The sequence below is a fragment of the Pseudoalteromonas sp. SWYJZ19 genome, from assembly GCF_015864375.1.
Classification (GTDB): Bacteria; Pseudomonadota; Gammaproteobacteria; order Enterobacterales; family Alteromonadaceae; genus Pseudoalteromonas; species Pseudoalteromonas arctica.
In genome coordinates, this window is record NZ_JADYXI010000011.1 from 1 (window position 1) to 57671 (window position 57671).

The window sequence follows — 57671 nt, forward strand, 5'->3', positions numbered from 1 at the left end:
ACGAGTGAAACGTTATATTCTTCCAGAAAAAAGAAAACGGCCCAAAAGTAGGACCGTTCGAATTTCAAAAACTCGGTACACCATTAAGTCAAAGCATGCTTAACTGAATGGTGTTAGCTTAAAAAGTGGCTTTGTGTTTAAAGAGCTTAATAACCTGATAGCAGGTTGAGTAATAAATTACTCTGCGTCAGCTTCTTTATATTTAGCAGCAGTTTCTGTAATTAACGGCTGTAATTCACCGCGTTGAAACATTTCGATAATAATGTCACAACCACCAACTAATTCGCCATCTACCCATAATTGCGGGAATGTTGGCCAATTTGCGTATGCTGGAAGCTCAGCACGAATGTCTGGATTAAGTAAAATATCAACGTATGCAAATGGTTCACCACATGACATTAACGCTTGCGATGCTTGTGAAGAAAAACCACAATTTGGTAATTTTGGTGACCCTTTCATGAAAAGGATTATTGGGTTTTCTGAAATTTGCTGTTTAATTTTATCAATGGTTTCCATCTACAACCTCAAAGTAACGATAGCTAAATATATTTAGGTCTTGAAAATAACTCATCGTGACCACAAATATATAACTTAAAATGGGCAAATAAAGCCGCAATTGAAATAGTCTTTCGCAATAGCATTGCTGTTTGCTTAAACTTGAGTAAAATACTCAACAATTATAGTAACACTATATTACCGCTTGGTATAGGTAACTGCTCTGTTTCAACAGGCATTACGTATTACCAAATGGACTATCAACCAAAGAAGATGGAGATAAAAAAATGGCATTTGAACTACCGTCACTACCATATGCAATCGACGCACTTGAGCCACATATTTCAAAAGAAACACTAGAGTTTCACCATGGCAAACACCACAACACTTACGTGGTTAAGCTTAATGGTTTAATCCCTGGTACTGAGTTTGAAAACAAATCTCTAGAAGAGATCGTATGTTCATCAGAAGGCGGCGTATTTAACAACGCAGCACAAATCTGGAACCATACTTTTTACTGGAACAGCTTATCTCCAAACGGCGGCGGCGAGCCTACTGGCGCAGTTGCTGATGCAATCAACGCTAAATGGGGTTCTTTTGATGCGTTTAAAGATGCATTAAATGACAAAGCAGTAAATAACTTTGGTTCAAGCTGGACGTGGTTAGTTAAGCTTGCTGATGGTTCACTAGACATCGTTAATACATCTAACGCTGCTACACCATTAACTGATGATGGCGTTACTCCAATCCTTACAGTGGATTTATGGGAACACGCTTACTACATTGATTACCGTAACGTTCGTCCAGATTACCTTAAAGGTTTTTGGTCGCTTGTTAACTGGGAATTCGCGAACGCTAACTTCGCTTAATTAGCCTTTAAACGCTAATGTAAAAAAGACGCTTAGGCGTCTTTTTTTGTTTCTTGTTTATCACACCCAAGCGCCTCATCATTTAATAAAACACTTTTAGTAACATGATCTTTTTTCACTTAAATTTTTAATTTTATTGCACAAAAATACAGATTCGTGACTAGACTTTAAAAGGTAAGCACCTTTTTACAGCGTGTTTCGGAGGTTATTATGACGATTTTTGAGCATTACCAAGCACGATACGAAGCGGCACAGGAAGAAGAATACAGTATCGCTGAATTTCTTGAGATTTGTAAAACCGATAAGTCTGCCTACGCCAGCGCACCAGAACGCCTACTCATGGCAATTGGCGAACCAAACATGGTAGATACCGCAACGGATGCACGACTAAGCCGGTTATTTTCTAATAGAGTAGTTGCACGCTACCCTGCCTTTGCTGATTTTTATGGTATGGAAGACGCCATTGAGCAAATAGTCTCTTATTTAAAACACGCAGCCCAAGGGCTTGAAGAATGCAAACAAGTGCTTTATTTACTTGGGCCTGTTGGTGGGGGTAAATCATCCATTGCTGAAAAACTAAAATATTTAATGCAACAAGTGCCTATTTATTCAATTAAAGGCTCTCCGGTAAACGACCATCCTCTTGCATTATTTGACCCAATAGAGGACGCCGACGTACTTAAGCAAGAATACGGTATTAAACCGCGCTACTTAAAAACCATTATGTCCCCTTGGGCTGGCAAACGCTTAAAAGAATTCAATGGTGATATTAGCCAGTTTAGAGTGGTTAAGCGCTACCCCTCAATTTTAAACCAAATAGGCATTGCCAAAACCGAACCAGGAGATGAAAACAACCAAGATATTTCGGCGCTAGTGGGTAAGGTCGATATTCGCCAGCTTGAGCACTTTGCCCAAAACGATCCTGATGCATACGCCTACTCTGGCTCTTTATGTTTAGCTAACCAAGGGCTGATGGAATTTGTAGAAATGTTTAAAGCACCTATTAAAGTGCTGCATCCTTTACTTACTGCAACCCAAGAGGGTAATTACAACGGCACAGAAGGCATTAGTGCTCTGCCCTTTAATGGCATGATCCTCGCTCACTCTAATGAATCTGAGTGGCAAACTTTTAAAAACAATAAAAACAACGAAGCATTTTTAGACCGTGTTTATATTGTAAAAGTACCTTACTGCTTACGTGTGACTGAAGAAATTAAAATTTACGACAAATTACTTGAGCACAGCGAGCTATACAACGCGCCATGCGCACCAGGTACACTTAAAACATTGGCGCAATTTACGACGCTATCACGTTTAAAAGAGCCAGAAAATTCAAGTATCTATTCAAAAATGCGGGTATACGATGGCGAAACTCTAAAAGACACCGACCCTAAAGCAAAATCGTATCAAGAGTACCGTGATTACGCAGGTGTTGATGAAGGCATGACGGGGCTCTCTACTCGCTTTGCGTTTAAAATTTTATCCCGCGTGTTTAACTTTGATACCACTGAGGTTGCCGCAAACCCAGTGCATTTGTTCTATGTGCTTGAACAACAGATAGAGCGCGAACAATTTTCAAGCGAAATAGAAGAGCGTTATTTAAGCTTTTTAAAAGGCTATTTAATTCCGCAATATGTTGAGTTTATAGGCAAAGAACTGCAAACCGCCTATTTAGAATCGTATTCAGAATACGGACAAAACATTTTTGACCGTTATGTTATTTATGCAGACTTTTGGATACAAGACCAAGAATATCGCGACCCTGATACGGGACAACTATTTGACCGTGAGGCACTTAATGCCGAACTTGAAAAAATAGAAAAGCCGGCGGGTATTTCTAACCCTAAAGATTTCCGAAATGAAATAGTAAACTTTGTATTGCGTGCCCGTGCGCACAACAACGGTAAAAACCCACTATGGACAAGCTACGAAAAACTACGCACGGTAATTGAGAAAAAAATGTTCTCTAATACCGAAGATTTACTCCCTGTTATTTCGTTTAATACTAAAACGTCTGCAGAGGATCAGCAAAAGCACGAAGACTTTGTGAACCGTATGGTCGAAAAAGGCTATACACAAAAACAAGTTCGCTTGCTTTCTGAGTGGTATTTACGGGTTAGAAAATCGCAATAACCTTCATAGTCGTAGTATATAGGAGGTCAATATGGCGCATTTTATAGATAGGCGTTTAAACGGAAAAAATAAAAGTACGCTTAATCGCCAGCGCTTTATTAGGCGCTATAAAAAACAAATTAAAGAAGCGGTTTCAGATGCGATTAACAAACGCAGCGTTACCGATTCAAGCTCTGGTGAGAGTATTTCTATTCCACAACGCGATATCAGCGAACCTACATTTCATCAAGGGCAAGGTGGGGATAGAGAACAAATTCACCCAGGCAACGATCAGTTTTCTACAGGTGATAAAATTGAGCGCCCTAAAGGTGGACAAAGCGGCGGTGCCGGTGAAGGTGACGCCAGCGATTCGGGCGAAGGACAAGATGAGTTTGTATTTTCAATATCAAAAGATGAATACCTTGATTTACTGTTTGAAGATTTAGAGCTCCCTAACTTACAAGAAAACCAGCTTGATAAGCTAGTGCAAATGAAAACCCATCGCGCAGGGTTTTGTAGCGATGGTATACCTAGCAATATTGACATTGTCCGCTCTCTTCAAGGCTCCCTTGCACGGCGTGTTGCCATGAGTGCAGGTAAAAAACGCCGTTTAAAAGAGCTCGAAGAACAACTTGCTCTGCTGCTTGCTGGTCCACATAACGATAAAGCAGCAATTGCTTTATTACAAAAAGAAATTGCAGCATTAAAAGTGCAAATTAAGTCGGTTCCATTTATTGATAACTACGATTTACGTTTTCGTAATTACGAAAAACGCCCTCACCCCACCAGCAAAGCCGTGATGTTTTGTATTATGGATGTGTCAGGCTCAATGGATCAGCCAACAAAAGACATGGCAAAACGGTTTTATATTTTGCTCTATCAATTTTTAACACGCAGCTATAAAGACATAGAAGTTGTTTATATTCGCCACCACACACAAGCAAAAGAAGTAGACGAGCAAGAGTTTTTTTATTCTCAAGAAACTGGCGGCACTATTGTTTCAAGCGCACTTAAATTAATGAACGAAATAATAAAAGAGCGTTATCACGCAAACGAGTGGAATGTATACGCCGCACAAGCCTCTGATGGCGATAACTGGGCGGACGACACCCCGCAGTGTGGTGAAATTTTGCGTAATAAGCTCTTAAGCGCAGTACGCTATTTTGCTTATATTGAAATAACCACTCGTGCTCATCAAAGCCTATGGCGCGAATATGAATCTATAACACACAGCCATAATAATTTCGCCATACAGCATATTCAAAGCGTTGAAGATATTTACCCAATTTTTAGGGAGCTATTTAAAAAAGGTCGTCAACAGCAAAACTCTGCATAGCCTAAAGCGAGGTAGCATTATGAATGATAAACGAATGAGTGATGGCCCAGATTGGACCTTTGATTTATTAGATGAGTACCAAAGTGAAATTGCCCGTGTTGCAGCTCACTACAGGTTAGACACCTACCCTAATCAAATTGAAGTGATAACCGCAGAGCAAATGATGGATGCTTACTCAAGCGTTGGCATGCCTATTGGTTACAGCCATTGGTCTTACGGTAAAAAGTTCATTCAAACAGAGCAAAATTATAAGCGCGGACAAATGGGTCTTGCTTACGAAATAGTGATAAATTCAGACCCTTGTATTGCGTACTTAATGGAAGAAAATACCTTACCTATGCAAGCGCTTGTAATGGCGCACGCATGTTACGGACATAACTCATTTTTTAAAGGTAATTACTTATTTAAAACCTGGACCGATGCTGGCTCAATTATTGATTACTTGGTATTTGCTAAAAACTACATAAGCCGCTGTGAAGAAAAGCACGGTATTACACAAGTAGAAGCCCTGCTCGACTCATGTCATGCATTAATGAATTACGGAGTGGATCGCTACAAACGTCCACAACAAATATCGTTATTTGAAGAACAAAAACGCCAACAAGAGCGTGAAGACTACCTTCAATCGCAAGTAAATGAATTATGGCGGACTATTCCTGAGCAACAGCAAGAAACCAAAAAAAAAGTACGCCATTTCCCTTCTGAACCCCAAGAAAATATTTTGTATTTTATTGAAAAAAATGCCCCATTACTCGATTCTTGGCAACGTGAAGTTATACGTATTGTTCGTAAAATTTCGCAATACTTTTACCCACAAAAACAAACTCAAGTAATGAACGAAGGCTGGGCAACATTTTGGCATTACACCATCCTTAATCACTTATATGATGAGGGAAAGCTCACCGACTCTTTCATGTTAGAGTTTTTACAAAGCCATACCAACGTAGTTTATCAGCCACCTTATAACAGTAAATATTATTCAGGCATTAACCCATATGCTTTAGGCTTTAATATGATGGTGGATATTCGCAGAATATGTGAACACCCAACTGAAGAAGATAAACGCTGGTTTCCTGAATATGCAGGCAGTAATTGGCTAGATACACTGCATTTTGCAATGGAAAACTTTAAAGATGAGAGTTTTATTAGCCAGTTTTTATCGCCTAAGTTAATTCGTGATTTTAAATTATTTACTATTATTGATCATACTAATAATCCCCATTTAGAAATTGGCGCAATACATAACGACAACGGCTATAAAGCTGTAAGAGAAGCGCTCTCAGCGCAGTACAACTTGAGTAATCATGAGCCTAACATTCAAGTATATGACGTTGATATTAGAGGTGACCGTTCACTAACCCTACGCTACGTACCTCATAACAACATTCCTTTAGCAAACTCGCACGAGGAAGTACTTAAGCATCTTTACAGGTTATGGGGCTTTAAAGTAAAACTAGAGAAAGAGTCAAATTCTGGTGAGGTTTCAATGATTGGTCAATGCCCAATAGATGACTCTCGACACACAACACAATAATGAAGAGCAATAAAATTTTCATACTGATTGGGTTTGCTCAGCAGGTTATAAAAACACGGTATTATTTAACCCTAAATTCTGGATATAAAAAATGACGCTTAAGCGTCATTTTTTATACCTTCGTAGGCTATTACTTTATTTCGCCCTGTATTTTTAGACTGGTACAGTGCTTTATCTGCAGCCTCTATCCAGCGCTCATGATTTTTAAAATCATTACTGCTACCAGCCAGCCCTATACTTACCGTCATTGTTATTTCAAAGTGTTTATACTTAACAGGGTTAGTTTCAATCAATACCCTTAAACGCTCAGCAAATACAAAAGCGCCTTCTTTATCTGTATCAAGTAATGTTACTGCAAACTCTTCACCGCCATAGCGCCCTGCAACATCAGTTTCGCGCAGCGTCGTACGTAGTAAGTTAGATAAATGACGAAGCGATTCATCACCACAGCTATGGCCATATTCATCATTTATTTTTTTAAAGTGGTCAATATCAAACATTAATAATGTACTACAGCCACCACTTCGCTTAACTCTCAAAAACTCTTGGCGTAGCGTACCTTCCCAGTGTCCACGATTTGCAAGCTGCGTTAAGCTATCTGTTTGACTTACTTGTTCTAATTTTTTGTTTAACTCTTCAAGCTCTTTTTTATTTACCGCGACATCTGTTACATCATACAAAATAATACAAATATGGCTAACTTCGCCCATCGTATTTGTAAGAGGGATAAATGTTGCATTTTGATACATGTAATCAGCTTTACCAGTAATAGGTCGATAATTTTTAAACCTAAAAATGTATGGCTGCTGCTCCCAAATCGTAAAAGAGCGGTTTTTTAAAACAAAAACCGATTCTGATTTACTTCTAAACCATTTTTCGTCTATTGCTGGAAATAAATCAAATAGGTCTTTATCTTTTACTGCGCTTGGTAGAAGCCCTGAATGGTTTTCCATAAAACCATTCCATACACACACCTTATAATCTCTATCAAGTACTACAAGGCCTACATCAACGGTATTAAACATATCCATAAGCCAATGGATCTCATTCATTTCTAAATCTGCAGCCATAACTTAATCTTCTAATAGGTAAGCAACTTTATACTTCAAAGTTTTAAGTGAATCTTCAGTAAATAACAGCATGAGGTCGCAATTTATATCATGGTTTTCAATACCGTAACTAATCTCTATAGCAAGGGTGCGTTGCCAACGTGACTTGTTTGATTTAACCAGCTCAGACACATCTCTGTGTTGGCCAAGTACTATTGGGTGCCCTTGGCTAAATGACATATCGAGCTGTTTTGAAAGACCCGTTAAAATAGCGCCTATCAAAATATTACTAATATCCATAAGCAGCTCAAGTTCAATTTTATCGTTTAACTCGCCGTCATAATTCATCAAAGAAGCTATTTCTTTAAAGCTTGAATCATTTAAAAGTAATAGCGCCTCGCCCGAAATGCCACCGCCAATAAAGCCCTGACACACACCCGATGTAGCTGCGTTATTATCTATAGACTGCAGCGCCATATCGAGTTCATTAACTTCCAAAATATTCACATTAGGAATTGGTAGCTCTACAAACACATTAAGAAGACGTGCAAGTAAATCCCCAGCCTGTCCCATAGCAACGTTAGTGAGTTCTTGGTATATATCCCGAACATCAGGGTCGACTTGCTCTCCAAGCGAATGAGAGAGACGCTCACGCATGGCTTTATCTTTAATCCCATGGTGTTCAATTATGCTGGCTAGTTTTTCGGGGGAACATGGTTTTTGAATAAAATCGATAGCACCAAGTTCAAGCACTCTTTGATGTGCACTTGGCTGTATATCACCAGAGACAACAACAGTGAGTATGTTTAGCCCCTGTTCTTTCATAGCGATTAATACTTCATACCCATCCATTTCAGGCATGTTTAAATCGAGAAAAAGTATTTCTGGTTCAATTAACTTTATTTGCTTTATGCAATCAACGCCGTCGAGTGCAAATTCAACTTTAATGTCCCAATCTTCAGGTAATGAACGAGCTAGCTGACGCCTAGCTAATTTTGAGTCATCACATATTAGTACCGATGTTGACATATTATCTCTCTGTTTCTAAACCAGTAATGAGCATTAAAATCATTTTATGATGGTTTTCATTTTTATTATTGAAGACATATTTTGTAACTTCATGTTAATCAAAGTTTAGCACAGTTACAATTTTTATATTGCAGAACTAATCCCAACTTCATTAGGGCGGTATAATCTCTTGGTTACTATAGCGCAGTATAATACACTGACGCCCATTGCGTTAATTTAAAAGGAAATACCTTATGTTACGTTCACTTACCTTTGCTTTGAGCGCATTTTGCTCTGTGGCTATTGCAGCCGATTACCCAGAAAACACGCTAGACATAGGAAAAGTATCTGCACAAGGCAAACCAGTCACTTTATTAGGCAAAGGGATCTCTGTTGGAGATAGCGCGCCAAATTTCAAAGTAGTTGATGACAACTTCATCCCTGTGACACTTGAGGATTACAAAGGCCAAGCTGTATTGATAAGTGTAGTGCCAAGTCTTGATACAGGTATTTGTAGCCTGCAAACTAAGCATTTTAATGAAAAAGTAGCCTCGCAATTTCCAAGTGTTGTAATGCTAACAATTAGTGCTGATTTACCATTTGCTCAAAAGCGTTTTTGCAAAGCTGAAAATATTGATAAAATCACTACGTTATCAGATTCTGTTTGGCGCGATTTTGGCCAAAAATACGGATTGATTATTAAAGATATGGGCTTATTAACGCGAACGGTATTTATTTTAGATGAAAGCCATAACGTCATTTATAAACAATTAGTTAGTAGCCTTTCAACTGAACCAGAATACAACAGCGTAATTGAGAAACTTAAAACGTTGTAAAGCCGATTAAATAGCACTGATTAAGTAATGCTAAACAGCCTTAAAACAAAAAACCGCCAGTTGGCGGTTTTTTTAATGTGCTTTTGTAATTAACCTAAAAGCTCACCAAGTTGTGAACTAACAGCTTCAACAGCTTGTGTACCATCTAATTTATGGTATTGAGTGTTACCAGCCGCAGCTTCTGCTTGGTAATAATCAACCAATGGCATAGTTTGCTCGTGGTAAATACCTAAACGTTTACGTACTGTTTCTTCAGTATCATCAGCGCGAACAATTAAGTCTTCCCCAGTTTCGTTGTCTTTACCTTCCACTTTTGGTGGATTATATACAATATGGTAAACACGACCAGAGCCTGGATGAACGCGACGTCCGCCCATACGTTCAACAATCACTTCGTCAGCCACGTCAAATTCAATAACGTGATCAACCACTACGCCATTTTCTTTCATCGCATCAGCTTGAGGAATTGTGCGTGGGAAGCCATCAAGTAAAAAACCTTTCTCACAATCAGCTTTAGTAATACGCTCTTTTACTAAACCAATAATAATATCGTCAGAAATTAGTTGACCAGCATCCATTACTTTTTTTGCTTCTAAGCCTAATGGCGTGCCCTCTTTAATTGCTGCACGTAACATGTCGCCAGTAGAAATTTGTGGAATACCGTATTTGTCCATTAAAAACTGAGCTTGAGTACCTTTACCTGCACCCGGCGCGCCCAAAAGAATAATGCGCATATTATTGTCCCCTAGTATGGATATTTATTTTAAAGCCTGAATTCTTCCACAAGCGCCGCCGATACTCAAGCAACTTATACTAATTGATGAGTTGTTGATGTATTTACAGCGCATTAAAAAAGGGAACATACGTTCCCTTTTATTTAAAGTATATAATTTATACTTTTATTAACTAAATAGTTAACTGACTACTTGCTTAGTTCAAGCATTAGTTTGTTTAGGCGAGTAACAAATCCAGTTGGATCTTTAAGTGTACCGCGCTCTGCAAGTAATGCTTGGTCTAATAAAACATGTGACCACTGTGAAAATTTATCTTCATCTTGTTCGTCATTCAAATGCTTAACAAGTTGATGCTCTGGGTTTAGCTCAAACACAGGTTTTGCTTCAGGGGCTGCTTGACCAACAGATTCCATTAGCTTTTGCATTTGTGAGCTCATGTCGTTGTCGTCGCTTACAACACATGCTGGAGAATCTGTTAAGCGGTGCGTAAAGCGTACTTCTTTAACGTCATCACCTAGTGCTGTTTTAATACGCTCAACAAGGCCAGCCATCTCTTTTTCAGACTCTTCTTGTGCTTTTTTAGTCTCTTCGTCGTCCAGCTTACCTAAATCTAAATCACCACGTGTGATTGACTGTAGTTGCTTATCAGCAAATTCAGTTAAGTGGCTCATCATCCACTCGTCAACACGGTCACTTAGTAACAATACTTCAATCCCTTTTTTGCGGAAAATCTCTAAATGAGGAGAATTTTTCGCAGAAGTAAATGTATCAGCTACTACATAGTAAATTTTGTCTTGGCCTTCGTTCATACGCTCAACATATTGCTCAAGCGACACATCTTGCGTTTCTGAATCAGTATGAGTAGAAGAAAAGCGTAATAACTTACATACGGCTTCTTTATTTGCCGCATCTTCAGCTGGGCCTTCTTTCATTACTTGGCCAAACTCATTCCAAAATACTTGGTAATCGTCAGCTTTGTTTTTAGCCATACGCTCAAGCATTTTAATAATGCGCGATGTACACCCTTTACGAATAGCTTGCGTTACTTTGTTGTCTTGTAGAATTTCGCGAGATACGTTTAGAGGTAAATCGTTTGAATCTAGTAAACCTTTTACAAAGCGAAGGTAGCTTGGCATGAACTGCTCAGCATCATCCATTACAAATACACGTTGTACGTAAAGCTTTAAGCCACTTTGACGTTCACGGTTCCATAAATCAAAAGGTGCTTTTTTAGGGATGTATAAAAGGCTCGTGTATTCAGTTTTACCTTCAACCTTATTATGTGCCCAGCTAAGTGGATCTTCCCAGTCGTGGCTTACGTGCTTGTAAAACTCTTTGTATTCTTCATCAGAAAGCTCTGACTTATCACGCGTCCACAATGCAGTTGCGCGGTTAATACTTTCCCACTCACCTGGTACTGCTGGAATTTTTTCGCCGTCTTCGCCTTCAGACTCTGGTACTTCTGCTTTAAACATTTGTACCGGTGTTGAAATATGGTCTGAGTATTTAGTAACAATGCCGCGCAGGCGGTAATCGTCAGCAAATTCTTTTTCTTCATCACGAAGATGTAAAATAATGTCGGTACCACGGCCTTCTTTTTCAATTTCTTGAAGCGTGTATTCGCCTTCACCTTGAGATTCCCACTCGTAAGCAGTTGTTTCACCCGCTTTACGTGTACGAACAGTTACTAAATCGGCAACAATAAATGCTGAGTAAAAACCAACACCAAATTGACCAATTAACTGTGAATCTTTACTTTGATCACCCGTTAAGTTTTTGAAAAACTCAGCAGTACCCGACTTTGCAATAGTACCCAATGAGCTAATTACTTCATCACGTGTCATACCAATACCATTATCAGAAATGGTAATTGTATTTGCTTCTTTATCTGCGCTAATACGAACACGTAAATCGGCATCACCTTGGTAAAGGTCGCCTTGAGATAGCGCTAAAAAGCGTAACTTGTCTGCTGCATCTGATGCGTTTGACACAAGTTCGCGTAAAAATATTTCTTTATTAGAATAAAGAGAATGAATCATTAAGTTTAATAATTGTTTTACTTCTGTTTGAAAGCCTAATGTTTCTTTTTGTGCTGCAGTCATTTATATATCTCCAATTTGCAAAGTGTCTGCGTTATGCACTTAATATGGGGTGAGGTGTTAGAACTTCAAGGGAAAAATCAAAAAAAGGTGAAACGAAAAAATAGAATATCTCGTTTATCTAAAATGGGTGCGGACAATTAATATGAATCTTTTCACCTGTTGTTGGATGTTCAAAATATAAATCGCTGGCATGTAATTGTAAGCGTCCTGCCATGTACTCACTTTGCGCACTTTTATATAAATCACAGCCTAAAATTGGGTGCCCTATAAACTGGCTGTGTATTCGTAATTGATGGGTACGTCCGGTAACGGGCGTAAATTGCACTAAGGTTCTGCACGGTTGTTTAAGCCGCTCAAGCACACTGTATTCACTCACCGCTACTTTGCCCGTCGTTTGGCAAATTTTAACTCGCGGAAAAAGCAGTTTATCTTTTGCTATTGGTGCAGTAATTTCCCCCTCATCAACAGCTAAGCTACCCTCTAACATGGCTACATAACGCTTTTGGATAGTACGCGCCTGAAACTGTTTATTAAGATGCTTTGATGCTTTGGCGTTTAATCCAACAATCATAATGCCCGATGTACCCAAATCTAACCGATGCGGTAACTTAGCCTCAGTAAATGCGGCTGTTAACCCTTTTTGACCATGTACTAAACGGTAATGTACTGAGTCCCAGTTAAGCGGATTCTTACCAGACAAACTTAATAACCCACTGGGTTTATTGATCAGTAAAATATCATCATCTTGATATAATATTTCAATAAACCCGTCGCACTTAGGCGCTACAAAGTCATCAACAATCATTTGTGACTCTACTGGTGTATCCAATATTGAGTTAGCCATTAAATTAATCAATATCTTTTGAATGAAGCGCTTTTAAAGCCAATACTTGCTCACGCAAATCGTCTGCTACTACTTTGTCAGCGGCAATCTGGGTACCTACTGCAACCGACACCAAAGACCATTTTAATCGTGGTAGTTGCCACTTAGCTTTTCGGCTAAACATACTTCCCCACAGGCCCCCTAAATGCACAGGAATAACAGGCACAGGTGAGCGTTCAATAATGCGCTCGATTCCACGGCGAAAAATATCGATAGAGCCGTCACTGGTTAGTTTTCCTTCAGGGAAAATACCAACAAGTTCGCCTTTATTAAGCGCAGCAGCCACTTCGTCAAAGGCTTTTTTAAACGCTTCCGGGTTGGTTTTTTCACTGTTAATGGGAATAGCTTTGGCCATTTTAAATAACCAATGTAGGGCTGGCGAATAATAAATAGGGGCAAATACCATAAATCGGATAGGCCTTGGTGATGCTGCTAAAATAAACATCCAATCGACAAAGCTCACGTGATTACACACTATAACGGCAGCGCCTTCATCTGGAATATTACTTTCACCTTTTGTACGCACTCTGTACATACAAATAGCTAAAATATATATAATAAATCGTAAAAAGAACTCTGGTACTTTGGTATAAATATAAACAGATATAAGTAAGTTTAGCCCAGCAAGTAACAGTAGCAACTCTGAAATACTCCACTGAAAAACAGACAGCGTTACAATACTTAAAACAGCACTGCCCACCATAAACAGTGCATTTAATACATTATTAGCCGCTATAACTCGTGAGCGACTCGACTCTTCAGTACGCTGTTGAATAAGCGCATACAGAGGTACAGTATAAAAACCAGAGCCAATACCAATGCCTGCCATCCATACAAAATGCCACAACATGTCGCCTGTTTTTAATAACTGATCAAGCGTCAACAATTCAAGGTTTTGAGGTAAATAAGAGCTAATAGCGCTCTCTTGGCTCAGTAAGTATAAAAACAAGGTAATTAAAATAGCGCCAAAAGGCACAATTCCTAATTCTATTCGAGAGCGAGAAAGCTTTTCACACAGTAATGAACCAATAGCAATACTTAGTGAAAACACAACAAGCGCGCTAGTTACAACCAGTTCATCGCCGCCCATTGTGTGTTTTACATAATTTGGTAGGGACGTTAAAATAATTGCGCCAATTAACCAAAACCAACTGATCCCGAGGACTGATTTACCAACCGATTCTGTTTGCGAATTAAGTGCTGAAAATACGTTTTTCGTGGATGAAAATATATTATAGGTAAATTTTAAGTTAGGCTCGTTTGCCTCACTAATGGGTATAAAGCGACTGCTCACATAACCCATAACAGCCAGTACTAATACGGCAATACTTATAAGCGTAGGCCCTACTGATTGAGTAATATAATAGGTGCCAAAAATTGTACCAATTAATATTGCTACAAACGTGCCTGATTCAACCAAGCCATTCGCTTTTGTTAATTCGTTAGGGGCTACGTGCTGCGGTAAAATAGAGTACTTTAATGGACCAAAAAACGTACTTTGTACGCCCATTAAAAATACGGTGGCTAACATCAGCCAAAGATACTGCGTTAAAATAGAGACAGCCCCTACAACCATAATAGGGATTTCACATAGCTTTACGATTCTGATTAGTTTGGATTTTTCTGTTTTTTCAGCTAGCTGCCCCGCCATCCCTGAAAATAAAAAGAAAGGTAGGATAAATAACCCAGCAGCAATATTTGAATAAAGTGCGCCATCAGCAAGCGTTGCAGCCTGGAATATCAATAAAATAAGCACTGATTGCTTATACACGTTATCGTTAATCGCTGAGAAAAACTGCGTAATAAAAAGCGGTAAAAAACGCTTACTACCCAGTAATGTACCTTGGTAGGGTTGATTATCTTTCATTGTATTCCTTACTAATTAGAGACATAGCCCAAAAATATATTATACCAATTTGTTTAATTAAATGATCTATTTTGAGGGCGGAAAAACGTGTTGATAGCTAGGCAAAAAATTCGCTATTTAGTTGTTCTAAATGAGAATTTTTTAACGCAGGTAGCGACACGTTTAGCCCCGCAAAATGATTAAGTATTATTGCGGATTGGTATTAGATTGCTTCTAAGCTTACCTTAAAAACAAAAAAGCCTACATAATTTAATCATGTAGGCTTTTATAATATCTTTTCAAATAGTGACTTAGAGCTAGGGCCTGCTGACCTTTCGTGGTTGAATTTACAGCAGTATGTTTGGTTTTTAGGCAAGGCAGAGCTTGTGTAGTGTGGTTATTCCCCATAAATAGGCGATAACGCAGCATAAATACCAAACATGCGCTGCCCTTTGGGTTCTTTCTAGGGACGATTAACTCTTTGTTGCTCGATTTTTACTTAGCCCACTAGGTTACAAACCTCGCGCCGCGATTAAACCGCCCCTAGATTGAACAAATTTCAACCCGCAAAGTTCAACACGCCCTAGTCTTGTGTAACTAAACGCCTGCCGCTAAAAGCATGCATAAGCGTTCTACCATCTACTAAATCAAGCTCGCCCCCCACAGGAATACCGTGAGCAATACGCGAAGCACCTACTTTATATTTATGACAAAGCTGAGCAATATAATGAGCAGTAGTGTCGCCTTCAACGGTAGGGTTAGTCGCTAAAATAACCTCATTAATACCGCCTTGAGCAAGTTTTTGCTCTAAAACATCTAAGCCAATTTCTTTAGGGCCGATACCGTCAATTGGCGATAAATGACCCATTAAAACAAAGTATAGCCCTAAGTACTGACCCGTTTGCTCAATTGCAAGCACGTCAGTAGGCGATTCAACAACACATAATATGCCGCTGTCTTGGCGTTTTGTACTTAAACAAATATCGCACTGAGCTTGTTCGCAAAAAGTACGACAAGACCGACAATGCCCTATGGCTGTCATTGCTTTAGTCAATGCATTACCAAGCTGAGTGCCTCCCTTTCGGTCGCGCTCAAGCAAGTGAAAAGCAATACGTTGCGCTGACTTTGGACCAATGCCCGGTTGACAGCGCAGTGCTTCTATAAGCTGATTTAAACTATCTGAAAGTTGCATTATTTACTTAAAACGGCATTTTCATACCTGGTGGTAATTGCATACCGCCAGTTACTTTACCCATGCGCTCTTGTGTTTCTTCAGCAACACGGCGTACAGCATCGTTACATGCTGCTGCAAGTAAGTCTTCAATCATGTCTTTGTCGTCTTCCATAAGGCTTTCATCAAGCTGAACACGACGTACATTATGGTTACCAAGCATGGTTACTTTAACTAAACCGGCACCGGCTTCGCCAACAACTTCTAATGTTGCGATTTCGTCTTGGGCTTTTTGCATGCGATCTTGCATTTGCTGCGCTTGCTTCATCATGTTGCCCATTCCACCTTTAAACATAACTTTCTCTCTTTCTTTTAATACATTAATTAACATGAACATAAGGGCGATTGTAAGTAATTACAATGCCTGAATACTGTTTTCGTCAATTTCGGCGCTAAATACTTGCTGAAATTGTACTATGTTTTCATCAGATGTGATCACATCGATTGCTTGTTGATGACGACCTGCATCAATTTTTTGCTGAATAAGATAAGGAGAGTCAATAACTCCCTTAGCAAAATTAATACTTAACGACACGTTATGCTCATAAATACTCGACAATGCGGCATCTAATCTTTGGCGAAGCATCGGCGTATCTAAATGCTTTTGTGATTCATCAACGTCTATATGTAAACTGTTGCCTTGCTTGGTAAATATTGAATGCAATGCAAATTGGCGCATACGACCACCCAGTCCCATACGTTTAATTAAATAAGCCCATTCATCTTGTTGATGTGCAAATCTAATTTCACTAATTGGGCTTTGAAAATCATCAGGGGCAGGAATACTTACTTCCTCTGGCGCTATTTCAGGCGCTTTTTGAGGGTTTATTTGCTCAAGTAATTCTGGCGCAAGATTTTCGGTAATTGTTTGGTGCTTTTCTTTAAAATCAATCTTACGAGCTGGTTTTGTATTAGCGTGACTATTTGCCTGAGTTTGGCTCCCTGTTACTGGGAGCTCATGCTTTTTTTCACTCTCACCTGCGCTATTAGTTGCCCAAGGAGGAGCATCGCCAGACGCAGTGCTTGGCGGACTACTAAGCTCGCTTGCATTTATACTACTTTGATGAACGCTTTGGGCTTTAGGCATTCTTGGATGCTGTTCTGGCTTTTTAGCAGGCGCTTGGCTTGACTGTGCTGCAACATTACTTGCAGATGTATTTGTATTCTTACTTGATAACCTACCCGCACCCGATATGTTTCTGTCACGTAAAATACGAGCAATGGCTGATTGAGCTTGCGCTTCTTGCTCGGCAATTGGCATGCTTACATTTTGATTAGCTGCAAGCTCTGGTGAAGGCTCTGAATTTGTATTAGTTGCAGGGTTAAAGCCCTGATCTACAGCGCTACTCATTATATCGTCAAACTGCGAGGCTAGCGTTTGTTCCGCATCGCTGTGTTGCATATAAGCTTCATCTTCACTTTGGCGCTGGGCTTGAGCATCCGAAACAACATTGGTTTGTGGTTGCTCATTAGCTGAAGCCTGTTGTTCAATAGCATTTTCACTTTGTTGAACCGGTTGCTCTACTGCAACTTGGGTTGGCTCATTATTACTTTGTACGACATCATTATTCAATGTCTGAGCGGCAACATTTGGTAAAGGCTCTATCTCAAGGGATTTAGGCTGCTCTGTATTGCTAACTGGCTTAGTATTATTTACAGGGACACTACTTTGGCTAGCTACAGTGTTTTGCGATGTTTTATTTTTATTTAATATATCTCGCAGTGCATTTGCGCGGCCTTGTTTATTTGGGGCCGGCTCTTCGTTTACTGTGTGTACAGTTTGTTGAGCGTCTGTAGGCTTAAATGCTAATAATCTTAGCATTATCATTTCAAAACCTAAACGAGGCTCTGGTGCCCATTGTAAATCTTTTTTACCATTTAACAGTAACTGATAATAAATTTGAATTTGTTGTGGGCTCGTATGTTGTGCAACATGAGCAATATAATCTACATTTTTTTCATCTAGCCCTGCCGCTTCTGGCACTAACTGGGTTAGTTGGGTCAAATGCGTAAGTGCAATTAAATCATCAAGCAATGCAACATAATTAGGATTACGACTTGCCACCTGTGCAATCTCATCCATTAGCGCAGCGCCATCTTGTGCAAGTAATGCTGCAAGCAAGCTTTGGCTATAATGAGTATCCATTAAACCAAGCATTGTTTGTACTGCTTGATTATTAATATCACCATTTGTTTGTGCAATAGCTTGGTCAGTTAAGCTAAGCGCATCACGCATACTGCCATCAGCGGCTTTTGAAATAATGCTAAGTGCATCAGTGTCAAAGCTAAGCTGCTCTTGAGTAAGTACGTGTTCAAGCTGTGTTTTAATTTCACTTTGCGACAAGGCATTTAGGTTGAATTGTAAACAGCGAGATAAAATAGTAACTGGTAGTTTTTGAGGATCGGTCGTCGCCAATAAAAATTTCACATGCTCTGGTGGCTCTTCAAGCGTTTTCAAAAGCGCATTAAAGCTGTGCTTAGAAAGCATGTGAACTTCATCGATTAGGTATACTTTATAACGTCCACGTGTTGGTGCATATTGAACGTTATCGAGTATTTCGCGGGTGTCTTCTACTTTTGTACGAGAAGCCGCATCTATTTCGAGTAAGTCAATGTAGCGCCCTGCTTCTATATCTAAACAGCTGCTACATTGGCCACACGGATTTGCAGATATACCTTCGTCGCAATTTAAGCTTTTAGCAAAAATACGCGCAATAGTGGTTTTACCTACACCGCGGGTTCCAGTGAATAAATAAGCGTGATGCAGTCTATTTTGTGTAAGCGCATTTACAAGCGCTTGCTTAACATGAGACTGCCCAACCAATTCATGAAAGGTTTGAGGACGCCATTTTCTCGCTAGAACCTGATAACTCATCGATTACTCGCCTTCGAATTCAACCAATTTTAGAATTTTAATACCCATTTTTTTGATGCGCTGCTCGCCACCAAGTTCTGGTAGTGATACAACAAATGCAGCATCTGTGGCTTCGCCACCTAGTTTATGAACTAATTTAGCTGTGGCTTCAATTGTGCCGCCAGTTGCTAATAAGTCATCAACTAATAATACTTTATCGCCAGGTACAATTGCATCAACATGCAGCTCTAACGTGTCTTCACCGTACTCAAGTAAGTAATCTTGACGAATAACTTCGCGTGGTAACTTACCTGGTTTACGAACTGGAATAAACGGAATGCCTAATGCGTAAGACAGCGGCGCACCAAAAATAAAGCCACGTGATTCTGTGCCAATTATTTTAGTAAAACCCTGATCTTTATATTCTGCGATAAACGCGTCAATAGTTGCTTTAAAGGCTTCTGGATTTGCCATTAAAGTGGTTACATCGCGAAACATGATGCCCGGCTTTGGATAATCAGCAATTGTAGTTATGCTGTTTTTGATAATTGCTGGTGTTACTTGAGTCATAATTTTAACTGCTCAATTGTTTATATTACAAAGCAGGTGATTATAACCTTAACTAACCTTTAATTGCGAGTTTGGCGTTACTATAAAAGAAGTATTAACTATGGGGGGTAATTAAAATAAAGTGGTTCAAGGCTGAAGTAAGCAACAGCCTTAATAAACGCTATGCATTTTAAGTTAAGCTAGTGATCCAGCCTAATATTGCATTTAAACAACCAATCCCTGCAAATACAGCTAAGAAAGCAAGAAAATAAGTAGCGTTGAACGGATCTTTAAAGTCTTTATCATCTGACATTGGTACAACCTTTTATTAAGCACGACAAATAAGGCTGCCATAATAGACGATGTAAAATCATCAATAAAGACCTTAATCTTGATTTTTTGTCACAATTACACCGCGTTCAACCATTGCATTGAGGGTAACCAATGCGCCTTGAGCAATTTGATCTGCATTAAACTGTGGTGCATGAGCGAATACCTGTTGGCAAACGTCGTCAAATGTCGCTCCATCACTTGCCTCAATAATTGATAGTAACAAAGCAGTCATCGCATTCGTAGCCAGAAATTGAACGTCATCATCTTCATCTCTATATACAACAAAATAATTAGGCTGAGGTGATGGCTCTTTTGGTTTAAAGTGATTGCTAATATTTTGAACCGGAAATTGATAACTTAAATTTCTTGCCGTTTTCGATAAATACAAAGCAGAACTAGTAAGCGCTGTTGTTTGTAATTTTTGCTCTTGCTCATCTTCGTGTGCAATCGATACATCTAGCTCTACCCATTCATAATGTGCAAGTTCTAGCATAAACACGGGATCGTATCTTTTCATTTTATAATCACTTGATAAGTAATTAATAAACTCCCCTGCTATATCTAAAAAGTACGGCGAATGACAATCATATTCGCTAAAAAATTGGCGTACAAGGACCAGCCATTGCTTGTCTGTATATAAGGTTTTTAATACCGGAAAACCTGATGATATAAAACCTTCAATGTTATTAAAAAATAGGTCGCGATAAATGGCCATACGTCGGTCTTCGATACCGCTGGGCTTTTTATTTTTTTTAGGCTCGCGAATATGCGCCATAAATTCGTTTTGTATTTCAATAAAGCTCATAACCAGGCACTCTTTTAATATTTATAAAGGCTTATATTAAGCTCGTTGTTTTGAAACCATTGAAGTAATGTGTTTAGCTTGTAGCTCATGAATTATATCTAACTCTTTGGTTAAAATATTCATTGTAGGGATATTAAAATCGCGCTCAAGCAAGGTTGGAAATACGCCATGCACTTTATATGCTTTATCCAGTAGCTCCCACACAGGATCAATGACATCAGCACCATGTGTGTCCACTATTAAGTCATCAGCCTCATTATAATGGCCTGCAACGTGCCCATAGGCAATACGATTAGAGGGTAACCCAGTTAAAAACGCTTGTGCGTTATAGCCATGATTAATCGAATTCACATAAATGTTATTCACATCCAGTAAAAGCTTGCAGTCTGCTTGCTCTAAAATGGTATTTGTAAATTCCAGCTCTGATAATTGCTGTCCAGGAGCGCCATAATAGGAAACATTTTCTATCGCAATTTGCTGCTCAAGTATGTCTTGTACTTGTTTAATGCGAGGGACAACATGTGCTATAGCATCTTGTGTAAACGGAATAGGCATTAAGTCATACATATGGCCTGTACCAGAGCAGTAACTTAAGTGCTCACTAAAGATTTTTATATTGTGCTCTTCAAAAAAAACTTTTAAAGACTTAACAAATTCAACATCCAGTGGTTCGGGTGAACCGATAGACAGTGATAATCCATGACACACAAAATTGTTTGCATCTGTTAATGTTCTAAATTGCTTTTTAAAGCGCCCACCTAGTTTTAACCAGTTCTCTGGTGCAACTTCCAAAAAATCTACTTGATTAGGTACGTGTTCAAGCAGTTCATCAAGCATTTCTCGTCGTAGGCCAAGGCCCACCATCCCGAAATCTGTACTCTGGATTTGTGTCATAACTACCTCTAACTTATCAAAAAAGGGCCTTAAGGCCCTTTTAGCATAACTTATTTAGAATAAGATATTAACGACCGCCACATTTACCTTCGCCGCACTTACCTTCTTTTTTAGTTTTTTTAGAATCGCCGCCGCATTTACCTTCACCACATTTGCCTTCTGTTTTAGCTTTTGCATCTTTTGCATCGCCGCCACATTTACCTTCACCACACTTGCCTTCTGTTTTAGCTTTTGCATCTTTTGCGTCGCCGCCACATTTACCTTCGCCACACTTGCCTTCTGTTTTAGCTTTTGCATCTTTTGCATCGCCGCCACATTTACCTTCGCCGCACTTACCTTCTGTTTTAGCTTTTGCATCTTTTGCATCGCCGCCACATTTACCTTCGCCGCACTTACCTTCTGTTTTAGCTTTTGCATCTTTAGCATCGCCGCCACATTTACCTTCACCACACTTACCTTCTTTAGCGTCTAGTTGGTAACCTGTCACTAATTGTTGAAACTCAAATGGGTTGGCTTGTACATCTGCAGATACAAAGCTTGCAGAGCCAACAACTACTGCACCTAAAGTTAACGCGATTGTATTTTTTTTAACTGTATTCATTTTGTGACTCTCTTTAATCAAGTATTGTAAATCTCAGCAATAAAAATGTATTTTAAATTGCTTGTATGCTTAAGTAGACCTGTACAAGAATAAAAACTTTCATTTATTTTCATAATATTTACTTTTGCGGTTTCTACATTAAATATGGTTGGTAATTACAGATTTATCAATGTGTGATTTACAGGTAAACTATGCGTCCAGTTTTTTATCAAAATTAATCACTTTATGAAACTTGTTTTAGCACCTATGGAAGGTGTCGTTGATTTTAAAATGCGCCAATTACTCACAGACATTGGTGGGTTCGATTTGTGCGTTACCGAGTTTGTAAGAGTGGTTGAAACATGCTTACCTGATAAAGTTTTTCATCGATTTTGCCCTGAACTACATAATAATGGATTTACGCGAGCAGGTACTCCTGTGCGTGTTCAATTACTCGGCCAAGAAGCAAATCCGTTAGCCGAAAATGCAGTAAGAGCAATTGCTTTAGGATCTCATGGGGTCGACCTTAACTTTGGTTGCCCAGCAAAAACCGTTAATCGTAGTCGAGGGGGTGCTGTACTGCTTAAAGATCCTGACCACATGTATACGATTATTAAAGCAGTCCGAGATGCTGTAGATGATAAACATGAAGTAAGTGCAAAAATTCGCTTAGGCTTTGATGATGACAGTAACAGCCAAGAAATTGTTGATGCTGTGGTAAGTGCAGGCGCAAATAGTGTAGCTATACACGCCAGAACCAAACGTGATGGTTATAACCCGCCAGCTTATTGGGAAAAAATTCCACCAATAATAAAAGATAAAAATATTGCCGTTGTTGCCAATGGTGAAATTTGGCAAGTTGAGGACGCAATGCTTTGCCAAAAACGAAGTGGATGTACTGATTTGATGCTTGGTCGTGGCGCCCTTTCGCACCCTGATTTAGCAAAAAAAATTAAAGCTCATGTAAATAATGAACAATATGATGGCCTTCAATGGGAGCATATTATTTATCACTTAATCCACTCTGCTATTCATCAAGACCCTGCAAAAGATGAAAAGTATTTTGCTTCTCGTACAAAGCAATGGCTAGGTTACCTTAAACGCCAATACCCGCAAGCGATCGATTTATTTGATGAAATCAGGCGTTTAAAAAGTAAAGAAGATGTGGCAAGCGTATTAAATAAATACGCCAAAGCACCGCAACTTGATTCAAATCATAACGGCTAACCTAAAGCCTCTAGATAATATCAGTATAACGTGAAGCCAATTTAATAAGGTTGTACTGATAATGCATCATCAAAAAAGACTAAACGATGAAATAGCACAAATTAAATTAAATATATTAACTATGCTTTCTAAATCAGCCTACCCTACACATCAGCATTTAATACAAATTTTAGATAATACAGCAAACAATGAATGGTTAGACTGTGCAGCAGAGAAGCTAGGTCCTGAGTATGCGTTTTTGATCAGTCGCATGACTAAATTAGAAGCGGCGGTCAGCCAAATAGAAATTGGGCAATATGGCTACTGCTGCGACTGTGAAGAAAAAATACCAGCCAAATCACTTGAACTAGACCCCGCAACTCAACGGTGTACAAAGTGCGCACAATAAGCGCACTTTCAAATCATTATATAATTTGTTGTATAAAGCTAAATGATTGCCCTGGGTAGAGTATTATATCTTCAACTAAATATTGAGCCTCTTCTTGGGTGATTTCTAAGCGTTTCATAAGATTTACCTTTGCCTGTGGCAAAGTCCACGCATGGTAATGAATGCCAATATCTGATTCCATCATTGCAAGCATCAATGTTTTATCTTTATCAGACATGTTCATATTACTCGCCATTGCAGGTAAGTCGTGATAATCAGCCTGCCAATCAAGCCCTTCAATTAATTTTTCATTCGATAGATACTGCACTAAAAACGATTTTTTATGAGAAATAGACAATTTACTATCGATTGCAACACGATCTAATACTTTTATATTTTCATTTAAAAGAGTAACCCACTCTAGCGGTGAATGTACTTCGCCACTAAAGTAATTGAGTTTGCTCTGATACCACTGTGACCCATTTGGCAGGCCTCTCAGACCAACACTACCTCTAGGCTTGTAACTAGCTAAATAATCGCTAAAAGCTCTTATATGACTCTTAAGCGCTGGTTGAACGTCATTACTACCTATCGCACTCAATACATAGCTTTGTAGTAGTGTGAGCTCAATTTTATTCAGCTTTAAATTGCTTTGTTTAGCACTGTCTAGCGTATCTTGGGTTAACTTAAGCCAAGTAATAATATTATCCGGCGTACTTTTTGACCCCTCAAAAGCAAGCATGTTTTTTAATACGTTTACTTGAGCCGGCCAATTAAAATAGCGCTCAGGAAAGCGCTCTGCAATAACCAAGTAGTTTACTTGTGCAATTTGATTGAGATTAAGCTCCATACCCATTAGGTTCTGATAAATAGAATGACGTTTAACTAAATACGCATCAGAAAAGACCAATTGCTCTTTAGTAATCCTATCGATTTTTTTAGCGTCTGGTTGTACAAGTGCCATGTTTAAAGTTTTTAAAGCAACTTGTGCGTCTTCAAATGACTCATAAGGTTGAGGCTGCTTTGAACATGCAGCTAAAAATAAGCACAGTAGTAATGAAAAAGAGAGCTTTTTATACATAGTAGTTCCAATAAAAAAAGCCCCAGAGGGGCTTTTTATAAGTTGCTTTAGCTAATTAAAATTAAATTTTAACACCGTTGCGAGCGGCTTTATCTTTAATATATGTAGACCAACCCTTTGCAAACTTACGTGTGCGAGGGTCATCCATAGCTTTAGTAATTGCAGCATATGCTTGCTTATACTTACCTTGATAGTAATACGCTTCAGCTAAATCTGAATAAATAGTACCTTTTTTGTCAGAGCCAAGCTCTAATGCTTTGTTCAAACGAACAACAGCAGCACTGAATTTTTCAGATTGTAAAAGTAATGAACCAGCTTTACGGTAAAGTTCAGCGTCGTCATCAAATTTAGCAGCTTCTTCGTAGTACTTAGCAGCTTTTTCTAGATCCTTAGAGCGATGATAGTTACTAGCAATCGCGCTAACATTCTGCTTTGTACGTTTTACTTTTTCACTCTTAACGGCCTTTTCTAGCGTTACAGCTGCTCTAAAAGGGATCTCGTTTAGAGAGTAAAAGTTAGATAAGACTTTATACTCAACTTCATTTTCAAAGTAACCGTTCTTGTAAGCAACTTCCATCGTTGCTAAACCTTTTTGATAGTCTTCGGTTTGTAGGTAATATTTACCTAAGCTAACCCAAGCTTTTTTATCATCAGGCCATACACGAACAATCTCTTCGCCAATCTTAACCATGTTTGCATAGTCTTTAAGTTCAAAGTATGCACCCAGTTTTAATTGGTAAGGACCTTTATTAGGTTCTTTTTGAAGTTTAATTGCCTTATCTGCTGGTTCAAAAACATCACGAAATTGCTCTAACTGATAGTTAGCTTGAGCGATACGTGTATAAACCGTAGGATCTTCTTGGCCAGTGAAGTCCATCCAAGCTACATAAGCTTTTTTGGCTTCTTGATACTTTTCAGTACCGGCGTATAAATCGCCTAACAGTTTTAGAGTCTGTTCTTGATCAGCAAAGTTTAAAACATCAGGGGCAACTGCTTGCTTAGAGTACTTAATCGCTTCGTCATACTTTTCTTTTTGAGCGTACATGCTACCTAAGTAACGATTTACGGTCGCTTTATCAAAGTCATTCGAAGGTTCAATCTCTCTAAGCAAAACAATTGCTTCATCAACTTTTTCTTCGTTGTACAAGTCAAATGCTTTAATTACCTTTTTACCAGTACGCTCGCCCATGATTTTAGTTTTTGCTTTTTTACGCTCTTCAATCTTTGCGTAATCTGGCGCTGCTAAAACAGATGCACTTAAAGTAGCACCCGACACAGACATAAGAATCGCAAGAGCAGTTACTTTAGAAAAATTTCTCATTACTCGCCTCCTTAGTTGCCTTGGTTAAGTTTAAAGTCTAATTGAACTTGTAAACCTGGTTGTTTCTGTGGTTTTCCGTCAATGATCTTAGGACGGTACTTCCACTTACGCAGTGCGCGTTTAGCTTCACGGTCAAAGATACGTTTTGGATCTGCGTCAATTACTTCAACGTCAATCACTCCACCTAACTCATCAATTGTGAATGAAAGTTGTACCCAACCTTCTTTGCCATCACGTGCTGCTTGCGTTGGATATTTTGGTTCTATACGAACGATAGGTGTCGCATCACCATCTCGTCCAAATGCACCAGGACCACTTAGTCCACCAGCTGAACTACCAACATCAATGCTACCCATGTTAAATGACATAGCACCAGGGTTTGGATTATTATTTTCCGGCTGTGGCGGCTGCGGTTTAGGCGGCTGCTTTGGCGGTGGTGGAGGAGGAGGCGGTACACGCTTCCTCTCCTGCACCTTAGATTCAGGCGGATTCGTCATTATTTCGACTATGATCTGCTCTTTTTGTTCCGTATTACGGTCAGCCCCACCAGAGATGAGGAAGGCCATGAAGTAGAACAAGCCGAAAGTAACTGCCCCACCTGCAATCAGTGAAAACAGAAAACGAATCATTACTGATCTCCAGCTATTGAAATTCTAAGGTTGTCACCCGTCGCTTTAATCTGGTCCATAACTTTAACCACTGTGCCGTGTTTAGCTTCTTTATCAGCTTGTATAATCACAACTTCAGTAGGTTGTTCTGCTAATAAACTTTCAATTTTTGCTGAAATACGTTCAACATCAATTTGTTGTTTATCAACCCAGATTTCGCCGTTACTACGAATAGCAATAAAAATGTTAGCATTTTTTTGCTTAGTAGCTTGGGCAGCTTTTGGTTTATTGACCTCGATACCAGCCTCTTTAACGAACGATGTAGTTACGATAAAGAAAATAAGCATGATAAATACGATGTCAAGCATTGGCGTCATATCAACCGCTGCTTCTTCTTCTTCACGAAAACGTTGTTTACGTGCCATATTTAATTCTCTCTCTAGTGATGAGGCATACTATCAATAAGTTTGGCTTTCACCATTTTAGCTTTTGTCTCAAGACGTGAGCTAAAAAATACTCCAGATAGTGCCGCAACCATTCCAGCCATTGTTGGGATTGTTGCCATTGAAATACCTGATGCCATTAAGCGTGCATTACCCGTACCCTGGTTGGCCATGGTTTCAAAAACCGAGATCATACCAGTAACAGTACCAAGTAAGCCTATTAAAGGACAAACAGCTACTAATGTCTTAATCAACAACATACGCTGATCTAATTTTTCAGACGCTTCAGAAATCCATGCTTCACGGATTCTGTGTGCGTACCAAGACGTAGTGTCTTGGCGGGCATCCCACTTTGCTACAATTTCTTTCGCTGTGCGAGGAAACTCTGCAAGTAGAAACCAATAGCGCTCAATCATTAAAACCCACATCAGAAAGAGTGCTATCGCGACCACGTATAAAACCTGGCCGCCTGTGCCAACAAAATCCCTGATAGATTCCCATATCTCCATCAGGACTAGCATTAGGCTTTCTCCTTCTCCGCGTGAGTAGCAACGATACCCGCGCTTTGCTCATCAAGGATGTGTAATACCGACTTACTACGACCAGCTACAAGAGCATGAAGTAGAATTAGTGGTAATGCAGCAATTAGACCTAGCGCTGTAGTTACAAGTGCTAGAGAGATGTTACCTGCCATGATCTTCGGATCACCCGTACCGAACAATGTGATTGTTTGGAACGTTAAGATCATACCGATTACTGTACCTAGTAGACCTAGTAACGGTGCGATTGCAGCAAGAATCTTAATTATGTTGATACCAGCTTCGATGCGTGGCGTTTCACGTAGAATCGCTTCATCAAGTTTAAGCTCAAGGTTTTCAACATCTTGGTTCTTGTTGTCATGGTACACTTTAAGAATACGACCCAGTGGGTTATTTGTATTCGGTGTAGCAACATTTTTAAGCTGGCTCTTAATCTTACTAGTAGTAAGTGTAAGGTCAACAAAGCGAATTAGAGTAATTAGCATACCTAAAGCTAGTAAAGCTGTAATGATATAACCAACTACGCCACCTTGATGGAAGTATTCCATAAGTGTCGCTTTTTGAGTGTTGATACGTAAGATAGCACCACGAGTCGGATCGATATAAACACCAGCGTAGTTATCTGGTGATGTATTTTCAAGATCAGTGATACCGTCTAAAATATAGCTATCAGGCTGTTTACCTAGAGGCTGAATAGACTTAGTTTCTGGTGAATAAATTAAGTAACCATCGTCTGTAACTAAGTTAAAGTTACCGATACGCGTTACTTTCTTCATTGACGGGTTACCGTCAAGACCAGCAACTTCAGTTTCAAAAGTTGAAACTTTAGCTGATTCAGTCATTTCTGTTTGAAGTGAAATCCAAAGTTCTTCAAGTTCGCGAACTGTAGGAAGTTCTTTAGCAGCAGCTAATGAACGTAAGATTTCAGCACGGCCAGGTTTCTCAGCACTAACTAGTGATGCTTCGATAGAACCGATAGCGTCTTGAGCTGCACGACGTACAACACCAAACATCTCACCCAAAGTACCTTGAGCACTTTGAAGAGCGGCTTCTTTTTCAGCTAACGTGTTTTCATTTTGTGCATATTGCTTAGTTAAGCTTTCACCACGAGACTTCTCAGAAGCAAGTTGGCTTTTAGCTTTATTAAGTAAAGATTGCTTGTCAGCACGATCTGATAAGAACTCTTGTTCACGTTTCTTATCGATTTTACCTTCAGAGATACGCTCTTGCTTTACTTGCTCAAGTATTTTATCTAGAGCTCCAGTATTTGCATGTGCATTTAACGCGGTACCTGCAGAAACAGTTAGTACTGCGGCAACAGCAAAACCTTTAAATAGTTTCTTCATTATTGATTACTCCGCGCCAAAGATAGGTAGTTTAACAAGTTCTAATGTCGCTTGCTTACGCGCCATACGAATAACTTCTTTAACAGGTTTTAGGTATTCTTCACCTAATTCTTTCCACTGTTTAGTGTTGTTATCCCACACCCAAGCATGTTTCAAGTCAAAAGACTGAGCAACGTAAGTAATACGACCTAACTGACCGATATCAACGTTAATACTTTTGCCATCAACTTCTAGTGTACCTTGTGAAGCAGATACAAGTGAGCTGTATGCTGTTTCAATAGTGTAAGCTTCAAGTACTTGACGGAATTTTTCAGACGTCGTTACAGACGCAGAAACCATGATTTCACGTAGTCTTTCAACACGTCCTAAACGCGTCTCTAGATTAAATGGAACGTCCGCTTTGATGAATTGCTCAAGCGTATCGATCATGCGATACATCAAAGGCACAACGTTTTGTTTCGTGTTATCAATCGTAGCGATTTGACGATCAAACGATTCAATAGACGCGTTTTGGCTATCAACCAAGCGCGACACGTGATCGTTATACACTTTCATAAGTTCAGTCTCATCAACAACGCTACGGTACTCAGCGATTAGCTCCTGAGTTTGACCATATACATTGTCAATTTTAGTTTGAGACTTAACCGCAGCCTTTTGAATTTGTTGACCTGCTTTTTGCACGTCATTCAAAGGATCTGCAATCACATTGCTGCTTGCAAATGCAAATGCGCCAACCAACGCAGTTGCTACAAGACTCTTTCTGATTTTAACAGACATAGTTCCCAACCAATTAAGTAATGTTACTTTTATAATTTAATTATCCTCCGAAGAGAACAACCCTGATATCTTTTAATAGATATCAACCTTCCAATAATGCTAAATGCAATTAGCGCTGTCAACTTGATGTTTACTAATCTCTGCAAATAAATAGCTAAGTTAATGCTTAAACAAAAGTACTAGCACACAACTGTTAACATTATTGCAACTAAGCTTTTGCTTAATATTTCGATTAAAGCCTTTTGAGGGGTGTATTTATTCGCATTGTACTGACATAAAACAACATTATTGCAACATTTAGCCAAAGCTGAATTCGCACTGAAAAAAAACAAAAAAAAATATAGATAGATATAACAAAAGTTATTTTTTAAACGATTTCAGCACATTTTATCTCCCCAATAACACTTCATCTGAAAAAACAAACCATTTGTCGCACAAAAAAACAACACTGGATAATCTCTAATACCGCCCACCTTGCTTTATGCACGCAATACCTAAAGCCATTTATAAAACGTGTTTCCCATAAATAGTAATAATAAGTTTCTTTTAGCAAGGCCTGAAATAGCCAAATAGCTTTCGATAATTAGACGAGTTACATTTACCGCTTTAGAGTGCTCATTAATACTATTTAACAGTTAAATTTATTTAGTAACAAAGTTAATCACAAAAAGTTGCTCAACTTTAATAATAATGGACTATAAATGATGCCTAACGCTTCCATAATAAGCTATCAGAGGCCTATAGAGGTTCCCTTGCCCATTTATAGTTAAAGTACAAAACTTCAACCTGATTGCACTAGCAAGACTTACACTAAAATTTACACAGATTGTTATTTGGCATCATTTTTATGTATATAAGTATCGGATCAGTTGGATAAATTGTAAGGGATGTTTTAAATGCGATAGAAAGTGGTTCGATTGTATAAGTTATTCAGATAATTGAATTTTGGGTTTGTATTAAAATAGAAGATTTAAGAATATATGAAATTTGTGTTCAAGGATTTAAAAAGAAGGATTTTATTAATTATGTACATAGAGAGGAATTATGGTGAAACAGAGACCTGCTTCACCAAGATGAACTAGAGTTCACATAATAAATTATGCTGCTTCTACGTTCTCAGCTTCAGGGCCTTTTTGACCTTGTTTGATGCTGAATGTCACTGCTTGACCTTCGCTAAGAGTGCGAAAACCAGAACCAGTGATTGCGCTGAAATGTACAAACACGTCAGGACCATTTTCTTGTTCAATGAAACCAAAGCCTTTAGCTTCGTTGAAAAACTTTACTTTACCAGTAACCGACATACTAAATTTTCCTGTAAGTCAATAATTAAAATTCAGCCATATTATTATGGCAATATCCTCCCTGAGTCAATGCTCAAAAATATGGAGGTACAGTACAGGAACAAGTAATAACCTAACCGGTAACCTTAAACGCAGCACAATATCCGTAAATTCAATACATAAAAACTCAAAGCAAGGTAAGATTAACACATTATATTTTTTTTCGCTCTATTAATTGGGAATTATTTATTAAAAATATAAATTTGTTTTAAATCGCCTTTAACTGACTAATTTCCAAGCAAAAACTATAAAGTATTATTGTAATATATATTGCTATAAACGCGTATAAAAGCCCTCTACAACAGCAATACTGTCAAACAACGCTTCAATAACATCAAAAATACAAACAAAAAAGCCGCTTTAAAAATTAAGCGGCTTTTGGTTTAAATATAAAATATTAACTATTTAACAGACCAATCAATAGTATCTTCTGCTTTTATAGGCACAACTTCAGAGTCGCCTAGGGTATAACTTGCAGGTACGTCCCATGGTTTTCTTTGTAATGTTATTGTATCGGCATTACGCGGCAACTCATAAAAGTCAGGACCAAAGTGGCTTGCAAATCCTTCAAGCATGTCCAAAGCTCCTGCGTCTTCGAATGCTTCAGCGTATAACTCAATAGCGGCATGAGCCGTATATGCACCAGCACAACCACAAGCAGCTTCTTTTTTATCTTTATAATGTGGTGCAGAATCAGTTCCTAAGAAAAACTTTTTATTTCCACTTATAGCTGCGGCCATTAATGCTTGCTGGTGAATGTTACGTTTGAGGATTGGCAAACAGTAATAATGTGGGCGAATTCCACCCGCTAACATATGATTACGATTATAAAGTAAATGATGAGCTGTAATTGTTGCTGCTACATTGCTAGGTGCATTAACTACAAACTCTACTGCATCTTTAGTTGTAATATGCTCTAGTACAATTTTAAGTTCAGGAAAGTCACTTACCACATCCCCTAAAATCGTCTCTAAAAATACTTTTTCACGGTCAAAAATATCGATTGATGAATCAGTAACTTCTCCGTGTACTAACAGCAACATACCTACTTCTTGCATTGCTTTTAAAACCGGGTAAATATTTTTGACTGATGTAACACCCGAATCAGAATTGGTTGTAGCGCCAGCAGGATACAATTTTGCAGCTACTATTTTACCCGTTGCTTTTGCTTTCTTTATTTCATCTGGTGTCGTTTTATCAGTAAGGTAAAGTACCATTAAAGGCTCAAAGGCACCTTGTGGGCCTGCTGCCATAATACGTTCTCGATAAGAAAGAGCGGTATCAGTACATGTTGCCGGCGGAACAAGGTTTGGCATAATAATAGCGCGACCCATGTATCTGCTAATGTCTCGTACAGTATCCTTTAGCTGGTCGCCATCACGTAAATGTACATGCCAGTCATCTGGGCGAGTGATAGTAAGGGTTGTTACAGAGTTTGTATTATTGCTTGTCATTACTTTGTTCCAAGGCTGAATTTATCCGATCATAGGCATATGATGTTTTCGAGTAAAGATTTTATTAAAAATAATGCATATGTTGATGACATTACCGAGTTGTGTAATTAAAGCTTAATACTCCAATTCAATTGGGATTAGCCATTGTTATTACTTACAATTAATTAAAGTCATTCGTCATAATAATTTACAGCCAATTAAAACCACTCATCGCTTTATTTTGTACAAAATCTAAGATTAGGTTAACTTAGCTACGTATTTAAAAATAAAAAGAATAATATAAATTGCCTATGTCTTACAAAAATAATGCCTCAAGAGCACTTGAGATAAAAACTGATCAACTGAGTATTATTAATCAATTTTCATCAAGCTTATTGCAACTAGACACACTAGACGAGCTATTTGAGTATGTTACAACGCACGTTGTTAACCGTTTAGGATTTGTTGATTGCGTTATTTACCTTGCCGATAACAATGCTTATACATTAAATCAAGTTGCATCGATGGGTATTGCTCACGCCCGAGACAAATATCAAGCCGAACGTAAAGTAATACGTTTTAGTGAAGGAATTACTGGAGCTGTTGCAACTACTGGTAAAGCCGTAGTTATCGATGATGTAACAAAAGATAGCCGTTATATCGCAGATGAGCGCCCTGCCCAATCAGAACTATGCGTCCCTCTTATATATAAAGAACAAGTTTTAGGTGTTATTGATTGTGAGCACCCTATTAAAGGCTACTTTACAAACGCACACCTTGAAATTCTTACAACAGTTGCCCACTTACTCAGTGCTAAAATTAACCAGGTAAATACGGTAAATAACTTACAAAAAACAGTTGAGCAACTTAACAACGCACAAAAATTAGAAAATAGCTTATTACAAATAGCTAACCTAACCTACAAAGCTAACGACTTAGATACCTTCTTTGAAGCCTTGCATTCAATTATCAATAACTTACTTCGTGCTGATAACTTTTTTATCGCTTTATATGACAAAAAAGTAGATATACTTGACCTTGTTTATATAGTCGAAGAAGGCATAAACACTAAAACACATCAAAAAATATCTAAAGAACAGCTAAAAGACACTGCTTCATATTACCTACTGCAAACAGAGCAAACCTTATTACTCAATAAAGATGCCTTTCAAAGTCATATTGATAACGGTGATTTTAAAATGATAGGTCGACAATCAGAGTCTTGGTTGGGTGTTCCATTTAAAACAAGTGATCGTATAAGCGGTGTTATTGTTGTACAAAGCTACGATAAAACACTGCAATACAACGAACACGACAGCGCTCTTCTAACTTACGTAAGTCGTCAAATAAGTATGGCAATTGATAGACAACTAGCCCGACAAGAGCTCGAGCATAAAGCATTGCATGACGAGCTTACCGGCCTTGCTAACCGCTCATTACTCATTGAGAGAATAAAGCATGCTATTTTACGTTTAACGCGCGCTAAAAAAAGTACTAGCCATGCCCTGCTGTATCTAGATTTTGACCGTTTTAAAAGTATTAATGATTCGCTGGGGCATGAGGTCGGAGACCATTTTCTTATAAAAATATGCGACTTAATTAAAAGTACAGTACGAAGCACCGATACATTTGCTCGTTTAGGCGGTGATGAATTTGCTATTTTCATGGAAAATATTACACATAAAAACCAAGTTAATGAAGCTTTAAACAGAATTAAAAGCGCATTAGCAAAACCTCTAAATGTAGATAGCCACTTACTTCAAGCCTCTACTAGTATTGGTATTGCCTATACCGACAACATAAACGATCAAGCTTATATATTACTGCAACAAGCTGATGCTGCTATGTATGAAGCAAAATCCACCGGGCGTGGACAAGTTAAGTTTTTTAATAACACGATGCGTAAAAAACTTAAAACCCATGCCGATATCGAAAACGACTTGCAACACGGTATAGAACACAACGAATTTGAACTCTATTTTCAGCCAATTTTTACAATTACCACAAGTGAAGTTGTCGGATTTGAAGCACTTGTGCGCTGGCATCATCCTAAAAAAGGATTTGTACCACCTAATGACTTTATACCGATAGCTGAAACTACAGGGCAAATTATAAATCTTGATTTACATTTACTTGATTTAGCCGCTCAGCAGATTTCTAATTGGCACCAGCAAGGTCATCGCTTTTTGAAAGTAACGGTTAATGTATCGTCACGACATTTTGCAAGCCTCGATTTTGTAGCGCAAATACATTCTATTTATAATAAATACCAATTACCTCTGGGTTCTTTATGTTTAGAAATTACCGAATCAGGCTTAATAGAAAATCTAGAACTCGCCACTCAAATAATAGAAGGTCTTTCACCTTTAAAAGTAAAATTGTGCCTTGACGATTTTGGAACGGGTTATTCAGCACTGGGCTACTTGCACCAACTGCCTATTCATATTTTAAAAATAGATAAAAGCTTTATTGACCACCTACAAGATTCCACCAACCCACTTGTTGAAGCCATTTTATCACTTGCGCAATCATTAAAACTTGAGGTTGTTGCTGAAGGGATAGAAACACTTGAACAATTAGCCATTTTACAATCCACCGCGTGCGACTATGGCCAAGGTTTTTTAAAGTCAAAACCGGTCACAGCCAAAGAAGCCATATTACTTATTAATAAGCCCTTATAAAAGAGCCAGCGAGTTGGTCGCTGGCTTAGGTATTACGTATATACTCATCCATTGACCTAAACTAAAGCTAAAAAGCAAAATGACTTTAGTTTTTAAACCACAACCTAAAGTAACCATTCCCCACCCCACACAGTTATTTATATAGTCAAAATTCACACTGAGGTGAAGCACACCGCAATCGATATACTTAAAATACAACATGAAGCAAACTCATCTAAAACTCATCAAACCAGTTTTTGAATGACTTTTATCGTTACTAATTCTAATATTTTCGCGATTCATAGCAACAAACTGCAATAAACCACAATAAATCGCAAACTTTTAGCCATCTAGACGTTGAAACGTTTTTTGTATAGGCGTAGTATGTGGTTAATCTGAGCTGAACTCACTTTTCCCATGAGAATTTTTAAAGATGATTGGTATTAAACATTTAAAAACCATAGCAACCCTAAAAGAAACAGGATCTTTGGTTAATACGGCACGAGAGTTATTTTTGACACAGTCTGCTTTATCTCATCAAATCAAAGATTTAGAGAATAAATTAGATTGCCAATTATTTGAGCGTAAAACTCAACCAGTCCGCTTTACCCCTCAGGGAATGCTATTACTTGAATTAGCTCACGAAATATTACCAAAAATGGAAGCGACTAAATGCCGTTTGAAAGAAAGCTTAAATCAGCCTATTTCTCAACTGCGTTTAAGTGTGGAATGCCATGCATGTTTTCATTGGTTATTGCCTACTATTAAAGAATTTAATAACTTTTGGCCTGATATAAAAATTGATTACGAGCGCGGCTTTAGTTACGACGCTATTCCTGACTTACTAAGCGATGAGCTCGATTTAGTTTTAACATCTGACATACGTGAACCCGACACATTAGAATACGCGCACTTATTTGATTTTAAATTGAAGCTTATTGTGGCACCGGATCATGAACTTGCTAAAAAAGCGTATGTAACAGCGCTTGATTTAAAAAACGAAACTATTATTTCATACCCTATCCCGCGTGAACGCCAAGATATATTTAAGCATTTCATTCAAAATGCACGTTTTGACGGTACGTTAAAAACGGTTGATCAAGGATTACTTATTTTTCAACTAGTAAGTGCCGGCATGGGCGTTGCCGCTTTACCTGATTGGCTAGTTACACCTTATGAAAGCCAAGGCTTAATTAAATCAATTCCTTTGGGCGCTCTTGGCCTTACTCGTCCTATGTATTTAGCGATGAAAAAAGACATGAAAGACAACCCTGTTTATCGTCACTTTTTAAATACGTGTAAGTTAAATAACGGTCGATAATCATCATTATAATGAGTAATATCGCTGTAATTACCTCTACAGCGTTTAACTCTTATGTTTGTTATTAAAAAATTGATTGGTGGCTTGCTAATGCCACTGCCCCTATTTGGTTTATTTACGTGCCTGATGCTACTACTTGCATTTAAAGGTCGTAAATCAGCTCTCTTCTTATCAACTTTAAGCTTAGTTGTATTGCTTACATTGAGCACACCCTTTATCGCCAATTTAATTATCCACAATAATGAACCTGTATCGCTTGCATTTAATACCTTAAAGCATCCAAAAATAGACAAGATAGTCGTACTCGGTTGCGATATAAATCCAAATTCGGCTTTAAGTTCAAATAATCAATTAGGTAATTGTGCGCTAACGCGCTTAGTAGAAGGTATAAAACTAGCAAAGCACTACCCTAATGCAGAGCTTATAGTTTCAGGTGGAGGTTACCAAAATACCACTAATAGCGGGCTTATGTATCAAACGGCAATTAGTTTAGGAATTACTAAAAGTCGTATACTCCAAAATCCAAAAGCGATGGATACCGCAGCAGAAGCTAAATTATTAGCACCTAAATTAGTTGATTTTAAAGTCGCGCTAGTAACATCTGTGCTGCACATGCCTCGCGCCAAAGACTTATTTAATGCTCAAGGTATTGAAGTAATAACCGCAGCCACTGATTACCATAACTTTGCTGTATTACCGTGGCATAAACAATTTATACCTAATGCTCAGGCTTTAATGGTAGTAACGCAGTATGCTCATGAAGTAATTGGAAATGCATGGATCACAGTGCGCCGCTGGGCAAACCCAGAAGCGCTTTAGTTTTTCACTAAGAAACAGATACTACTAAACAGGGTTATCTATATCTATAAACGTGACGTCAAAGCCATGTTCTTGAGCAAGCAACTCACCCAAAGCTTTTACGCCATAGCGCTCTGTTGCATGGTGCCCAGCTGCAAAAAAATCAATATTTTGCTCACGAGAGCTATGAATATTTTGCTCCGATGCCTCACCTGTTAGGTAGGCATCAATGCCTTGCTCTGCAGCTAAGTCAATATAGCCTTGCCCACCACCAGTACACAGTGCAATGGTTTCAATTTTAGCTGAACGTACTAAACTTGTGAGTGGGGTTCGATTTAGCACTTTTGCAATTTTATCTGCAAAATCTTCACCACTTAATGGTGTTTTTAAACGCCCTTTCATTGCTACGCTATTTGAAGTTGGCTCTAGCCCTGTTTCAATTTCAATATCCAATAACTTTGCTAGTTGCGCGTTATTGCCAACTGCTGGATGAATATCGAGTGGTAAGTGATAGCCAAATAAATTAATATCGTGTGCTAATAACGCACCTATACGACGCTTTTTCATTCCCGTTATTGGTTGGGACTCCCCTTTCCAAAAAAATCCATGGTGAACTAAAATAGCATCTGCTTGTTGCTCAATGGCAGCATCTATTAATGCTTGACTTGCGGTTACACCCGTCACAATTTTTTTAATTTCGTTTTTACCTTCAACTTGTAAGCCATTTGGGCAAAAATCTTTAATTAATTGAGGTTTTAAAATGTCATTTAGGAGTTGGTTAAATTCTCTACGTTGCATATAACTTACCTTACTTAGCACTGAATTTTGTGCAAATTTTGGCGTTTATAGCTCTAAAATGGAAGGAAAATCGCAAAAAATTGAAAAACTGTTTTAAAATAGGTATAAATACCTCTTCTTTATCTGTGTTCACAACGTATAGGGTCTCTGATGAGCAAACTAGACAAAACAGAAGTGTTATCTGCCTTTGAAGCAGCGTACGAAACTGCCAATGGTAAAAAACCTGAAATCACAACTAAACCTGGTTGGTACAGCATTGATGGCGGTAAAAATTTACGCCTAGCTGACGTAGCAGAGCTTACTAAAAAGTTAAACTCTGGTAAAACAACTAAAACGAAAAAACCAAAAGCAGCTGCGCCTGTTAAAGCACAGAAAAAAGCGCCATTCACTGTTGTTACCGAAAACGAAGAAGGTTACACAGCGGAAGAACTTTGGATTGTAATTTTAGCTCGTAAAGATCATGACTGTCGCTTACCGCGCGGTGTTGTTTAATCAACATTTATGATTTTTAAAAGAAACCGCGTTAAGCGGTTTTTTTATGTGCGTTATTTACCGAAGAAGACAGTAACCACTTTGCAGCAAAGCCACAAATAACAATGAACATCGTCCCGACTAATACTGGCATAATTAAAAAGTCCCAACTTTGTCCAGATACAATAATCAGAATAGGGTTAGCACCCGCCGCAGGATGCACTGTTTTAGTGAGCATCATGAGTGTAATTGCAACACCAACGGCTAATGCAATAGATACACTACCGTCACCAACATAAGTTACAAAAACGATCCCCACAAATGCTGTTAAAAGATGACCAAAAATCACATTTTTTGGTTGTGCTAATGGGCTATTTGGTATACCAAATACAAGTACTGCCGTTGCGCCAAAAGGTGCCATTAACCACAGTCCATAGCCTCCTATATTATTTAGCCAAGATAAAAAACCCAATACTAGCGCTGAAAAAAAGCCAGCAACACAGGCTAATTTAATATCTTCAATATTCATGCTACATCCTTAAATAAGAGTAGACAAACTTGTCTACCTGGCAATGATAGACAAGTCTGTCTACTTATGTCAAGATACCTTTCAGCTAATATTTAAGGGGTTTTATGAATAAACGAGAGCAAATTATTACAACAGCACTTAATCTCTTTTATAGCAAAGGCTTACATGCTGTGGGTATTAATGAAATTCTAGCCGTTTCAGGTATCGCTAAAAAAACGCTTTATAATCACTTCGCAAGCAAAGATGAGCTAATACTTGCTTGCTTAGCCACGCGTGATAAAAACTTTAATAATTGGCTAGAACAAGTCTGTGAAAAACAAAGTGCCCTTGACGTTGCTAATGGATTATTTAAAGGGTTAACGAGCTGGTTTAATAGTGCAGTGCCGGAATTGGGCGATTTTAATGGGTGCTTTTTTATAAACGCAGCAGCAGAATATCCACTCGCAGCGCATACTATTGCAATAAAGTGTAAAGCACATAAACAAGCTGTACTTAAAATTATATTGAACGCTTTACTTGCCACTCCTCAGCTAAAAAACAATAAAGCTAAAGCCGAAAATGTCGCACAAACATTATTTATTCTAAAGGAAGGACTTATATGCCAAGCACGTGTCATGCATACTCAACCACTTATTATGCCAAGCACTGCGTTGCTAAAACACATAATACAAAGCTAAAAAAGCGGCTATGTAGCCGCTTTCGAAAGATCAAAATAAATTATAGCTTTTCGAAGTAAAGTGGTTCGCGCTCTTTTTTACCTACTTCATTCATTGTTTCGGCATTGAATAAGCGACCATTGATCATGGTGTAATCTACTTTATCCGAATCTCGAATGTTTTTAAGCGGATCGCCATCTATAACCATTAAATCAGCAAGCTTGCCAACTTCAAGTGAGCCTACGTTTTTATCAAGACCTAGATACTTAGCCGGATCGAGTGTTGAAGCACGTATAGCCTCAAGCGGTGTCATTCCGCCTTGTGCAAACATCCACATCTCCCAGTGTGCACCTAAGCCTTCACGCTGACCGTGAGCACCTAAGTTAACCAAAACACCTAAGTCTTGCAGTTCAGCAGCAACACGTGCGTTATTAAAGTGATTATAGTGATGATCGGGCGCTTTAATGCGGCGCATAGAGCGTGGTAATAATTGATTTTTTGGCACAAATTTACTTAAACGCGGGTGATTCCACACATCAGTTTTATCGTACCAGTAATTTTCACCCCAAATGCCACCATAAGCCACTACAAGCGTAGGTGTGTAACCTACATCACTTTGCGACCATAACTGCTTTATATCGTCGTATATGTGCTCTACAGGGATTGAATGCTCAATACCTGTGTGTCCATCTACAATCATACTTAAGTTATGTTGTAATAATGAGCCGCCTTCTGGTACTACCATCATTTCAAGCATCCGGCCTGCTTCAATAACTTGTTGGCGCTGCTCTCGGCGTGGCTGGTTATACGACTTAACACTAAATGCACCTACTTTTTTAAGGCGCTCTAAATGAAATTTAGCATCGTCTAACGAGTCAATATGCGACGTATAACCTGGCATATTTGCGCCATATAAAATAGTACCCGTTGAGAAAATACGCGGGCCAACAATCATGCCTGCCTTTTGCATTTCGCTTGCGGTAAATATTTCGGAGGTATCGTTTGATGGATCGTGAATTGTAGTTACACCCAGCGCTAAACCTGCAAAGTTTTTCCAGTTTTGCTCAGGTATAATTTCATCACTTGCTTGCGAGCCATGTGCATGAGCATCAACAATACCAGGCATAATAGTTTTACCTGTTACATCAATAACCTCAGCACCTTTAGGAATACTTATATCGCTGGCTGTACCAATTGCTTTAATATGCTTGCCATCAGTGATAATTACACCATTTTCAATTACCTTTTCGCCGTCCATAGTTATAATTTTTGCACCAGTGAGCGCAATCATACCTTTAGGCTCTGCCATTTTTTTACTGAAACCGATATTATCGCCACTTTTCACTTTAAAGTCGGTATCTTCGGCTTTGTTAATAGCAAACATTCCTTCAAGGCTTGCATGATAAAGCTCAGGCCCTAATGTCCAATAAAGTTTGTTGCTCTTTGCACTCCAACTAATGTTTTCACCAGCACGAACCGATAACTGCTCTATTGGAAATTGACTGTCTTTAGGCCCAATATTAATTGTTTTACCACTTTGAACAAACGGCGTTATAAATACTTTAAATCGCTCAGCAAAAGCGAGGTATTGCCCATCTGGTGATACTCTAAATTCTGTCGCATGTTCTGACTCGTACAGTTTACGAACTTTTTTACTTTCAAGCTCTACTACGCTAAGCGTTGGTTTTGGCCAAGGACTCATAATGAAAACACGATCGTTTGCATCTCCAAATTGTGGTTGATAACCACTTTTTGAAATAAGCTCACTTTTACCACCTTTAGCGCTTACGCTATAAACCCCCGGATTAAGTGACCACTTAGGGTTTAAAATACTGCCGCCAGTGGCTTTACGATAAACAACCGTTTTACCATCTGGACTAAACGTTGGCTCTACATACTTGCCTGGCTGCGTAGTAATGGTATCGCCACGGCCACTGCGTGCAGACACAACCTTTACGGACCCTTGCTTGTTATCATCCCATGTGGTGTACACAATTTTTTTACCATCGCGAGAATACTGTGGAAATAATTCGTAATGATCTGTTTGCTTTGTTAAACGCTTAATTTTACCCGACTCTAAATCACGTTTATAAATATGCCCAAGCGCTTCAAAAATTGCCGCTTCGCCATCTGGGCTTACTTGCACATTACGCAGCATTTTTACATCAAACTCATCAGTATCTAAGTTTTGTGTAAAGCGCACCGCTTTTTGAATTTTTTTAGTGGTTTGCACTTTAAAAGGAATGGTTTTTACAGATTTGTCTGCAACATCTAGCTTGTGAATTGTACCACCAGCCCAAAATACCAGTTCTTCATTATCGGGTGTCCATGCAATAGTTGGGTATACACCATGAATAGCCCATGTTTCTTGCATATCTCGCTCAAGCTTATCGTAAAGCTTAGTGTGCTCACCGCTGGTTAAGTCATATAAATACAAGCTAGTTTGAAAGTCATCACGCTTTATATACGCCAGTTTTTTACCATCTGGTGATGGTGTAGGCCTAATAGCACCGCCCATCGTATCGATTACAGTTTCAATTTCACCCGTTTCGCGGTCGTAACGTTTAATTTTATAAATGCCCGCTACAGAATCCTTTGAGTAATGAAAGGTTTTACCGGGTGTTGCATCATGCGAAAAGTATACATAACGACCATCAGGTGAAAACATTGGCTCACCTAAATCTTTTTGATCATTTTCACGTTTTGTAAGCTGAACACCCTTGCCACCGGCTTTGTGGTACAACCACACTTCACCGGCACCTAGTGAACGGCTAGCCGTAAAGTGTTTACGCGCAACTAAGTAGTCGCCATTAGGGCTCCATGCAGGGCTATTTAGTAATCTAAAAGTTTCGTCGGTAACTGCGTGTTGGTTTTCGCCATTTAAGTCCATTATCCAAATGTTATCGCCACCACCTTGATCGGAGGTAAACGCAATACTTTTGCCATTAGGACTAAAGCGTGGTTGCATTTGCCATGCAATATCAGAGGTGAGCTTGGTGGCTGTACCACCACTCATTGGCATAGTGTAAATATCACCAAGTAAGTCAAACACCACGGTTTTACCATCAGGGCTTACATCAATATTCATCCATGTGCCCTGCTCAACGCTAATTGCAGCGTCAACAAATTGCCCCTTAGGTGAATCTACTTGCCATTTTTTTTCGTCTTTTTCAGCGGCATTTACCTGCCCTATCGCTAATGACACCGACAGCGCCAATACTGTATGAAGCATTTTTTTCATGCGTTTCTCTCTTGTTATTGTTGCAGTAAAAACTATTTCACATGATTGCAACAAAAACAAACGCAACTTGCCAGCGTTATATGATAAAGCGCGGTTTATGTAGGTTTAATGCCAAACAATAGGGTCAAATTGATAGTAATTAACTAGCATACTGTAAATTTCAGGATCGTATCGGCGAAGCTCTGCGGGTTTTTCGAGGAAGGTTTCGGTGAGTACAGCAAAAAACTCAGCTTCGTTAGTCGCACCATAGCTGTGAATAACATGCGGCATGCTATAGGCAACATGGCTTTTTAACTGGGTGAAGGCGCGGCTAAATACCCTGCCCCACTCTTTGTAATCTGCTGAGCTTTTTAAAATGGGCGTACCCGTTGTTTTACCTGTTTCTTGATCGAGTTGATGCGCAAACTCATGAAATACCAAGTTATGTCCATCGCTTGGTAAACGATTACCCTCAAGTACATCATGCCAGCTTAAAACGAGTGTGCCGCCAGGCCATGACTCGCCTAGTCTTACCGTATTATGGTAACTCACAAGTCCTGCACTATCGCGAGTTGATTGCGGAGCATAATAAGCACTTGGATATAATAAAATTTCTTTTACATTTCTATATAACGGCCACGGTTTATTAAGTACTAATACACACGCATCGGCGGCAACAATTAACTTCATTGCAGACGTTAGCCTTAAGCCATCACAACCGACAAAGCGTTTTTCGTTTAAAAACCACGTAATATGTCGCTCTAATTTTTCTCTGTCGGCGTCGGTCATTTTTTTATAGATGGGCATGCAACGCAGTAAAATATCTTTTTGCTGCGAATTTAAAGCAAAGTCTTTATATTTACTGCGCCATAATCGGTTTTGAATTGATGGCCAACGCCAGAAAATCACCACAAAAAGAATTAAAACAACAATTAACAGTCCATTTATCATGGGGATTTCCTGAGCTAAGGTATGGTATATAAATATGTCCAGCACACGTGTTTTTCAAGCATACAAGGTTATGTATTTGAATATAAAGTAATTCACATCGCATTGCTTATAGATTACTTATAGATTACTTATAGATTACTTATAAATTGTTTACTGCTTTGCACTGCCGTTACTGATGTGTTTAAAGTTAACCTTTGCAAAAGGTATCAAATGTACCCTGCAATGTGCTTATAAATTTCGCTACGTGCAAACCATCCATTAATGAATGGTGTACATCGATAGCTAAAGGCATTGTGCCTGTGTGTTTATCAAACTGACCAAATACAAATTTAGGAATGCCTAAACTCTGCCCTTCACTAAATGCATGCGAAAACGCACTAAAATTCAGCCACGGCAAAACAGATATATGAATTAAATCAGCCTGCCCTTCTGTTTGAGCAAATGCATCAGAAAATAACGGCTGTAATTTCGCTTTTTTGCTTACGCCACTTGCATGATTTGCAAACTCTTTAAACTCGCCTGTGCTGTTAAAATAACTAAAAACAAACGTATCGTTTTCAGACAACTCAACCACACTTGCGCGAACACTATTAAGTAACCATGGTTGATTATCTATTATACGTAGCATTATTGAATCGTACTCATGGCACGCTTTTAAGGTGCAATATACATACGCTTGAAAAAAAGAAAATTGATTGGTTTTGCAATAGTCGTAAAGTGCTTGAGCATCTAAACGCACACACACATTAAAGTAAGGCTGAGAAAAGTGTTTAAATAATTCAAAGTGTTGCTTTCTAGGCCAATTATCTAAATCGATAGGCTGCATGAGAGAAGTTGAGGGAGTCATAATTTGCCGCACAAAATTAAAAATAAAGTGTACCGCTGTTCAGTAATAATTGCATTAACTTACAGATAAACAAAAGGTGTGCAATTGCACACCTTTATATAAATTCAAACTTAGATTACAGACCGTTTTTAATGATCTCTTGCGCTAATTCGTCGGCAATTAAATGCGTTGATTTTTGCTCTTTTTCGCTACGGGCAAAAATTTCAGTTAACGTATTAAAAATACCTTCAACATGTTTATTAGACGCTGCTGCACTGTAACCTTCTGGCGCTGTTTCGTAATAAACATTAATAATACCACCGGCGTTAATTACGTAATCTGGTGCATATAAAATACCTTTTTCACGAATAACTTCACCGTGACGAGACTCTGCCAGCTGATTATTAGCACAGCCTGCAATAATAGTCGCCTTTAAACGCGGTATCGTTAAGTCGTTAACCGTTGCACCTAATGCACATGGTGCATAAACATCAACGCTTAAGTCGTAAATTTCATCAATACCAACTGCAGTGGCGCCAAAATCATTAACTACACGGTCAATTGCTGCTTGGTTAATATCAGTTACAAACAGTTCAGCACCCGCATCATGTAAATGTTTACATAAACCATAAGCAACAGCACCTAAACCTTGAACGGCCACTTTCACACCTGCAAAATCTTGATGACCACGTTGATGCTGTAGCGCTGCTTTAATTCCTAAAAACGTACCGTATGCTGTAAATGGCGATGGGTTACCACTTTTACCTTCAAGGCCCAGTACGTAATTAGTTTCTTTATTCATAATAGCGACATCAGCACATGTGATATTTACATCTTCTGCTGAGTAATAGCTGCCATTTAATCGCTCTAATTGACGACCAAATGCACGGAATAATTGCTCAGATTTAATTTCTTTTGCATTACCAATAATAACAGATTTACCGCCACCAAATGGTAGGCGCGCTACTGCATTTTTATACGTCATGCCTTTTGATAAACGTAGCACGTCGTAAACGGCATCTTCGTCGTTCGCATAATCCCACATTCTACATCCGCCAACAGCAGGACCTAGATTGGTATTATGTACAGCAATAATTGCTTTTAAACCCGACTCTTCATCAGAACAAAAAACTACTTGTTCATGGTTATCAAATTCAACTCGATTAAACACAGCCACTTAAAATACTCCGAAATAGTTAACCCGTGAGAGGGTATGCGCGCTGGAAATTGACGAGACTTTATCACTTCATATTAGAGTTCGCTACACTCACAGATGATAAAACCGATGAAAACATGACTCTTAGATTAAATAATCAAATTAAAACCTTTATACAGATAAAAAACCCATAAAATCATCATTAGGCAGTTTTAAAAACTGCAAATATAAAAACCACACTAACTTACGTTTACGTGAACGTAATGGCATTGCTATATGTAAAGTTTAATATACAAGTACTAACTGCCCGCTAAGCGCTATATTCTATAGGTTTACAGTAAAAAATGATGATTTAGAACAACTGGTCAGATGTGCAAACCTGATCATAGCTATATCTAAAAAACAAAAAAGCGAGCACCAGGCTCGCTTTTAACAACACAACTTAGGTTATTTTAGCTTGCTATCAAGCTCTTCTATTTTAGCTTTCCAGATTGCAGGGCCTTGTGTATGCGCATTGGCGCCCTCACTGTCTACTGCAACGGTCACTGGCATATCTTCTACTTCAAATTCATAAATAGCTTCCATACCTAAATCTTCAAAAGCAACTACGCGTGCTTTTTTAATCGCTTTAGATACTAAGTAAGCTGCGCCGCCTACAGCCATCAAATAAACAGATTTATGCTCTTTAATAGACTCAACAGTCGCAGGTCCACGTTCAGCTTTACCAATCATGCCTACAATGCCTGTTTTTTCTAGCATCATATCGGTAAATTTATCCATGCGAGTAGCTGTTGTAGGGCCTGCAGGACCAACTGCTTCATCGCGTACCGCGTCTACTGGTCCAACGTAATAAATAAATTTATTATCAAAGTCTACGCCTTTTGGTAAACCTTCACCTGAATTGATCATATCTTGCAGACGTTTATGCGCTGCATCACGACCTGTTAAAATAGTGCCTGAAAGTAAAACGGTTTCGCCCATTTTCCATTCTTGAACATCTTTTTTAGTCAGTGTATTTAAGTCAACACGGCGAGTGCCTTCGCCCACTTCAAATGTTACTTGTGGCCAATCTTCTAGTTTAGGCGCTTTTAAATTCGCAGGGCCAGAACCGTCAAGCGTAAAATGTACATGGCGAGTTGCCGCGCAATTTGGGATCATTACTACAGGTTTTGAAGCAGCATGCGTTGGAGCCGTTTTAATTTTAACATCAACAACCGTTGTTAAACCGCCTAAGCCTTGTGCGCCAATGCCTAACTTATTAGCACGGTCAAAAATTTCTAAACGTAGTTTTTCTTCAGTCGTTTCTGCGCCGCGCTCCATTAGTTCATGGATATCAACCGGGTCCATTAACGACTCTTTAGCCATCACTGCCGCTTTTTCAGCCGTACCACCAATACCTATACCTAGCATGCCTGGCGGACACCAACCAGCACCCATTGTTGGTAATGTTTTTTCTACCCATTCAGCAACGTCATCAGACGGGTTTAGCATAACCATTTTACTTTTGTTTTCAGAGCCGCCGCCTTTAGCTGCAACCATTACTTCTACTTTTCCACCCGCTACTAAATCAATATGCACAACCGAAGGCGTGTTATCTTTAGTATTTTTACGCGTGCCAGCAGGGTCTGCAACAATAGATGCACGTAAAGGGTTATCTGGATTCAAATATGCACGACGAGTACCTTCATCAACCATTTGTTGAACGGTTAAATCTGTTTTATCCCACTTAACATCCATACCTACTTTAACAAAACAGGTAATAATACCGGTATCTTGGCAAAGTGGACGCTTGCCTTCAGCCGACATGCGTGAGTTAATTAAAATTTGTGCAATGGCGTCTTTAGCCGCTTTACTTTGTTCTTTGTTGTAAGCTTTTTCGAGAGCTTGAACAAAATCAAGTGGGTGATAGAACGAAATATATTGCAATGCATCTTCAATGCTATCAATAAAGTCTTGCTGACAAATTGTACTCATAGTGGTTCCTTAAGTTACCGTTACGCGTTGTCGCGTAATCTAAATCAAACCGGTGACGGTGGTTTGCACTGTTTTTTACAGCTTAGTGCTGCCAAAAAATTTGACTTATGATACCCTCCCAGCCCGTTTCGAGCCAGTTCTTAAAGGGGCTGTAAATGCTAAACAATAAAAAAAATTGTATTAAATTAGGCATAACACAAAACTGCATTGACGTTTTTGCGCATTTTTCACATTTGCCTTATGCAATTCTATTAGATTCTGCAAATAGTAATCATATAAACAGCCGTTTTGATATTATTGCCATTGAGCCGCAAAGTACCCTTGAAGTAAAAAATAATAAAAGCTTTTTAAATAATATAGAAAGTAGTGATAACTGCTTTGAAATTATGAATAATGAGCTTTCGCATCTTGATAAAACAAAAGCCGATTACGATTTACCCTTTAACGGCGGCTGGCTTGGCTACTTTGGCTACGACCTAGGCCGTACAATTGAAAACATCCCCACTCGTGCTATTGAAGACATTAATCTTCCCCAAATGGCTATTGGCCTTTACTTAGATGCCCTTATTTACGACAAGCAGCAACAAAGCTGGTTTTATGTATCGCAGCCAAACACCGATCGATTAGCGCTTTATGAGCAATACTTAAATACACACCCTAACTCCCAAGTTAATACGCAGTCCTTTGCCCTAAACAGCGACTGGCAATCAAATATGAGCGAAACGGAATACGCTGCAAAGTTTGCCCAAATTGAGGAGTATTTAAAAAGTGGCGATTGTTACCAAATTAATTTAGCGCAGCGCTTTAACGCTCAGTTTGAAGGCTCCCCTTGGGCAGCTTATATTAAACTGCGTGAGGCAAATAAAGCGCCGTTTTCAAGCTTTATAAATCACCCTCAAGGGGCTATTTTATCAATTTCTCCTGAGCGCTTTATATCTGTAAACAATAACGTTGTAGAAACCAAGCCAATTAAAGGCACACTGCCGCGAAAAGCAGATGCACTAGAGGATCAACGCCAAGCGAAAATACTCGCAGCATCAGCTAAAGATCGCGCTGAAAATGTAATGATTGTTGATTTACTACGTAACGACTTAGGCAAAGTAGCAAAACCAGGCAGCGTTCACGTCCCTTCCCTTTTTGCTATTGAAAGCTTTCCGGCAGTGCATCATTTAGTAAGCACGGTAACCTCAGAACTTGATGAAGGTAAAACAGCGGTCGATCAGCTAAAAGCGGCTTTTCCGGGTGGCTCAATCACCGGTGCGCCCAAAATTAGAGCGATGGAAATAATTGAAGAACTAGAACCACATCGCCGCAGCATTTATTGTGGTTCGATTGGTTATTTAAGTGCATGTGGAAATATGGATACGAGTATTACTATTCGCACCTTGGTGTGCCACAAAGCGCAAATTTACTGCTGGGCAGGTGGCGGAATAGTCGCTGATTCTAAAGTCGAATTGGAATATCAAGAAACTTACGATAAAGTAAATAAAATCCTCCCTTTATTAAAACAGTAGGTCGTTTTGAATAGTGAACACATTATGGCGCGGTTTCTGTTAAGCCCTACAGCTGCGCCAAATCAGTTAAAAGACACACGTAAAAAACGCGCTAGCGCGGTTATGCTGCCAATTATTGATATAGATAACCATGCACATATTTTACTGTGTAAACGCCCTACTTATTTACACCATCACCCTGGGGAGATTTGTTTGCCCGGAGGCAAGTTTGAAGTAAGCGACATTACCCTTCGCACCACAGCACTTCGCGAACTAAAAGAAGAGCTAAATATTGCCCAAAGCAACGTTAATGTATTAGGTCACTTACCTGAGTATTCAACCTTAGCGGGTTTTAATATTAGCCCCTATGTGGGTTTACTCAAAAAAAACACCACCTGGGAAAATGACTATAATGAAGTACAAGCGAGCTTTTTGCTCTCTGTTACTGAATTAAATAACGAAGCTAACTGGCAACCCTTACCTTTTCAACGATTTGGGAAAACGGTTATTTTGCAAGGTTTTAAAACGCCGCATGGTTTACTTTGGGGTGCGACGGCAAGCATTATAAAAAACTTTACAAAACAACTCGCCTTACCAGTTTAAATCTTCGTTATTAGTAGTTACACAATCACAATTCCACGTTATCATGCTCGACCGTTCAAAGAGCAGCTTCGTGCTGATAAAACAAAGTAGAGACACACACATTATGATCAGTGCATTTGATATGTTTAGCATTGGTATTGGCCCTTCGTCATCACACACCGTTGGCCCAATGCGCGCATCACGCTTATTTGTTAATGACCTACAAGAACAACAATTATTAGCAAATGTGACCGATATTAAAGTAGAGCTTTATGGCTCTCTTGGTCAAACAGGTGTTGGCCATGGCTCGGGTAAAGCCGTAATTCTTGGTTTAGCCGGTTACGATCCTGAAACAATTGATGCCGATTTAGTCGACGACATTTTAGCAACCATTGAAAAAGATCAGGTTATTTATCTAAACAAAACACACAAAGCCAAATTCCCAAAACAAGGTGCTATTGTTTTCCATCGTCGTAAAACACTGCCTAAGCATTCTAATGCAATGGAAATTATCGCCTCAAACAACGGCGAAAAAGTTTACAGCAAAGTATATTACTCTATTGGCGGTGGCTTCATTGTTACCGACGAAGAGTTTGAAAACGAAAAACAGGCTGCCCTCGATATTAGAGAAGAAAATCCAGCCCCTTTCCCATTTGGTAGCGCAAAAGAACTACTAGAGATGTGTAAAGAGTCTGGGTTTAGTGTTTCTACCTTGATGATGAAAAACGAAAAAACACTGCGCACTGAAGACGAAGTAAAAGACACATTGTTCCATATTTGGAAAGTAATGATGGCTTGTATTGACCGTGGTATGCGCACCGAAGGTATTTTACCTGGCGGCTTAAAAGTAAAGCGCCGTGCGCCCAGCTTATACTTAAAACTAAATATAGAGGTCAGTAACGACCCGCTTCGTGCAATGGACTGGGTTGATTTATTTGCCCTTGCCGTAAACGAAGAAAATGCGGCAGGTGGCCGTGTAGTTACTGCACCAACTAATGGTGCTGCGGGTATTTTACCGGCTGTGCTTATGTACTATCACACATTTGTGAAAGAAGTAGACCGCGATATAGCCACGCGTTATTTATTAACCGCTGCTGCTATTGGTATTTTATATAAAAAGAATGCCTCTATATCGGGTGCCGAAGTAGGTTGCCAAGGTGAAGTCGGCGTTGCGTGCTCTATGGCTGCAGGCGCATTAACAGAAATTGTTGGTGGCAATGTTGTGCAAGTAGAAAACGCAGCAGAAATTGGTATGGAACATAATTTAGGCCTAACGTGCGACCCCGTTGGTGGCTTAGTACAAGTGCCGTGTATTGAACGTAATGCAATGGGCGCTATTAAAGCAATTAACGCTTCACGTTTAGCTATACGTGGCAGTGGCGAGCAAAAGGTATCGCTTGATAAAGTGATTAAAACCATGCTTGAAACTGGTAACGATATGAAAACTAAATATAAAGAAACCGCTCGCGGTGGATTGGCTGTTAATATTATCGAATGTTAATCAGCTCGCTATAAAAAGAAAAAGCCGCCTATTTTTAAAATAGGCGGCTTTTTTATTATTCGTTTAATGTAGTGACATTATTTAACGGGTAACTCTATATCTGCAAATAACTTATCTACGTCATCTTGGTTACGTAATAAGCTTGCTCGCTCCACGCGCTCTTTAGTTAAATGCGGTGCAAAACGTTCGATAAAATCATACATATAAGTACGTAAAAAACTGCCCTTTCTAAAACCAATTTTGGTCGTGCTAGCTTCAAATAAGTGGCTTGCATCAATACACACTAAATCGGTATCGCTTACTTGATCTATCGCCATTGAAGCAACAACACCAACTCCTAAACCCAGTCGTACGTATGTTTTTATAACATCAGCATCGGTTGCGGTAAATACAATGTGTGGTTCAAGCCCGTGTGCGCTAAACGCTTTATCCAACTCTGAGCGGCCCGTAAAACCAAATACATATGTAATGAGTGGATATTGAGCAATATCAGCAACGGTTAAACTATTTGCCTTTTTAGCCAACGGATGGTCTTTAGCGACAACAATACTGCGATTCCAATGGTAGCAAGGCAGCATAACTAAATCTGAATACAAATGCAGTGCTTCTGTTGCAATAGCAAAATCGGCATCACCGCGTGCTGCAGCATCCGATATTTGCTGTGGAGTACCTTGGTGCATATGAAGCGATACCGCAGGGTATTTTTTCATAAACCCTTGAATTACGTTAGGCAAAGCATAACGCGCTTGGGTATGTGTTGTAGCAATATTTAACTTACCTTGATCAGGTAGCGTATGCTCATTAGCAACGGCTTTAATACCTTCTACTTTAGAGAGTATTTCACGAGAAATATTAATAATATCTTCGCCGGCACCGGTTACATGCGTTAAATGCTTACCACTGCGACCAAAAATTTGCACACCCAACTCATCTTCTAACATGCGTACTTGTTTAGAAATTCCTGGCTGCGAGGTAAATAAACTCTCAGCAGTCGCTGAAACATTTAATTTATGATTTTGTACTTCTACGATGTATCTGAGTTGTTGTAATTTCATGGCTGCAAATTTTAACGTTATTATTCATATTATTTATAAAGGCAATACCGCTTAAAACCAAGTGTTATTTACGTAAAATAGCACTTTAGGTCTTTAGGTGTGCAATTATCTGATTAGAGCTCAAGGCTAGCATAATAAATATGCTTCAGGTAGCGATGATTATTCAGCTTTAGTTTATAAGCCCTTAGGCTTACTGCAGTTTATAAAGAGCTCAACCTATCAATTTTTTGGTATATTTTTTAAGTTAATCGGCGCAAAGCTACCCTGTTAACGTATATTTAATGTAAGATTAAATAATTAGGTTATATATCCGAGAATTACACCATGATCGTTTCTATTATAATAGTGCTTATAGTTGCATTGATTGTGATTGCACTTTGGGTAAGTGCTGTACAACAACACAAAGAAAAACAAGAGGCAGAACGCCGTAAAGAGCTTACAAAACAGAAAGCTATAATAGAAGAAACGGAAGAGGCACTAATGAATAGTGCTAACATCCCCCTTTCTGAAAATCTAATTCGTACATTACAGCGCCGTATTTACGAAGCCTTAAATACAATGGTTACTAACTCGCAAACATCTAAAGCACTTAAAAGCCGCTTAAGTGAAGCAAAAACGCACTTATCTAATCCAGTTCAAGATAATAGCAGTGAAGCTTTAACGCTACCGAGTAATGACAAACAACTTGTAGGCCTAATTCAAGGCATTAAAAAATTACGCTCAATTTTACGCTCTGAACACAGCAAAGGTCGTATTGATAGCCAAGTTTTTGTTTTAGAAGATAAACGTCTCGAAAAACTACAACTGCGTATTAATATTGAAAGCCAAATAAAACGGGGCCTATCTGCCCGTTCAGCAAGTATGGTTGGCTCTGCAAGACAGTACTTTGAAAAAGCGCAGGCAACACTCAGTGCAGTCACCTACTCTGATGAATACGTAACAACAAAACGGCTAGAAGTTGAGGGTTACTTAGAGGCAATTAGTGTTGAACTGAGAGCTTCTAATGCAAGCGCACTTAAAAAGAAAACAGAAGAAGAGCAAGACGACTTAGATATACTGTTTGCTCCTAAAAAGAAATGGTAGTGCTTTTATAAAAGCATTAAAAAAGCCTGCACAAATTAAAATTTGTGCAGGCTTTTTTGTATTTTTGTTAGCTATTAAGACAAAAATGCAAACTTGAAAACAAACAAGGCTGTTAATATCCAAACACTAATACTGACTTGATCTTGCTTACCGCACAAGACTTTAACCGCCGTATAAGATATAAAACCAAGTGCAATACCGTGCGCAATCGAAAACGTTAATGGTGTCATTAGTAATACCACAGTAACAGGAATTGCATCGGTCATATCATCCCAGTTTACAAACTTTAAATTTTGCAGCATCAGAACAGCGACATATAAAATAGCGCCTGCCGTAGCATAAGCCGGTACCATTTGTGCAAGCGGTGCAAAAAACATCATTAGTAAAAAGCAAATGCCTACAACTACAGCTGTTAAGCCAGTACGTCCGCCAACAGATACACCAGCAACCGATTCTATATACGATGTAGTCGTAGACGTACCTAGCATCGCACCTGCAATTGTTGCTGAGCTGTCAGCACTTAATGCGCGCCCTAAACGAGGCATGTTACCTTTTTCATCAGCTAAACCTGCTTTTTGAGTTACCGCAACTAATGTACCCGAAGTATCAAAAAGATCGACAAACAAGAAAGCAAAAATAACACTCATCATTGATATATCAAAAGCGGCTGCAAAATCTAGCTGCATAAAAGTAGGCATTATTGATGGTGGCATAGCCATAACACCGTGATATTCAACAAGCCCCAAACTTAAAGCAATGCCAGTCACTAATAAAATACTAATAAGCACGCCACTTTTAAAATCGCGGTATAAAAGCGCTGCAATTACAAAAAAGCTTAATATAGCCAATAACGGTCCTGGAGAAGTAATGTCGCCCAACTGCACTAATGTTGCCGGGCTTGAGACAATAATGCCTGCATTTTTAAGGGCAATTAATGCTAAAAAAGCACCTATACCCGTTGCGATTGCTCGCTTGAGCACCAGAGGTATGGCATTAATAATCCACTCTCTGACTTTAAATAAGCTTAAAAACAAAAATATACAACCCGACATAAATACAGCCCCTAACGCGGCTTGCCAGGTATAACCCATTCCTAATACGACACCATACGTAAAAAAGGCATTTAGTCCCATACCAGGCGCTAATGCTAATGGATAATTAGCCCATAAACCCATTATAAAACAGCCTATCGCAGCTGCTATACATGTCGCTACAAATGCAGCCCCTTGATCCATCCCAGCCTCTGCGAGCATAGCCGGGTTTACAAATACAATGTATACCATAGTTATAAAGGTAGTTAGGCCAGCAACGCATTCGCGTTTAACTGTTGAATTATTTTCGCTCAGTTTAAATAAGGCTTCGAACATAATAAACTTGTGATAGTAAAAAGTGGCGAGATTTTAACATAAAAATTATCTTTTACAGGACATTTTACCTTGCTATATACTAAACTGTTAGAGTAGTTAAAATAATAAATGAACCAATATGCTTAAAACAACACCTTGTGAGCAAGACTTAGAGCAACAGCTAGATAATATTTTAGGTTTTGTTACTCAACCCGAAAATACCTCTGTGCCCGTTGATAATAAAAAAGATGAGCAAAGTACGTTAAATAAAGCCCTATATTATTTAAAAAATAATCAAGCTCCATTGGCTGCAAAATGGATGCGACTTGCTGCAATGGCGGGAAACCATAGAGCACAGTTTTATTTAGGTTTATTTTTTGTGAAAGGTGAAGGCGTGCCACAAAGTGTATTTCATGCTGTAGCTTGGTTAAGCTTAGCAAGTAGCCAAGGGTACGCCCCTGCCACTGCAGCGGTTACAGATATACGCAAACATATCGAAACTAAGCGATTTAAAGATGCTCAGTGTTATGCGGCAAGTTTGTACGAACAAATCCACCAACTCCAGTTTTCTCATATGATCCCTCGCACGAGTGAAAACACATAAGCTAGCTATGGCAGAAGTACTGTATGCAGTGTAAAAAAATACTGTATATGGTTACAAAGATAATCCTATACAGTATAAAACCCCAAAATGAAGACACTACGAAAAAAATTATTTTTAGAATACCTTCTCAAAAACAACCCTATAACAACCTGATTAATAAAGAATTATAAATTAAAAAATAAAAACAATGATCAAAAGCTGAATAACTGTACAAATAAATAGCATAAAAGGCTTGCACGAAAGCACTGTATAAACTACTGTATATGAATACTGTATAAAAACCCAGTGAGTGAAATTATGTTACAGCCTATTACCGTAAGAACAGTTAAAAGTTACCAACAAGATGAGCAAAGCGATTGCGTGAATTTGATTCAAATTGAAGATGAAATTTCAGCGACCTTTGAGCTTTTAAAAGTATTACACCAATACAATAGCTCTAATGCATGGACGTTACTAATTGCTCCAGATCACGTACCTAGCAAAGCTTTACTTGACTCATGCTCTATTGATACAAGTAAATTACTTGTTATTAGACAGAAGCACCTAGTAAATTTAGAGTATGTATTAAATTCTGCATTACATAACGGAAACTTTGCAGCGGTAATTACCTGGACCGATATAGTTAATAACCAACTACTTACGAATTTATCGTTCGATTTAAGTAAAACGAATACAAAACTATACTGTTTTACTAAAAAGTCTCAAACAACAGAGATATCACTCGCCCAATAAGCTTGTTAAACTAATGTTTTAGACTTTGTATTATTATTATGACTTCACTCAATACCACATTATGTTTTTGCAGCAGTGGGCACAATTATGCTGATTGCTGCGAGCCGCTTCACTTATCTGTTAAGCAAGCTGATTCTCCTGAACAACTTATGCGCTCACGATTCAGTGCTTATGTTATTAAAAATGCAGAATATGTTTATCAAACCTACGCAAAAGAAAAACAAGCTGAAAATCCGGTTAAAGAAATCAATGATTTTGCTAACAGCTGTCGATTTATAAATCTTGATGTAATTGGGTCAAGCCATGATGGAGATACCGGCACTGTAGAATTTAAAGCCCAATATTTTTATCAAAACTTATTTTGTGAGCTCCACGAAAAATCGCAGTTTATTAAAGAAAACACTCAATGGCGTTATTTAGATGGCACTATATATCCTGTTGAAGATATTAAAGTGGGCAGAAATGATGACTGCCCATGTGGTAGCAATAAAAAGTACAAAAAATGTCATAGCGTGTAATAAATAATCTTATTTAATATTTATCACCTACAAGGTGTTTTTAAGTGGCAAAGTGATTTATTAGCTAGCTAAACTTAAAAACACACTTGGTTACGACCTTGCATTTTGGACTCATACATTTTTTCATCTGCGATCTGCAAGGTGTTTTTGTTATTTACGTACGGTTGTAGGGTTGCACCGCCAATACTAATAGTCACAAAGTCATATTCTGAATATCTGTGTAATATTCCTAAATCGACCACATTTTGTTTAATTTTATCAGCAACACAAATCGCACCTTCAGTGCTTGTATGCGGTAAAACAACTACAAACTCTTCGCCGCCGTAACGCGCAACAAAATCGGTTGGCCTTTGCAAACTATTAGTAATAGTTTGTGCAACAAGGTTTAAAACCGTATCGCCTTGCACATGACCATAAAGATCGTTGTATTGCTTAAAGTAGTCTATATCGATGAGTAATAGTGCATAGTCGACTTTTTCTCGTAAGGCGCTTCGTTCCATTTTAGAAAAATGCGCATCAAAATAACGACGATTGAATACCTTTGTTAAATCATCTAGAAATACTTTTTGATTGAGTAAGTCATGTTGAAGTTTCATCGTAATATGGGCGCGCACTCTTCTATATAAAGTTTCCGAGTTAGTTGGTTTCTTTATAAAATCTACAGCTCCGGCTTCCCAGCACTCTTCTTCTTGATTTTCAGATGAGGTTACAAAAATAACGGGGATATCTTGTGTTTCAGATATATTTTTTAATTTTAGACATGTTTCAATACCACTCATTCCTTCCATATTAATATCGAGTAGTATTATATCTGGCGGATTATGTTTACAAATTTCAATCGCATCCTCACCACAGCTCGTTGTTG

53 protein-coding genes (1 of these 53 running past the window's edge) are annotated in these 57671 nt (G+C 38.7%); 19 read left to right on the forward strand and 34 right to left on the reverse strand.

Annotated features, from left to right (window positions below):
• Positions 1-177: 177 nt before the first annotated feature.
• Positions 178-516: a Grx4 family monothiol glutaredoxin gene (locus I6F45_RS11985; RefSeq protein WP_004335359.1), complete on the reverse strand. Its 339-nt coding sequence runs from the start codon at positions 514-516 to the stop codon at positions 178-180.
• 266 nt (positions 517-782) lie between these two features.
• Here I6F45_RS11985 and I6F45_RS11990 point away from each other — a divergent pair, with 266 nt between their 5' ends.
• The 4 genes from I6F45_RS11990 to I6F45_RS12005 all read left to right on the forward strand — a co-directional run bounded on the left by I6F45_RS11990 (position 783) and on the right by I6F45_RS12005 (position 6346).
• On the forward strand, positions 783-1364 hold the full coding sequence (locus tag I6F45_RS11990) for a superoxide dismutase (protein WP_002960323.1): 582 nt from the start codon (positions 783-785) through the stop codon (positions 1362-1364).
• 210 nt (positions 1365-1574) lie between these two features.
• Positions 1575-3497, forward strand: coding sequence for a PrkA family serine protein kinase (locus tag I6F45_RS11995; protein WP_010553401.1), 1923 nt, complete (start codon positions 1575-1577; stop codon positions 3495-3497).
• Positions 3498-3528: 31 nt separating this feature from the next.
• The gene (locus I6F45_RS12000) at positions 3529-4812 is read left to right on the forward strand and encodes a YeaH/YhbH family protein (protein ID WP_024605317.1); all 1284 of its coding nucleotides are present in this window, start codon (positions 3529-3531) and stop codon (positions 4810-4812) included.
• Between the two features lie 19 nt (positions 4813-4831).
• Positions 4832-6346: a SpoVR family protein gene (locus tag I6F45_RS12005; RefSeq protein WP_165728231.1), complete on the forward strand. Its 1515-nt coding sequence runs from the start codon at positions 4832-4834 to the stop codon at positions 6344-6346.
• A 98-nt stretch (positions 6347-6444) separates the two neighbouring features.
• Here the strand turns inward: I6F45_RS12005 and I6F45_RS12010 are convergent, their stop codons facing one another.
• Together I6F45_RS12010 and I6F45_RS12015 are read right to left on the reverse strand one after the other, a co-directional pair.
• Positions 6445-7416, reverse strand: a complete 972-nt coding sequence (locus tag I6F45_RS12010) for a sensor domain-containing diguanylate cyclase (protein WP_197160627.1) — start codon at positions 7414-7416, stop codon at positions 6445-6447.
• 3 nt (positions 7417-7419) lie between these two features.
• Positions 7420-8424: a response regulator gene (locus I6F45_RS12015; protein ID WP_007584074.1), complete on the reverse strand. Its 1005-nt coding sequence runs from the start codon at positions 8422-8424 to the stop codon at positions 7420-7422.
• 233 nt (positions 8425-8657) lie between these two features.
• Between I6F45_RS12015 and tpx the strand changes: the two genes are divergently transcribed.
• Entirely contained in the window at positions 8658-9239 is a 582-nt protein-coding gene (tpx, locus tag I6F45_RS12020; protein WP_024598337.1) for a thiol peroxidase, read from the forward strand.
• Between the two features lie 89 nt (positions 9240-9328).
• Here the strand turns inward: tpx and adk are convergent, their stop codons facing one another.
• From adk to I6F45_RS12075, 12 genes are all read right to left on the reverse strand, one after another.
• A complete protein-coding gene (gene adk, locus I6F45_RS12025; protein ID WP_010553395.1) occupies positions 9329-9973 on the reverse strand; it encodes an adenylate kinase in 645 nt (214 codons plus the stop codon).
• Between the two features lie 188 nt (positions 9974-10161).
• A complete protein-coding gene (gene htpG, locus I6F45_RS12030; RefSeq protein WP_007584077.1) occupies positions 10162-12075 on the reverse strand; it encodes a molecular chaperone HtpG in 1914 nt (637 codons plus the stop codon).
• 118 nt (positions 12076-12193) lie between these two features.
• Positions 12194-12919, reverse strand: coding sequence for an RluA family pseudouridine synthase (locus I6F45_RS12035; protein WP_165728230.1), 726 nt, complete (start codon positions 12917-12919; stop codon positions 12194-12196).
• A gap of 4 nt (positions 12920-12923) precedes the next feature.
• The gene (locus I6F45_RS12040) at positions 12924-14825 is read right to left on the reverse strand and encodes an MFS transporter (protein WP_197160628.1); all 1902 of its coding nucleotides are present in this window, start codon (positions 14823-14825) and stop codon (positions 12924-12926) included.
• A gap of 562 nt (positions 14826-15387) precedes the next feature.
• A complete protein-coding gene (gene recR / locus I6F45_RS12045; RefSeq protein WP_165728228.1) occupies positions 15388-15996 on the reverse strand; it encodes a recombination mediator RecR in 609 nt (202 codons plus the stop codon).
• A gap of 7 nt (positions 15997-16003) precedes the next feature.
• Entirely contained in the window at positions 16004-16330 is a 327-nt protein-coding gene (locus I6F45_RS12050; RefSeq protein WP_002962306.1) for a YbaB/EbfC family nucleoid-associated protein, read from the reverse strand.
• 60 nt (positions 16331-16390) lie between these two features.
• Positions 16391-18910, reverse strand: a complete 2520-nt coding sequence (dnaX, locus tag I6F45_RS12055) for a DNA polymerase III subunit gamma/tau (protein WP_197160629.1) — start codon at positions 18908-18910, stop codon at positions 16391-16393.
• Between the two features lie 3 nt (positions 18911-18913).
• A complete protein-coding gene (gene apt / locus I6F45_RS12060; protein ID WP_007584093.1) occupies positions 18914-19459 on the reverse strand; it encodes an adenine phosphoribosyltransferase in 546 nt (181 codons plus the stop codon).
• 169 nt (positions 19460-19628) lie between these two features.
• Complete coding sequence (locus I6F45_RS21535; RefSeq protein WP_002962301.1) at positions 19629-19751, reverse strand: hypothetical protein; 123 nt, start codon at positions 19749-19751, stop codon at positions 19629-19631.
• 72 nt (positions 19752-19823) lie between these two features.
• Positions 19824-20576, reverse strand: a complete 753-nt coding sequence (locus I6F45_RS12065; protein ID WP_165728226.1) for an HvfC family RiPP maturation protein — start codon at positions 20574-20576, stop codon at positions 19824-19826.
• A 36-nt stretch (positions 20577-20612) separates the two neighbouring features.
• Positions 20613-21470, reverse strand: a complete 858-nt coding sequence (locus I6F45_RS12070) for an HvfB family MNIO-type RiPP peptide maturase (RefSeq protein ID WP_165728225.1) — start codon at positions 21468-21470, stop codon at positions 20613-20615.
• Between the two features lie 67 nt (positions 21471-21537).
• Positions 21538-22071, reverse strand: a complete 534-nt coding sequence (locus I6F45_RS12075) for an HvfA family oxazolone/thioamide-modified RiPP metallophore (RefSeq protein ID WP_197160630.1) — start codon at positions 22069-22071, stop codon at positions 21538-21540.
• A gap of 225 nt (positions 22072-22296) precedes the next feature.
• On the opposite strand from I6F45_RS12075, the gene I6F45_RS12080 reads away from it, so the two are divergent.
• Both I6F45_RS12080 and I6F45_RS12085 read left to right on the forward strand, forming a co-directional pair.
• The gene (locus I6F45_RS12080; RefSeq protein WP_007583877.1) at positions 22297-23277 is read left to right on the forward strand and encodes a tRNA-dihydrouridine synthase; all 981 of its coding nucleotides are present in this window, start codon (positions 22297-22299) and stop codon (positions 23275-23277) included.
• Between the two features lie 61 nt (positions 23278-23338).
• Positions 23339-23665, forward strand: coding sequence for a TraR/DksA C4-type zinc finger protein (locus I6F45_RS12085; RefSeq protein WP_024590816.1), 327 nt, complete (start codon positions 23339-23341; stop codon positions 23663-23665).
• Positions 23666-23681: 16 nt separating this feature from the next.
• Here I6F45_RS12085 and I6F45_RS12090 read toward each other — a convergent pair whose 3' ends face one another.
• From I6F45_RS12090 to pyrC, 9 genes are all read right to left on the reverse strand, one after another.
• Positions 23682-24725 (reverse strand): hypothetical protein, encoded by a 1044-nt coding sequence (locus I6F45_RS12090; RefSeq protein WP_165742005.1) that lies wholly within the window; start codon positions 24723-24725, stop codon positions 23682-23684.
• Between the two features lie 61 nt (positions 24726-24786).
• The gene (locus I6F45_RS12095) at positions 24787-26046 is read right to left on the reverse strand and encodes a tetratricopeptide repeat protein (protein WP_165728221.1); all 1260 of its coding nucleotides are present in this window, start codon (positions 26044-26046) and stop codon (positions 24787-24789) included.
• Between the two features lie 11 nt (positions 26047-26057).
• On the reverse strand, positions 26058-26675 hold the full coding sequence (locus I6F45_RS12100) for an energy transducer TonB (RefSeq protein WP_165728220.1): 618 nt from the start codon (positions 26673-26675) through the stop codon (positions 26058-26060).
• Positions 26675-27079 carry an ExbD/TolR family protein gene (locus tag I6F45_RS12105; RefSeq protein WP_007583867.1) on the reverse strand — a complete coding sequence of 135 codons (405 nt, stop codon included), beginning with the start codon at positions 27077-27079 and terminating at the stop codon, positions 26675-26677. The genes I6F45_RS12100 and I6F45_RS12105 overlap by 1 nt, the downstream gene beginning before the upstream one ends.
• A 14-nt stretch (positions 27080-27093) precedes the next feature.
• Positions 27094-27618, reverse strand: a complete 525-nt coding sequence (locus I6F45_RS12110; protein ID WP_002961709.1) for a MotA/TolQ/ExbB proton channel family protein — start codon at positions 27616-27618, stop codon at positions 27094-27096.
• Positions 27618-28982, reverse strand: coding sequence for a MotA/TolQ/ExbB proton channel family protein (locus tag I6F45_RS12115; RefSeq protein ID WP_007583865.1), 1365 nt, complete (start codon positions 28980-28982; stop codon positions 27618-27620). Before I6F45_RS12115 ends, I6F45_RS12110 begins: the two co-directional genes overlap by 1 nt.
• Before the next feature lie 6 nt (positions 28983-28988).
• Positions 28989-29759, reverse strand: a complete 771-nt coding sequence (locus tag I6F45_RS12120; protein ID WP_024590812.1) for a DUF3450 domain-containing protein — start codon at positions 29757-29759, stop codon at positions 28989-28991.
• A gap of 1097 nt (positions 29760-30856) precedes the next feature.
• Entirely contained in the window at positions 30857-31060 is a 204-nt protein-coding gene (locus I6F45_RS12125) for a cold-shock protein (RefSeq protein WP_002961702.1), read from the reverse strand.
• 440 nt (positions 31061-31500) lie between these two features.
• Entirely contained in the window at positions 31501-32553 is a 1053-nt protein-coding gene (gene pyrC, locus I6F45_RS12130) for a dihydroorotase (RefSeq protein ID WP_165740288.1), read from the reverse strand.
• Between the two features lie 290 nt (positions 32554-32843).
• On the opposite strand from pyrC, the gene I6F45_RS12135 reads away from it, so the two are divergent.
• The 3 genes from I6F45_RS12135 (at position 32844) to I6F45_RS12145 (ending at position 37332) form a co-directional block, all read left to right on the forward strand.
• Complete coding sequence (locus I6F45_RS12135; RefSeq protein ID WP_197118876.1) at positions 32844-35213, forward strand: GGDEF domain-containing protein; 2370 nt, start codon at positions 32844-32846, stop codon at positions 35211-35213.
• Between the two features lie 412 nt (positions 35214-35625).
• Positions 35626-36513, forward strand: coding sequence for a LysR family transcriptional regulator (locus tag I6F45_RS12140; RefSeq protein WP_002961689.1), 888 nt, complete (start codon positions 35626-35628; stop codon positions 36511-36513).
• 54 nt (positions 36514-36567) lie between these two features.
• Complete coding sequence (locus I6F45_RS12145) at positions 36568-37332, forward strand: YdcF family protein (RefSeq protein ID WP_165728217.1); 765 nt, start codon at positions 36568-36570, stop codon at positions 37330-37332.
• A 24-nt stretch (positions 37333-37356) separates the two neighbouring features.
• Here the strand turns inward: I6F45_RS12145 and I6F45_RS12150 are convergent, their stop codons facing one another.
• Entirely contained in the window at positions 37357-38109 is a 753-nt protein-coding gene (locus I6F45_RS12150) for a Nif3-like dinuclear metal center hexameric protein (protein WP_197160635.1), read from the reverse strand.
• Between the two features lie 150 nt (positions 38110-38259).
• On the opposite strand from I6F45_RS12150, the gene I6F45_RS12155 reads away from it, so the two are divergent.
• Complete coding sequence (locus tag I6F45_RS12155; protein ID WP_002961684.1) at positions 38260-38601, forward strand: hypothetical protein; 342 nt, start codon at positions 38260-38262, stop codon at positions 38599-38601.
• 31 nt (positions 38602-38632) lie between these two features.
• Here I6F45_RS12155 and I6F45_RS12160 read toward each other — a convergent pair whose 3' ends face one another.
• Entirely contained in the window at positions 38633-39109 is a 477-nt protein-coding gene (locus I6F45_RS12160) for an HPP family protein (RefSeq protein ID WP_165728215.1), read from the reverse strand.
• A gap of 104 nt (positions 39110-39213) precedes the next feature.
• Here I6F45_RS12160 and I6F45_RS12165 point away from each other — a divergent pair, with 104 nt between their 5' ends.
• Positions 39214-39786, forward strand: coding sequence for a TetR/AcrR family transcriptional regulator (locus I6F45_RS12165; RefSeq protein WP_197142471.1), 573 nt, complete (start codon positions 39214-39216; stop codon positions 39784-39786).
• Between the two features lie 40 nt (positions 39787-39826).
• Here the strand turns inward: I6F45_RS12165 and I6F45_RS12170 are convergent, their stop codons facing one another.
• The 5 genes from I6F45_RS12170 to I6F45_RS12190 all read right to left on the reverse strand — a co-directional run bounded on the left by I6F45_RS12170 (position 39827) and on the right by I6F45_RS12190 (position 47892).
• Positions 39827-43006, reverse strand: a complete 3180-nt coding sequence (locus tag I6F45_RS12170; RefSeq protein WP_165740297.1) for an amidohydrolase family protein — start codon at positions 43004-43006, stop codon at positions 39827-39829.
• A gap of 105 nt (positions 43007-43111) precedes the next feature.
• The gene (locus I6F45_RS12175; RefSeq protein ID WP_002961680.1) at positions 43112-43936 is read right to left on the reverse strand and encodes a M90 family metallopeptidase; all 825 of its coding nucleotides are present in this window, start codon (positions 43934-43936) and stop codon (positions 43112-43114) included.
• Between the two features lie 187 nt (positions 43937-44123).
• Positions 44124-44762, reverse strand: a complete 639-nt coding sequence (locus I6F45_RS12180; RefSeq protein WP_165728271.1) for a CatA-like O-acetyltransferase — start codon at positions 44760-44762, stop codon at positions 44124-44126.
• A gap of 136 nt (positions 44763-44898) precedes the next feature.
• Positions 44899-45939 (reverse strand): Leu/Phe/Val dehydrogenase, encoded by a 1041-nt coding sequence (locus I6F45_RS12185; RefSeq protein ID WP_165728212.1) that lies wholly within the window; start codon positions 45937-45939, stop codon positions 44899-44901.
• 426 nt (positions 45940-46365) lie between these two features.
• On the reverse strand, positions 46366-47892 hold the full coding sequence (locus tag I6F45_RS12190) for a fumarate hydratase (protein WP_007583843.1): 1527 nt from the start codon (positions 47890-47892) through the stop codon (positions 46366-46368).
• Positions 47893-48047: 155 nt separating this feature from the next.
• On the opposite strand from I6F45_RS12190, the gene pabB reads away from it, so the two are divergent.
• From pabB to I6F45_RS12205, 3 genes are all read left to right on the forward strand, one after another.
• Positions 48048-49406: an aminodeoxychorismate synthase component I gene (gene pabB, locus I6F45_RS12195; RefSeq protein WP_165728211.1), complete on the forward strand. Its 1359-nt coding sequence runs from the start codon at positions 48048-48050 to the stop codon at positions 49404-49406.
• 6 nt (positions 49407-49412) lie between these two features.
• A complete protein-coding gene (locus tag I6F45_RS12200) occupies positions 49413-49988 on the forward strand; it encodes an NUDIX hydrolase (protein WP_197160636.1) in 576 nt (191 codons plus the stop codon).
• Between the two features lie 103 nt (positions 49989-50091).
• Entirely contained in the window at positions 50092-51468 is a 1377-nt protein-coding gene (locus I6F45_RS12205) for an L-serine ammonia-lyase (RefSeq protein ID WP_010555091.1), read from the forward strand.
• Between the two features lie 77 nt (positions 51469-51545).
• On the opposite strand, the gene cysB is transcribed toward I6F45_RS12205, so the two are convergent.
• Positions 51546-52523, reverse strand: a complete 978-nt coding sequence (gene cysB, locus I6F45_RS12210) for an HTH-type transcriptional regulator CysB (RefSeq protein ID WP_002961670.1) — start codon at positions 52521-52523, stop codon at positions 51546-51548.
• Between the two features lie 324 nt (positions 52524-52847).
• On the opposite strand from cysB, the gene I6F45_RS12215 reads away from it, so the two are divergent.
• Positions 52848-53606: a hypothetical protein gene (locus tag I6F45_RS12215; RefSeq protein ID WP_007583833.1), complete on the forward strand. Its 759-nt coding sequence runs from the start codon at positions 52848-52850 to the stop codon at positions 53604-53606.
• A gap of 74 nt (positions 53607-53680) precedes the next feature.
• Here I6F45_RS12215 and I6F45_RS12220 read toward each other — a convergent pair whose 3' ends face one another.
• On the reverse strand, positions 53681-54973 hold the full coding sequence (locus tag I6F45_RS12220; protein ID WP_010555089.1) for an NCS2 family permease: 1293 nt from the start codon (positions 54971-54973) through the stop codon (positions 53681-53683).
• A gap of 118 nt (positions 54974-55091) precedes the next feature.
• Between I6F45_RS12220 and I6F45_RS12225 the strand changes: the two genes are divergently transcribed.
• The 3 genes from I6F45_RS12225 (at position 55092) to I6F45_RS12235 (ending at position 56806) form a co-directional block, all read left to right on the forward strand.
• Positions 55092-55556 (forward strand): tetratricopeptide repeat protein, encoded by a 465-nt coding sequence (locus I6F45_RS12225; RefSeq protein WP_007583707.1) that lies wholly within the window; start codon positions 55092-55094, stop codon positions 55554-55556.
• A 297-nt stretch (positions 55557-55853) separates the two neighbouring features.
• Positions 55854-56288, forward strand: coding sequence for a SulA-like leucine-rich domain-containing protein (locus I6F45_RS12230; RefSeq protein ID WP_007583705.1), 435 nt, complete (start codon positions 55854-55856; stop codon positions 56286-56288).
• A 38-nt stretch (positions 56289-56326) separates the two neighbouring features.
• Positions 56327-56806 carry a YchJ family protein gene (locus tag I6F45_RS12235; RefSeq protein ID WP_010555087.1) on the forward strand — a complete coding sequence of 160 codons (480 nt, stop codon included), beginning with the start codon at positions 56327-56329 and terminating at the stop codon, positions 56804-56806.
• 74 nt (positions 56807-56880) lie between these two features.
• On the opposite strand, the gene I6F45_RS12240 is transcribed toward I6F45_RS12235, so the two are convergent.
• Positions 56881-57671, reverse strand: partial view of a GGDEF domain-containing response regulator gene (locus tag I6F45_RS12240; protein ID WP_024598317.1) — the 3' portion only. The gene runs 127 nt beyond the window's last position; only the last 791 of its 918 coding nucleotides appear in the window; the start codon falls outside the window, past its right edge — the gene reads right to left on this strand; the stop codon is at positions 56881-56883.

Bases quoted from the DNA above. Each gene is read 5' to 3' on its own strand.
- I6F45_RS12105 (WP_007583867.1), bottom strand. From the start codon at position 27,079: ATGGCACGTAAACAACGTTTTCGTGAAGAAGAAGAAGCAGCGGTTGAT.
- I6F45_RS12125 (WP_002961702.1), bottom strand. From the start codon at position 31,060: ATGTCGGTTACTGGTAAAGTAAAGTTTTTCAACGAAGCTAAAGGCTTT.
- I6F45_RS12205 (WP_010555091.1), top strand. From the start codon at position 50,092: ATGATCAGTGCATTTGATATGTTTAGCATTGGTATTGGCCCTTCGTCA.
- I6F45_RS12015 (WP_007584074.1), bottom strand. From the start codon at position 8,424: ATGTCAACATCGGTACTAATATGTGATGACTCAAAATTAGCTAGGCGT.
- tpx (WP_024598337.1), top strand. From the start codon at position 8,658: ATGTTACGTTCACTTACCTTTGCTTTGAGCGCATTTTGCTCTGTGGCT.
- I6F45_RS21535 (WP_002962301.1), bottom strand. From the start codon at position 19,751: ATGTCAGATGATAAAGACTTTAAAGATCCGTTCAACGCTACTTATTTT.
- I6F45_RS12065 (WP_165728226.1), bottom strand. From the start codon at position 20,576: ATGAGCTTTATTGAAATACAAAACGAATTTATGGCGCATATTCGCGAG.
- pabB (WP_165728211.1), top strand. From the start codon at position 48,048: ATGCTAAACAATAAAAAAAATTGTATTAAATTAGGCATAACACAAAAC.
- I6F45_RS12140 (WP_002961689.1), top strand. From the start codon at position 35,626: ATGATTGGTATTAAACATTTAAAAACCATAGCAACCCTAAAAGAAACA.
- I6F45_RS12120 (WP_024590812.1), bottom strand. From the start codon at position 29,759: ATGTCTGTTAAAATCAGAAAGAGTCTTGTAGCAACTGCGTTGGTTGGC.
- I6F45_RS12115 (WP_007583865.1), bottom strand. From the start codon at position 28,982: ATGAAGAAACTATTTAAAGGTTTTGCTGTTGCCGCAGTACTAACTGTT.
- I6F45_RS12085 (WP_024590816.1), top strand. From the start codon at position 23,339: ATGCATCATCAAAAAAGACTAAACGATGAAATAGCACAAATTAAATTA.
- I6F45_RS11985 (WP_004335359.1), bottom strand. From the start codon at position 516: ATGGAAACCATTGATAAAATTAAACAGCAAATTTCAGAAAACCCAATA.
- I6F45_RS12165 (WP_197142471.1), top strand. From the start codon at position 39,214: ATGAATAAACGAGAGCAAATTATTACAACAGCACTTAATCTCTTTTAT.
- htpG (WP_007584077.1), bottom strand. From the start codon at position 12,075: ATGACTGCAGCACAAAAAGAAACATTAGGCTTTCAAACAGAAGTAAAA.
- I6F45_RS12235 (WP_010555087.1), top strand. From the start codon at position 56,327: ATGACTTCACTCAATACCACATTATGTTTTTGCAGCAGTGGGCACAAT.
- I6F45_RS12050 (WP_002962306.1), bottom strand. From the start codon at position 16,330: ATGTTTAAAGGTGGAATGGGCAACATGATGAAGCAAGCGCAGCAAATG.
- I6F45_RS12155 (WP_002961684.1), top strand. From the start codon at position 38,260: ATGAGCAAACTAGACAAAACAGAAGTGTTATCTGCCTTTGAAGCAGCG.
- I6F45_RS12090 (WP_165742005.1), bottom strand. From the start codon at position 24,725: ATGTATAAAAAGCTCTCTTTTTCATTACTACTGTGCTTATTTTTAGCT.
- I6F45_RS12180 (WP_165728271.1), bottom strand. From the start codon at position 44,762: ATGCAGCCTATCGATTTAGATAATTGGCCTAGAAAGCAACACTTTGAA.
- I6F45_RS11990 (WP_002960323.1), top strand. From the start codon at position 783: ATGGCATTTGAACTACCGTCACTACCATATGCAATCGACGCACTTGAG.
- I6F45_RS12070 (WP_165728225.1), bottom strand. From the start codon at position 21,470: ATGACACAAATCCAGAGTACAGATTTCGGGATGGTGGGCCTTGGCCTA.
- I6F45_RS12150 (WP_197160635.1), bottom strand. From the start codon at position 38,109: ATGCAACGTAGAGAATTTAACCAACTCCTAAATGACATTTTAAAACCT.
- I6F45_RS12080 (WP_007583877.1), top strand. From the start codon at position 22,297: ATGAAACTTGTTTTAGCACCTATGGAAGGTGTCGTTGATTTTAAAATG.
- I6F45_RS12110 (WP_002961709.1), bottom strand. From the start codon at position 27,618: ATGCTAGTCCTGATGGAGATATGGGAATCTATCAGGGATTTTGTTGGC.
- I6F45_RS12215 (WP_007583833.1), top strand. From the start codon at position 52,848: ATGATCGTTTCTATTATAATAGTGCTTATAGTTGCATTGATTGTGATT.
- recR (WP_165728228.1), bottom strand. From the start codon at position 15,996: ATGCAACTTTCAGATAGTTTAAATCAGCTTATAGAAGCACTGCGCTGT.
- I6F45_RS12095 (WP_165728221.1), bottom strand. From the start codon at position 26,046: ATGAGAAATTTTTCTAAAGTAACTGCTCTTGCGATTCTTATGTCTGTG.
- I6F45_RS12190 (WP_007583843.1), bottom strand. From the start codon at position 47,892: ATGAGTACAATTTGTCAGCAAGACTTTATTGATAGCATTGAAGATGCA.
- I6F45_RS12160 (WP_165728215.1), bottom strand. From the start codon at position 39,109: ATGAATATTGAAGATATTAAATTAGCCTGTGTTGCTGGCTTTTTTTCA.
- apt (WP_007584093.1), bottom strand. From the start codon at position 19,459: ATGACTCAAGTAACACCAGCAATTATCAAAAACAGCATAACTACAATT.
- I6F45_RS12135 (WP_197118876.1), top strand. From the start codon at position 32,844: ATGTCTTACAAAAATAATGCCTCAAGAGCACTTGAGATAAAAACTGAT.
- I6F45_RS12005 (WP_165728231.1), top strand. From the start codon at position 4,832: ATGAATGATAAACGAATGAGTGATGGCCCAGATTGGACCTTTGATTTA.
- I6F45_RS12000 (WP_024605317.1), top strand. From the start codon at position 3,529: ATGGCGCATTTTATAGATAGGCGTTTAAACGGAAAAAATAAAAGTACG.
- I6F45_RS12225 (WP_007583707.1), top strand. From the start codon at position 55,092: ATGCTTAAAACAACACCTTGTGAGCAAGACTTAGAGCAACAGCTAGAT.
- I6F45_RS12075 (WP_197160630.1), bottom strand. From the start codon at position 22,071: ATGAATACAGTTAAAAAAAATACAATCGCGTTAACTTTAGGTGCAGTA.
- I6F45_RS12230 (WP_007583705.1), top strand. From the start codon at position 55,854: ATGTTACAGCCTATTACCGTAAGAACAGTTAAAAGTTACCAACAAGAT.
- dnaX (WP_197160629.1), bottom strand. From the start codon at position 18,910: ATGAGTTATCAGGTTCTAGCGAGAAAATGGCGTCCTCAAACCTTTCAT.
- I6F45_RS12175 (WP_002961680.1), bottom strand. From the start codon at position 43,936: ATGATAAATGGACTGTTAATTGTTGTTTTAATTCTTTTTGTGGTGATT.
- I6F45_RS12035 (WP_165728230.1), bottom strand. From the start codon at position 12,919: ATGGCTAACTCAATATTGGATACACCAGTAGAGTCACAAATGATTGTT.
- adk (WP_010553395.1), bottom strand. From the start codon at position 9,973: ATGCGCATTATTCTTTTGGGCGCGCCGGGTGCAGGTAAAGGTACTCAA.
- I6F45_RS12010 (WP_197160627.1), bottom strand. From the start codon at position 7,416: ATGGCTGCAGATTTAGAAATGAATGAGATCCATTGGCTTATGGATATG.
- cysB (WP_002961670.1), bottom strand. From the start codon at position 52,523: ATGAAATTACAACAACTCAGATACATCGTAGAAGTACAAAATCATAAA.
- pyrC (WP_165740288.1), bottom strand. From the start codon at position 32,553: ATGACAAGCAATAATACAAACTCTGTAACAACCCTTACTATCACTCGC.
- I6F45_RS12220 (WP_010555089.1), bottom strand. From the start codon at position 54,973: ATGTTCGAAGCCTTATTTAAACTGAGCGAAAATAATTCAACAGTTAAA.
- I6F45_RS12100 (WP_165728220.1), bottom strand. From the start codon at position 26,675: ATGATTCGTTTTCTGTTTTCACTGATTGCAGGTGGGGCAGTTACTTTC.
- I6F45_RS11995 (WP_010553401.1), top strand. From the start codon at position 1,575: ATGACGATTTTTGAGCATTACCAAGCACGATACGAAGCGGCACAGGAA.
- I6F45_RS12145 (WP_165728217.1), top strand. From the start codon at position 36,568: ATGTTTGTTATTAAAAAATTGATTGGTGGCTTGCTAATGCCACTGCCC.
- I6F45_RS12170 (WP_165740297.1), bottom strand. From the start codon at position 43,006: ATGAAAAAAATGCTTCATACAGTATTGGCGCTGTCGGTGTCATTAGCG.
- I6F45_RS12040 (WP_197160628.1), bottom strand. From the start codon at position 14,825: ATGAAAGATAATCAACCCTACCAAGGTACATTACTGGGTAGTAAGCGT.